Origin of the sequence: Microtetraspora sp. AC03309 (assembly GCF_020826795.1) — a bacterium.
GTDB classification, from domain to species: Bacteria; Actinomycetota; Actinomycetes; order Streptosporangiales; family Streptosporangiaceae; genus Microtetraspora; species Microtetraspora glauca.
The window spans coordinates 56,525-113,229 of record NZ_JADDIL010000006.1; the positions used below are offsets into that span (position 1 = coordinate 56,525).

At 70.0% G+C, this 56,705-nt stretch carries 56 protein-coding genes and 2 pseudogenes (2 of these 58 running past the window's edge); 18 read left to right on the forward strand and 40 right to left on the reverse strand.

What is annotated here, in order from left to right; translation table 11 throughout:
- Positions 1-764 carry the 3' portion of a PucR family transcriptional regulator gene (locus IMZ11_RS04930; protein WP_228637924.1) on the forward strand. It extends 691 nt beyond the left edge of the window, so only the last 764 of its 1,455 coding nucleotides appear in the window; the start codon falls outside the window, past its left edge; the stop codon is at positions 762-764.
- Between the two features lie 9 nt (positions 765-773).
- On the opposite strand, the gene IMZ11_RS04935 is transcribed toward IMZ11_RS04930, so the two are convergent.
- The 4 genes from IMZ11_RS04935 to IMZ11_RS04950 all read right to left on the reverse strand — a co-directional run bounded on the left by IMZ11_RS04935 (position 774) and on the right by IMZ11_RS04950 (position 4,203).
- Positions 774-2,162, reverse strand: a complete 1,389-nt coding sequence (locus IMZ11_RS04935) for a M1 family metallopeptidase (protein WP_228637927.1) — start codon at positions 2,160-2,162, stop codon at positions 774-776.
- A gap of 78 nt (positions 2,163-2,240) precedes the next feature.
- Positions 2,241-3,026: a DivIVA domain-containing protein gene (locus tag IMZ11_RS04940; RefSeq protein ID WP_228637929.1), complete on the reverse strand. Its 786-nt coding sequence runs from the start codon at positions 3,024-3,026 to the stop codon at positions 2,241-2,243.
- 110 nt (positions 3,027-3,136) lie between these two features.
- Entirely contained in the window at positions 3,137-3,433 is a 297-nt protein-coding gene (locus tag IMZ11_RS04945; RefSeq protein ID WP_228637931.1) for a DUF397 domain-containing protein, read from the reverse strand.
- On the reverse strand, positions 3,424-4,203 hold the full coding sequence (locus IMZ11_RS04950; protein WP_228637933.1) for a helix-turn-helix transcriptional regulator: 780 nt from the start codon (positions 4,201-4,203) through the stop codon (positions 3,424-3,426). Before IMZ11_RS04950 ends, IMZ11_RS04945 begins: the two co-directional genes overlap by 10 nt.
- 379 nt (positions 4,204-4,582) lie before the next feature.
- On the opposite strand from IMZ11_RS04950, the gene IMZ11_RS04955 reads away from it, so the two are divergent.
- Positions 4,583-5,128, forward strand: coding sequence for an ATP-binding protein (locus tag IMZ11_RS04955; protein ID WP_228637935.1), 546 nt, complete (start codon positions 4,583-4,585; stop codon positions 5,126-5,128).
- A 210-nt stretch (positions 5,129-5,338) separates the two neighbouring features.
- Here IMZ11_RS04955 and IMZ11_RS04960 read toward each other — a convergent pair whose 3' ends face one another.
- Together IMZ11_RS04960 and IMZ11_RS04965 are read right to left on the reverse strand one after the other, a co-directional pair.
- Positions 5,339-5,899, reverse strand: a complete 561-nt coding sequence (locus tag IMZ11_RS04960) for a hypothetical protein (RefSeq protein ID WP_228637937.1) — start codon at positions 5,897-5,899, stop codon at positions 5,339-5,341.
- 78 nt (positions 5,900-5,977) lie between these two features.
- Entirely contained in the window at positions 5,978-6,196 is a 219-nt protein-coding gene (locus tag IMZ11_RS04965) for a hypothetical protein (RefSeq protein WP_228637939.1), read from the reverse strand.
- A gap of 102 nt (positions 6,197-6,298) precedes the next feature.
- Here IMZ11_RS04965 and IMZ11_RS04970 point away from each other — a divergent pair, with 102 nt between their 5' ends.
- The 3 genes from IMZ11_RS04970 (at position 6,299) to IMZ11_RS04980 (ending at position 8,614) form a co-directional block, all read left to right on the forward strand.
- Complete coding sequence (locus IMZ11_RS04970) at positions 6,299-6,904, forward strand: TetR/AcrR family transcriptional regulator (protein WP_228637941.1); 606 nt, start codon at positions 6,299-6,301, stop codon at positions 6,902-6,904.
- A 250-nt stretch (positions 6,905-7,154) separates the two neighbouring features.
- Positions 7,155-7,955 (forward strand): ATP-binding cassette domain-containing protein, encoded by an 801-nt coding sequence (locus tag IMZ11_RS04975; protein WP_228637943.1) that lies wholly within the window; start codon positions 7,155-7,157, stop codon positions 7,953-7,955.
- A complete protein-coding gene (locus IMZ11_RS04980; RefSeq protein WP_228637945.1) occupies positions 7,952-8,614 on the forward strand; it encodes a hypothetical protein in 663 nt (220 codons plus the stop codon). The genes IMZ11_RS04975 and IMZ11_RS04980 overlap by 4 nt, the downstream gene beginning before the upstream one ends.
- Before the next feature lie 55 nt (positions 8,615-8,669).
- On the opposite strand, the gene rlmN is transcribed toward IMZ11_RS04980, so the two are convergent.
- The 7 genes from rlmN to IMZ11_RS05015 all read right to left on the reverse strand — a co-directional run bounded on the left by rlmN (position 8,670) and on the right by IMZ11_RS05015 (position 15,391).
- On the reverse strand, positions 8,670-9,794 hold the full coding sequence (rlmN, locus tag IMZ11_RS04985) for a 23S rRNA (adenine(2503)-C(2))-methyltransferase RlmN (protein ID WP_228637947.1): 1,125 nt from the start codon (positions 9,792-9,794) through the stop codon (positions 8,670-8,672).
- A 242-nt stretch (positions 9,795-10,036) separates the two neighbouring features.
- Complete coding sequence (locus IMZ11_RS04990) at positions 10,037-10,978, reverse strand: phosphatidate cytidylyltransferase (protein ID WP_228637949.1); 942 nt, start codon at positions 10,976-10,978, stop codon at positions 10,037-10,039.
- Positions 10,979-11,067: 89 nt separating this feature from the next.
- On the reverse strand, positions 11,068-11,625 hold the full coding sequence (frr, locus tag IMZ11_RS04995) for a ribosome recycling factor (RefSeq protein ID WP_228637951.1): 558 nt from the start codon (positions 11,623-11,625) through the stop codon (positions 11,068-11,070).
- Between the two features lie 9 nt (positions 11,626-11,634).
- On the reverse strand, positions 11,635-12,333 hold the full coding sequence (gene pyrH / locus IMZ11_RS05000; RefSeq protein WP_228638085.1) for a UMP kinase: 699 nt from the start codon (positions 12,331-12,333) through the stop codon (positions 11,635-11,637).
- A 138-nt stretch (positions 12,334-12,471) separates the two neighbouring features.
- Positions 12,472-13,305, reverse strand: a complete 834-nt coding sequence (gene tsf / locus IMZ11_RS05005) for a translation elongation factor Ts (RefSeq protein WP_228637953.1) — start codon at positions 13,303-13,305, stop codon at positions 12,472-12,474.
- A 163-nt stretch (positions 13,306-13,468) separates the two neighbouring features.
- Complete coding sequence (gene rpsB, locus IMZ11_RS05010; protein WP_228637954.1) at positions 13,469-14,419, reverse strand: 30S ribosomal protein S2; 951 nt, start codon at positions 14,417-14,419, stop codon at positions 13,469-13,471.
- 309 nt (positions 14,420-14,728) lie between these two features.
- A complete protein-coding gene (locus IMZ11_RS05015; protein WP_228637956.1) occupies positions 14,729-15,391 on the reverse strand; it encodes a helix-turn-helix transcriptional regulator in 663 nt (220 codons plus the stop codon).
- 72 nt (positions 15,392-15,463) lie between these two features.
- Here IMZ11_RS05015 and IMZ11_RS05020 point away from each other — a divergent pair, with 72 nt between their 5' ends.
- Positions 15,464-16,762, forward strand: a complete 1,299-nt coding sequence (locus IMZ11_RS05020) for an MFS transporter (protein ID WP_228637958.1) — start codon at positions 15,464-15,466, stop codon at positions 16,760-16,762.
- Here IMZ11_RS05020 and IMZ11_RS05025 read toward each other — a convergent pair.
- A complete protein-coding gene (locus IMZ11_RS05025) occupies positions 16,653-18,323 on the reverse strand; it encodes a CoA transferase (protein WP_228637960.1) in 1,671 nt (556 codons plus the stop codon). The two genes, IMZ11_RS05020 and IMZ11_RS05025, sit on opposite strands and share 110 nt — an antisense overlap.
- A gap of 342 nt (positions 18,324-18,665) precedes the next feature.
- On the opposite strand from IMZ11_RS05025, the gene IMZ11_RS05030 reads away from it, so the two are divergent.
- The 5 genes and pseudogenes from IMZ11_RS05030 to IMZ11_RS05050 all read left to right on the forward strand — a co-directional run.
- On the forward strand, positions 18,666-19,019 hold the full coding sequence (locus IMZ11_RS05030) for a YraN family protein (RefSeq protein WP_061259069.1): 354 nt from the start codon (positions 18,666-18,668) through the stop codon (positions 19,017-19,019).
- 1 nt (position 19,020) lies between these two features.
- A complete protein-coding gene (locus IMZ11_RS05035) occupies positions 19,021-20,574 on the forward strand; it encodes a YifB family Mg chelatase-like AAA ATPase (RefSeq protein ID WP_228637962.1) in 1,554 nt (517 codons plus the stop codon).
- The gene (gene dprA, locus IMZ11_RS05040; RefSeq protein WP_228637964.1) at positions 20,574-21,839 is read left to right on the forward strand and encodes a DNA-processing protein DprA; all 1,266 of its coding nucleotides are present in this window, start codon (positions 20,574-20,576) and stop codon (positions 21,837-21,839) included. The genes IMZ11_RS05035 and dprA overlap by 1 nt, the downstream gene beginning before the upstream one ends.
- A gap of 48 nt (positions 21,840-21,887) precedes the next feature.
- Positions 21,888-22,187: pseudogene (locus IMZ11_RS05045) on the forward strand (site-specific integrase); the annotation flags it as partial.
- A 516-nt stretch (positions 22,188-22,703) separates the two neighbouring features.
- Positions 22,704-23,213 (forward strand): annotated as a pseudogene (locus IMZ11_RS05050) (tyrosine-type recombinase/integrase); the annotation flags it as partial.
- Between the two features lie 256 nt (positions 23,214-23,469).
- Here the strand turns inward: IMZ11_RS05050 and IMZ11_RS05055 are convergent.
- A complete protein-coding gene (locus tag IMZ11_RS05055) occupies positions 23,470-23,883 on the reverse strand; it encodes a RidA family protein (RefSeq protein ID WP_228637966.1) in 414 nt (137 codons plus the stop codon).
- A 72-nt stretch (positions 23,884-23,955) separates the two neighbouring features.
- On the opposite strand from IMZ11_RS05055, the gene IMZ11_RS05060 reads away from it, so the two are divergent.
- Complete coding sequence (locus IMZ11_RS05060) at positions 23,956-24,855, forward strand: LysR family transcriptional regulator (protein ID WP_228637968.1); 900 nt, start codon at positions 23,956-23,958, stop codon at positions 24,853-24,855.
- Here the strand turns inward: IMZ11_RS05060 and IMZ11_RS46620 are convergent.
- The 10 genes from IMZ11_RS46620 to rpsP form a co-directional block, all read right to left on the reverse strand.
- Complete coding sequence (locus tag IMZ11_RS46620) at positions 24,830-25,390, reverse strand: murein hydrolase activator EnvC (protein ID WP_374462129.1); 561 nt, start codon at positions 25,388-25,390, stop codon at positions 24,830-24,832. The genes IMZ11_RS05060 and IMZ11_RS46620 overlap by 26 nt on opposite strands.
- A 402-nt stretch (positions 25,391-25,792) precedes the next feature.
- Positions 25,793-26,116, reverse strand: a complete 324-nt coding sequence (locus IMZ11_RS05065; RefSeq protein WP_030511723.1) for a DUF2469 domain-containing protein — start codon at positions 26,114-26,116, stop codon at positions 25,793-25,795.
- 39 nt (positions 26,117-26,155) lie between these two features.
- Positions 26,156-26,881 (reverse strand): ribonuclease HII, encoded by a 726-nt coding sequence (locus IMZ11_RS05070; RefSeq protein ID WP_061259128.1) that lies wholly within the window; start codon positions 26,879-26,881, stop codon positions 26,156-26,158.
- A 68-nt stretch (positions 26,882-26,949) separates the two neighbouring features.
- On the reverse strand, positions 26,950-27,543 hold the full coding sequence (gene lepB / locus IMZ11_RS05075) for a signal peptidase I (RefSeq protein WP_228638087.1): 594 nt from the start codon (positions 27,541-27,543) through the stop codon (positions 26,950-26,952).
- Positions 27,544-27,559: 16 nt separating this feature from the next.
- On the reverse strand, positions 27,560-28,420 hold the full coding sequence (gene lepB / locus IMZ11_RS05080; RefSeq protein WP_228637971.1) for a signal peptidase I: 861 nt from the start codon (positions 28,418-28,420) through the stop codon (positions 27,560-27,562).
- 111 nt (positions 28,421-28,531) lie between these two features.
- On the reverse strand, positions 28,532-28,897 hold the full coding sequence (gene rplS / locus IMZ11_RS05085; RefSeq protein ID WP_061259063.1) for a 50S ribosomal protein L19: 366 nt from the start codon (positions 28,895-28,897) through the stop codon (positions 28,532-28,534).
- A gap of 203 nt (positions 28,898-29,100) precedes the next feature.
- The gene (gene trmD / locus IMZ11_RS05090) at positions 29,101-29,922 is read right to left on the reverse strand and encodes a tRNA (guanosine(37)-N1)-methyltransferase TrmD (RefSeq protein ID WP_228637973.1); all 822 of its coding nucleotides are present in this window, start codon (positions 29,920-29,922) and stop codon (positions 29,101-29,103) included.
- Entirely contained in the window at positions 29,923-30,441 is a 519-nt protein-coding gene (gene rimM, locus IMZ11_RS05095; RefSeq protein ID WP_228637975.1) for a ribosome maturation factor RimM, read from the reverse strand.
- Positions 30,442-30,519: 78 nt separating this feature from the next.
- Positions 30,520-30,762: an RNA-binding protein gene (locus tag IMZ11_RS05100; protein ID WP_061259060.1), complete on the reverse strand. Its 243-nt coding sequence runs from the start codon at positions 30,760-30,762 to the stop codon at positions 30,520-30,522.
- A 1-nt stretch (position 30,763) separates the two neighbouring features.
- Complete coding sequence (gene rpsP, locus IMZ11_RS05105) at positions 30,764-31,225, reverse strand: 30S ribosomal protein S16 (RefSeq protein WP_228637977.1); 462 nt, start codon at positions 31,223-31,225, stop codon at positions 30,764-30,766.
- A 254-nt stretch (positions 31,226-31,479) separates the two neighbouring features.
- Between rpsP and IMZ11_RS05110 the strand changes: the two genes are divergently transcribed.
- On the forward strand, positions 31,480-32,187 hold the full coding sequence (locus IMZ11_RS05110; protein ID WP_228637979.1) for a DUF4232 domain-containing protein: 708 nt from the start codon (positions 31,480-31,482) through the stop codon (positions 32,185-32,187).
- On the opposite strand, the gene ffh is transcribed toward IMZ11_RS05110, so the two are convergent.
- The 5 genes from ffh to IMZ11_RS05135 form a co-directional block, all read right to left on the reverse strand.
- The gene (ffh, locus tag IMZ11_RS05115; RefSeq protein WP_228637981.1) at positions 32,188-33,750 is read right to left on the reverse strand and encodes a signal recognition particle protein; all 1,563 of its coding nucleotides are present in this window, start codon (positions 33,748-33,750) and stop codon (positions 32,188-32,190) included. It lies immediately after the preceding gene.
- 92 nt (positions 33,751-33,842) lie between these two features.
- On the reverse strand, positions 33,843-34,400 hold the full coding sequence (locus tag IMZ11_RS05120) for an ATP/GTP-binding protein (protein WP_082777354.1): 558 nt from the start codon (positions 34,398-34,400) through the stop codon (positions 33,843-33,845).
- A 19-nt stretch (positions 34,401-34,419) separates the two neighbouring features.
- Entirely contained in the window at positions 34,420-34,803 is a 384-nt protein-coding gene (locus IMZ11_RS05125) for a DUF742 domain-containing protein (protein ID WP_228637986.1), read from the reverse strand.
- Between the two features lie 2 nt (positions 34,804-34,805).
- Positions 34,806-35,222, reverse strand: coding sequence for a roadblock/LC7 domain-containing protein (locus tag IMZ11_RS05130; protein WP_228638089.1), 417 nt, complete (start codon positions 35,220-35,222; stop codon positions 34,806-34,808).
- 5 nt (positions 35,223-35,227) lie between these two features.
- Entirely contained in the window at positions 35,228-37,939 is a 2,712-nt protein-coding gene (locus IMZ11_RS05135; protein WP_228637988.1) for a nitrate- and nitrite sensing domain-containing protein, read from the reverse strand.
- A 450-nt stretch (positions 37,940-38,389) separates the two neighbouring features.
- Between IMZ11_RS05135 and IMZ11_RS05140 the strand changes: the two genes are divergently transcribed.
- The 5 genes from IMZ11_RS05140 to IMZ11_RS05160 are packed head-to-tail and all read left to right on the forward strand — an operon-like array spanning position 38,390 to position 42,714.
- Positions 38,390-39,346 carry an ABC transporter substrate-binding protein gene (locus tag IMZ11_RS05140; RefSeq protein ID WP_228637990.1) on the forward strand — a complete coding sequence of 319 codons (957 nt, stop codon included), beginning with the start codon at positions 38,390-38,392 and terminating at the stop codon, positions 39,344-39,346.
- A 19-nt stretch (positions 39,347-39,365) separates the two neighbouring features.
- Entirely contained in the window at positions 39,366-40,139 is a 774-nt protein-coding gene (locus IMZ11_RS05145; protein ID WP_228637992.1) for an ABC transporter permease, read from the forward strand.
- Entirely contained in the window at positions 40,136-40,924 is a 789-nt protein-coding gene (locus IMZ11_RS05150; protein WP_061259050.1) for an ABC transporter permease, read from the forward strand. The genes IMZ11_RS05145 and IMZ11_RS05150 overlap by 4 nt, the downstream gene beginning before the upstream one ends.
- Positions 40,925-40,933: 9 nt before the next feature.
- On the forward strand, positions 40,934-41,716 hold the full coding sequence (locus tag IMZ11_RS05155) for an ABC transporter ATP-binding protein (protein ID WP_228637994.1): 783 nt from the start codon (positions 40,934-40,936) through the stop codon (positions 41,714-41,716).
- Entirely contained in the window at positions 41,713-42,714 is a 1,002-nt protein-coding gene (locus tag IMZ11_RS05160) for a methyltransferase (protein WP_228637996.1), read from the forward strand. The genes IMZ11_RS05155 and IMZ11_RS05160 overlap by 4 nt, the downstream gene beginning before the upstream one ends.
- A 494-nt stretch (positions 42,715-43,208) precedes the next feature.
- Here the strand turns inward: IMZ11_RS05160 and IMZ11_RS05165 are convergent, their stop codons facing one another.
- From IMZ11_RS05165 to IMZ11_RS05210, 10 genes are all read right to left on the reverse strand, one after another.
- On the reverse strand, positions 43,209-43,811 hold the full coding sequence (locus IMZ11_RS05165; protein ID WP_082777341.1) for an ATP/GTP-binding protein: 603 nt from the start codon (positions 43,809-43,811) through the stop codon (positions 43,209-43,211).
- Positions 43,792-44,229, reverse strand: coding sequence for a DUF742 domain-containing protein (locus tag IMZ11_RS05170; RefSeq protein ID WP_082777340.1), 438 nt, complete (start codon positions 44,227-44,229; stop codon positions 43,792-43,794). Before IMZ11_RS05170 ends, IMZ11_RS05165 begins: the two co-directional genes overlap by 20 nt.
- A 21-nt stretch (positions 44,230-44,250) precedes the next feature.
- Entirely contained in the window at positions 44,251-44,664 is a 414-nt protein-coding gene (locus IMZ11_RS05175) for a roadblock/LC7 domain-containing protein (protein WP_228638091.1), read from the reverse strand.
- A gap of 5 nt (positions 44,665-44,669) precedes the next feature.
- Complete coding sequence (locus IMZ11_RS05180) at positions 44,670-47,708, reverse strand: nitrate- and nitrite sensing domain-containing protein (protein WP_228637998.1); 3,039 nt, start codon at positions 47,706-47,708, stop codon at positions 44,670-44,672.
- 433 nt (positions 47,709-48,141) lie between these two features.
- Positions 48,142-49,269: a spermidine/putrescine ABC transporter substrate-binding protein gene (locus tag IMZ11_RS05185; protein WP_228638000.1), complete on the reverse strand. Its 1,128-nt coding sequence runs from the start codon at positions 49,267-49,269 to the stop codon at positions 48,142-48,144.
- Between the two features lie 251 nt (positions 49,270-49,520).
- Complete coding sequence (locus IMZ11_RS05190) at positions 49,521-50,105, reverse strand: ATP/GTP-binding protein (protein ID WP_374462137.1); 585 nt, start codon at positions 50,103-50,105, stop codon at positions 49,521-49,523.
- Positions 50,086-50,445 carry a DUF742 domain-containing protein gene (locus tag IMZ11_RS05195; protein WP_061259042.1) on the reverse strand — a complete coding sequence of 120 codons (360 nt, stop codon included), beginning with the start codon at positions 50,443-50,445 and terminating at the stop codon, positions 50,086-50,088. Before IMZ11_RS05195 ends, IMZ11_RS05190 begins: the two co-directional genes overlap by 20 nt.
- Positions 50,446-50,467: 22 nt before the next feature.
- The gene (locus IMZ11_RS05200; RefSeq protein WP_228638005.1) at positions 50,468-50,887 is read right to left on the reverse strand and encodes a roadblock/LC7 domain-containing protein; all 420 of its coding nucleotides are present in this window, start codon (positions 50,885-50,887) and stop codon (positions 50,468-50,470) included.
- Positions 50,884-54,384 (reverse strand): nitrate- and nitrite sensing domain-containing protein, encoded by a 3,501-nt coding sequence (locus IMZ11_RS05205; protein WP_228638007.1) that lies wholly within the window; start codon positions 54,382-54,384, stop codon positions 50,884-50,886. The genes IMZ11_RS05200 and IMZ11_RS05205 overlap by 4 nt, the downstream gene beginning before the upstream one ends.
- A 152-nt stretch (positions 54,385-54,536) precedes the next feature.
- Positions 54,537-56,705, reverse strand: partial view of a [protein-PII] uridylyltransferase gene (locus IMZ11_RS05210; RefSeq protein ID WP_255706025.1) — the 3' portion only. Its footprint extends 141 nt past the window's final position; the window shows 2,169 of its 2,310 coding nt (coding positions 142-2,310); its start codon lies beyond the right edge, outside the window; it ends in the stop codon at positions 54,537-54,539.

The window sequence follows — 56,705 nt, forward strand, 5'->3', positions numbered from 1 at the left end:
GGCCCGCCGGACTTGCCGTCGTCCAGCACATCGCCACCGTCGCCGCGTTGCAGGTCGCCATGGTCCGGCACGAGCGCGAGACCCTGCGGCGTCAGGGCGCGGAGACGCTGGCCGAGCTGCTGCAGGACGTGCTCGACCCGGCGACCGCCCGGCGCAGGCTGGCGCGGATGGGCATGTCACCCGATGTGGACGTCGTGCTCCTGGTGGTCAGGAACACCGACGAGGACGCGGTCGTCCGGGCTCTCGACGAGCATCCGCACCTGATGCTCGGACTCCACCCGGACCTCTACGTACTGGCCCACGACGCGACCCCGCTGCGCGAGATCCCCGGGATCACGGCCGGCGCGAGCCGGCCGCTCCCGCCGGGCTCCTCGCTCAAGGTCGCCCAGCGGGAGGCGCAGTGGGCCGCCGCCCGTGCCGCCGAGTCCGGCCAGCCCGTCGTGTCGTACGGCGACGACGCCACCGGCCGGTGGCTGCCCGAGGATCCGGGCGTGCTGGCCGGCCTGGTCGAGCACGTGCTCGGCGACGCCCTGCGGTACGACGCCGCCCACGGCTCAGGGCTGATCGCCTCGGTGCAGACCTGGATGGAACGGGACCGTCGCACCGACGACGCCGCGCGGGCGCTGCACATCCACCCCAACACGCTGTTGTACCGGCTGCGCCGCTTCGGCGCGCTGACCGGCCGCGACCTGGGCGCGTCCGGTGACTTCACCGAGGTGTGGCTCGCCATGCGCGCCGCCCAGCAGCTCGGCCGGGTCCCGTGACCCCCGGTGTCACAGGGCGGGCTTCGTCGAGCTGTACAGCCAGGCGTCGAACAGCGGATCGAGGTCCTGCCCGGACAGCTCCTCGGCGAGGTCGATGAAGTCCCGGGTGATGACCGTCGTGTGGCGGTTGCGCTCCGCCCAGGTCTTCACCAGCGAGAAGAACGTCTCGTCGCCGATCTTCTTGCGCAGCGCGTGCAGCGTCATCGCCCCGCGCTGGTAGATGGCGTCCCAGTCGAACATGTTCTTCATGCCCGGGTCGCCGGTCTTGACCTTCCAGAACTCGTTCTTGTTCTTGTAGAGGCGGGCGAACGTCTTCTCGGCCTTCGGACCGCCGTGCTGCTCCACGTACAGCCACTCGGCGTAGCTGGCGAAGCCCTCGTTGAGCCAGATGTCCTTCCAGCTCCGCAGGCCGACGCTGTCGCCGAACCACTGGTGGGCCAGCTCGTGCACGATCTCCAGATCGTCCGTCGGGCCGCCGTCGTAGACCGGACGTCCCTGCGTCTCCAGCGCGTACTGGACGTTGACCTTGTCTCCGATCCCTCCGGTCGAGGAGAAGGGATAGTCGCCGAAGACCTTCTCGCCCCACGCGACGACCTTGGCGGTGGTCCGGTGCAGGTACTTCGACTTCTTCGCCACCGAAGGGTCGTAGGCCGTGAGGTTGAGTATGCCGTTCACGGTGCTCTCGGTGACCTTGAACTTCCCGATCGCCACCATCGCGAGGTAGGTCGCCATGGGCTGGCTCATCTCCCACTTGACCGTGGACCAGCCGTTCCGCACGGAGGCGATGCCCGGGTTCTTGGGTTCGCCGTTCGCGAGGACGGTCAGCCCCACCGGCGTCGAGACGGTGAACGTGAACGTCGCCTTGTCCGTCGGGTTGTCGTTCGCCGGGAACCAGCTGCGCGCCCCGTCGGGCTGGGAGAGGACGACCGCGCCGTCCTTGGTGTTGATCCATCCCTCCTTGCCGAGGGCCTTGTCGTTGATCGCCCGCGGCTTGCCGGCGTAGGCCACCTTGACGGTGAACTTCTCACCCGAGGGCAGCCCGCTCTGCGGGGTCACCACGAGCTCCTGGCCCTTGCGCTTGTACGCGGCCTTCTTGCCGTTCACCTCGACCTTTTTGATCTTGGGTCCCGAGTAGTCCAGGTTGAACCGGGACAGGCCCTGGGTGGCGGTCGCGGTGATCGTGGCCGTGGCGCTCAGATGGCGGGTCTTCGGGTTGAACCGCAACGCGAGATCGTAGTGCGCCACGTCGTAACCGCCGTTGCCCGCGTTCGGGAAGTACGGGTCGCCGAGCCCGGCCGTACCGGGCGTGAACGTGTCCGCGTGGGCGGCGGTGGGGGCGATCAGAGCCAGGCCGGCGACGGCGGCGATCGCGGCGAGGGGGGTTCGTCTGGGAAGCATGCGCCCTATGGTGCTATATCGCCGTACCGGATTGGTCACACGAGATTCATGGCCATCCGCGCCGACACGCGCCCCCGGCTACGCGCGGCGCTCCAAGTCGTCGGCGATCTCGGCCAGGAAGGCGTCCACGTCGGCGATGGCGTACCCCGTCTTGAACACGACGGTGGCGAACGTCGCCTTCCTGACCTGGTCGGACGTCACCGGCCGGTGGGCGGTCCCGCGCAGCGTCGCGACGACACGGTCCAGGAACGCGTCCACCTCGTCCTCGTCGTAGCCCATGCCGAGCCGGCCCGGCCGGAACGCGACCCGTTCGATCCGCTCCGCCTGGGCCTCGAACCCTCCGTCCCCCCACCCCACTTCGCCGTCCCGGCCCGCCGTACGGGAATCCGGGAGGGCGGGATCCACCGTCCGGATCTCCTGATCGTGTGAAGCCTCGTGGGCGGCGGACTCCGCCGTCTCCACCACCACAGGCGGCGCCGCTTCCACCACCGATCCGGGTGTCACCGAACCTGGCGACGACATCGAATCCGAGACCACCGGGAGCACGGGCTCCGAGACCACCGGATCCGGAAGCACGGGCTCCGAGACCACCGGATCCGAGACCACCGGGCCCGGAGGGGCCGGAGTGCGGGACGCGAGGGCTTCCACGGCGACGACGAAGGCGTCGAGCGCGAAGTCGACCGCCGTCTCGTTGTAGCCACCGCGCCTGACCCTGAAGGCGGCCGACCGGATCTCGTCGGCCGTGATCGGAGGGCCGTCGAGCTCGGTCCGGCCGAGCGTGCCCTCGATCCGGTGGACGAGATCGTCCACCTGGGCGGGGTCATAGCCCAGCCGCACTCCCCTGACACGTGGAAAGCGGTTCACGCACGTCCTCCCGGGCCCGGCACGGTAAACCCTGTCCATTCTGGACGTACGTGGAAGACCGCGCGAGCCGGGACATCACGCGAACCCCACGCACCGTCCCGAGCCCGGCGCTACCGGCCGCGATCGAACTCGTCGGCCTTCACGCCGTCGAGGAAGGCGTCCCATTCCGCGTGGGTGAAGAACAGCGTGGGGCCGTCCGGGTCCTTGGAGTCGCGTACGGCGATCAACGGGCCGTGACCCGTTTTGTGATCGGGAGCGTCGACACGGCGGGCTCTGTGACCCGGGCCGCCGCCATGGCCGACCGTTCGAAAGTTCGTGACGCCGGTCAGCTCGGCGACTTCGACGCAGTTCCCGCCGTTGTCACCGGAGAAGCTCGACTTACGCCACTGCGCATTGCTCAGGTCCATCGTTCCTCTGCCGTTCTCTTAATGAGCTCAATGGACATGCCCAGCGGCAACGCTTCGGTACGAATGGCCTCGAACCGCTCGACCGCCGCGCTGACGTCCTCCTGGTCGCTGGTGGTGATGCCCCGGACGGCCGTCTCCGCATAAAGCACGGCGGATCCCCCGTCCAGGGTCGCCAGGACGAAGGCGCCGAGCAGTCCGGAGTGCATCCCGTGCGGGACCACCTGCACGCTCAGCCGCGGGCCGATCATCCCGACCAGATGGCCGAGCTGCTCCCGCATCACCTCCGGCCCGCCGATCGGCCGGTGGAGCACGCCCTCGTCGATCACGCACCGGAAGGTCGGCGGCGCGGGCTCCTCGCGGGTCAGGATGAGCTGCCGGTTCAGGCGGCCGGCCACGGCCGCCTCGTCACCGCGCAGCAGCACCCGCGCGTACGCCTCGGTCTGGAGCAGGCCCGGGATCAGCAGCGGCTCGTAGGTCCGCAGCGTGGTGGCCATCCGTTCCTTGTCGCGCCACTTGCCGAACCAGGAGGGGAAGACCTGGCCTCGCCGCCAGTCGAGGAGCCGGTGCAGTGCGCCGCCCGTTCCGAGGGCGTGGTCGCAGCACTGCGAGAACTCCTGGCTGGCCGGGATCTGGCCGGTCTCCACCCCGCTGATCAGGGATTCGCTGAAGTGGATCCTCTCGGCCAGCTGGGCCTGCGTCAGTCCGGCCTCCTGCCGGTAGTGGCGCAGCTCCCTGCCCCATATCGCCTGCGGTGAATAGAAATCCCCCACAATGCCTCCTTTGCCGGAGTTCAACGACACGGGTGCGGCCTTCAAAACTTGGGCTTGGTAACGAATCCCCTACTGACAGTAGTCCCGGCTCGGCAGTCTGGACCGAGAAATCCAAGACCGGGAGAACATCTGTGACTCCTCCGCCCGCGGTGCTCCGAAGCGGCGCCGTACCGCCGACGATGATCCTCAAGGCGCGCGGCGAGCGCGGCGGCCCACGTGCCGACGGGGTGCGGCAGGAACGTGCACGACCTAGGCACACCCATCTCCCACCATCAGTGACCAGGCCATCACGCCGTCGACACACACCGACGAAATCCGAGGGGAGGGAGCGCGGATTCCTCCGCCGGCCACAGCAGGCGGTCCTCACCGCGCGAACCTGATGGAAGAGGCGCTCAAGGTCGGTACGGCATTCGCCGAACGCCGACGCACGCCGGATCCGCGCGTTCCCGTCCTTGGCGAGAAGTGGATCCCGCGCAACGGGAGATGCCTGGCCTCCGCCCGCCGGTTCGTCCGTGACGTCGCCGCCGACTGGAACGCGGCGGAGGAGGTCCAGGAGGTCGCCGAACTCCTGGCCTCCGAGCTCGTCACCAACGCCATGACCCACGGGGCCGTGGGCGTGCCGGCCACGAGCACCGTCCGCGTCACGGTCGGCCGCGAGCGGGAGTTGATCGTGGTGGAGGTCCACGACTGCTGTACGGCCCTCCCGCGCCCGCGCCGGGCCACGGATTCCGAGCTTCGCGGCCGAGGACTCGCCATCGTCCAGGCCCTCTCCCACGACTGGGGCTGGACCCTCACCCCGACGGGCAAGTCCGTCTGGTTCCAGCTCGTGGCGTGGCCGAGCGACGACCTGGTCGCGGCCGCGTCCAATGCCTGCGCCGCGCACCTGTGGCGGGCGAACCCCACGGCGGTCATGACGAACACGTAGGCAGGTTCGATCACGAAGAATCATGCGCGTGCCGCGGGACGTCGGTGCCTGTGTCACAACCTGACGGATCGGCGTGAGCATGTGGTTTCGGTCGAGCAGCCGCTACGGCACCGGCACGTGGCCGGGTGGTCAGCGACCGTACGCCTCCAGCAGCCGCAGCCACACCTCGGGCCGGCCCCGATGACGACGTCGTAGGTGTTGCCGTCCATGTCAGTTTCCCTTCGCGGCGCGGCCGAGACGGACGGCCGAGATGAGGAAGAAGATGCCGCCGGGGATGGCGTAGCCGGCCGCGTTGATCAGCGTCGGGTTGTCCGCGGAGGCACCGAAGATGAACGACGCACCGGCGAGTACGGAGATCCCACCGCTGATGATCATCGGCCACTGGCCGCCCATCTCGCGGCGGGTGGCGCCCACGATCAGCTGGACCAGCCCGGCCGCGACCGCCCAAGCGCCCCACACGCGCAGCACCGCCGGGATACCGGACGCGCAGGCGATGGCCACGCCGATGGTGGTGATCAGGCTGACCGCGATGTTCACGTACAGCAGGGCAGGTGATCCCGTGGTGCGCGACGCGCGGGCGTCGATGACGGCGGCGGCCACGTCGAACAGCGGGTAGAGCACGAGCAGAGCGACCGCGAGTGGACCCAGTTTCGAGGCGGTCGTGAACATCACGAGGGCCCAGAGGATGGCGAACGCGAACCGGACGAAGTACAGCCGCCGCAGCGCGGACGCAGTCCCGGAAATACCAGGCGAAGCAGCAATAGTGCTCATGATGATCCTTTCAGTGGATGAGTGACGAGGAGAGCGGTTCAGCGCGTCCCGCGGTCGGCCCTCTCGCTCGTCGCGCAGTCAGGTGATCACGCCGACCCAGCCGGACGAGTCCGCCCAGCCGCCGCGCACCAGGACGACCGTCGGCTTGAGCACGGCCGGCCGGACCGGCTTCACGAAGGCCGGGAAGACCGATGTCCGTGCTGCGGACGCCGGGACCGCCGCCGCCAGGCCGACCGCGGTGACGACAGCCGTACCGATGGACAGCGGGGCGGTGCGTACGTGAATACGGCGAGCCACAGGAACAGGCCCTAGCAAGACAGAACGTTCTATCTCGGACCAGCATGGCAACCTACGGCGCAAGCTGTCAAGACCGAACGTTCTACCCACTAGGGTGGTGGCATGCGCAGCCAATCCGAAGGCCGGCCATCCGAAGCGCGATCCCGGCTGCTCGACACGGCCACCCGGCTCTTCTACGCGGAGGGCATCCACGCCGTCGGCATCGATCGCATCGTCGCGGAAGCGCAGGTGACGCGGGCCACCCTCTACCGGCACTTCCCCGGCAAGGAAGACCTTGTCCTCGCCTACCTGAACGAGGTCGACCGGGCCATGCGGAGCCAGGCGGACGAGGCCATCGCCGCCGGACTACCGGCCGCCGACACCATCCGAGCCCTCAGCAGGTCCATCGCCCAGGGCATCCGGTCCCCCGGCTTCCGGGGATGCGCCTTCCTCAACGCTGCCGCCGAGTATCCCGCCCCCGAGTCCCCCGTGCGCAAGGCCGTGCTCGCCCACCGCCAATGGTTCTTGGACACCGTCACGGATCTGCTGGCCAAGATCCGGCAGACAGACGCCGAGCCCGCCGCCCGCGACTTCGTGATGATGCGCGACGGCGCCATGGCCGCCGGCTGCCTGTTCGACCCGGCGCTGATCTGCGAGACCTTCCTGCGCGGTGTCGAGAGGCTCCTGCAGGTTCATGCCGCCACCGACATCGGACCGGCGTGGGCCTGAAGACGCAGTCAACGCACCTACTCGTTGACCGGCTCGGTCGCCGATCTTGTGGCGCGTGGACGTCAGCGCCCGAAGCCGAGCGTGCGGCATGACCACGTCCGCCATCCGCTCGATCACGTCCACGACGATTCCGGCCAGGTGCGGGAGAAGATCTTCAACGCGTGCCGAGCGTGATCAACTACCGAACGGCTTTGTGTCGCAAGATCAGCGACAGAGCCGAGAATCATGCCGAATCGCGAAAATGTTCATCATGGGGACGCCCGCGGACGTCGGCCCCGCCGGATATTCTGCGGAACCTATGCGCGTCTCGAACCTGTCCTTCCGGTATCGACGCCAGGACCCCTGGGTGCTCTCCGACGTGGACCTGACCCTCGCCCCCGGAGATGTGGTCGAGATCGTGGGACGGAACGGCGCGGGCAAGTCCACCCTGCTGCGGCTGCTGGCGGGACTGCTGACGCCGGTCGACGGCGTGATCGCCGACCGTCCCCGCGTCGTCGGGTACGCGCCTGAGCGCTTCCCGGCGGAGCAGCCGTTCACGGTGGCGGGCTACCTGCGCCACATGGCGGGCATCCGCCGTACCGACCCTCGCGCCGTGGAGACCTGGGCCGAGCGGCTCGGCATGGAGCACCTCCTCGGCCACCGGCTGCCCGACCTGTCCAAGGGCAGCGCGCACAAGGTGGGCCTGGCGCAGGCACTCCTGTGCGGGCCGGAACTGCTGATCCTCGACGAACCCTTCGCCGGACTGGACGCCGCGACCCGCACGGAGCTGCCCGTGATCATCGGTGAGGTGGCGGAACGCGGCGGCACGGTGGTCCTCAGCGACCACCAGGGAGACCTACGCGGCTTCTCCGGGCTGCGCCGCGTCGAAGTCGGCGAGACGACCGCGCGTGAGATCGCGCCGGGTCCGGACGATCCGGGAGAGGCCGAGCCCGCGGAGCGGGTGGCCGTCCTGGAGGTCACGGTCAGGGCCTCGCGGGCCCACGAGCTGGCGGCCCGCCTGCGTGGAGAAGGCCACACCGTACGGATGTCCGCGGCGGAGGTGGCGGAATGATCGCCCTGGCGCGGTTCAGGATCGCCGCGTACGTGAGATCCCACCGGGCGTTCCAGCCGCTCATCGGCCTCCTGGTCCTGCTGGGCATCCTGTACGCGGGGCCGGTGCCCTCCGGCGCCGAGCTGGGGGCCATGGCCGATTCGGCCGCCATCCTGATCCCGGTCTTCGCCTGGGCCGCGCGCGGGCTCCTGGACGGCGAGCCGGACGAGCAGCGGATGATCGCCATCACGGCCGTCGGCCGCGCGGAGGCGACCGCCGGGATCGCGGCGGCGTGGATCTTCAACTCCGGGCTGGCGGCGCTCTCCTTCGTCGCGCTCGTCCTACGACTGTCGGACGGGCCGAGCACCGCCACCGTGCTCGCGGGCGTCGGACTGCACCTGCTCGCCATCCTGGCGGGCACCACGCTCGGCGCGCTGACCAGCCGCCCGATCCTCAGCTCGCCGGCGACCTCCACGCTGGTGCTGCTCCTCGGCTACCTCGCGGTGCTGCTGCTCAGCATGTCCGGGCTTCCCTGGCTCACGGTCCCGGTCATGACCTGGATGCGCGAGGCGCACCACGGCGAACTGCTCGCGCACTTCCCCGCGCTGGCCGCGTGGTCGCTCCTGTGGCCGGTGCTCGGCCTCGCCGCGTACGCCCGGCTGCGCCGTACCCGTCCCTGAAACGACGGTCTTCAGCACCGGAGGCGAGCCGGGCTCAGGACGTGGACGGCCGGGCTCAGGACTGGGGTGACGCGGCGGCGAGCTGGCCGCAGGCACCGTCGATCTCGCGGCCGCGGGTGTCGCGGACGGTGACCGCGACGCCGTGCGACTCCAGACGGCGGACGAAGGCACGCTCGTCCTCGGGCCGGGAGGCGGTCCACTTGGATCCCGGCGTGGGGTTCAGCGGGATGAGGTTGACGTGCGCGAGCTTGCCCTTGAGCAGCCGGCCGAGCAGGTCGGCCCGCCACTCCTGGTCATTGATGTCCTTGATCAGGGCGTACTCGATGGAGACCCGGCGCTTGGTCCGCGCGGCGTAGTCCCAGGCCGCGCCGAGCACCTCGGCGACCTTCCACCGGGTGTTGATCGGCACCAGGGTGTCGCGCAGCTCGTCGTCAGGCGCGTGGAGTGACACTGCCAGCGTCACCGGCAGCCCCTCGCCCGCCAGCTTCTCGATCGCGGGGACGAGGCCCACGGTGGACACGGTGACACCGCGCGCGGAGATGCCGAGCCCTTCGGGCGAGGGATCGACGAGCCGGTGGACCGCGCCGATGACGGCCTTGTAGTTGGCCATCGGCTCGCCCATGCCCATGAAGACGATGTTGCTCACCCTGCCGGGCCCGCCGGGGACCTCGCCGGCCGCGAGCGCGCGGGCTCCGGCGACGACCTGCTCGACGATCTCGGCCGTCGACATGTTCCTGGTCAGGCCGGCCTGGCCGGTGGCGCAGAACGGGCAGTTCATGCCGCATCCGGCCTGGGAGGAGACGCACATCGTGACGCGGTCGGTATACCGCATCAGCACCGACTCGACGAGGGAGCCGTCGAACAGCTTCCACAACGTCTTACGCGTCATGCCGTCGTCGCAGGTGATCTCGCGTACGGGGGTCAGCAGCGACGGCATCAGCTGCGACACCAGCCGCTCGCGGGTCTCACCCGGCAGGTCGGTCATCTGGTCGGGGGACGCGGTCAGCTTCGCGAAGTAGTGCCGGGAGAGCTGGTCCGCGCGGAACGGCTTCTCACCCAGCTCGGCGACCGCCGCACGGCGCTCGGCCATGGTCAGGTCGGCCAGGTGCCGCTGCGGCTTGGCACGGCGCGGCGCCACGAAGGTGAGCTGGGCGGCGTTCCTGGTCGGCTGCTCGCTCACGCGGTCACTTCCGATCTCTCGCTCGTCTGGTCTGCCGGATTTTCGGGGATCCGTCCTCGCCTGGGACGCTCCGGCCCGGGATGGCCCGAACCGGCTTCCGGCGAGCCGTACCCGGGGGCCTCGTGAACGCAGCGGTGATCCGCTTCCTGGGACGCCGCGTCCAGGCCGTCGTCGCCGGGCGGGCCCAGGCGTCCTCGTAGCTTACCTTCGCGATCCGCGCGGAACCGCCGGTGAGATCCCCGTCAGGACGGGATGAACAACTGCAGCAGCAGCCAGACGGGGACCAGGGTGAAGAGCAGGGAGTCGAGGCGGTCCATCACACCGCCGTGGCCGGGCAGCAGCGTGCCCATGTCCTTGATGCCGAGATCTCTCTTGATCACCGACTCGATCAGGTCGCCGAGCGTGGCACAGACGACCACGACCGCGCCGACGATCGCACCCTGCCAGTACGCCCCGTCCAACAGGAAGTGCACGAGCAGCGCACCCGCGACGACGCAGGCCACGGCGGACCCGGTGAACCCTTCCCAGGTCTTCTTGGGGCTGATGATCGGCGACATCTTGTGCTTGCCGAAGAGAATTCCCGCGAAATATCCCCCAATATCACTGCAAACTGTGACAGCGATGAAGATGACCACGCGGTCGGGGCCATCGTCGGGGACGAGCAGCAGCGCGACGAAGCCGGCCAGCAACGACGGGTAGGCGGCGACCAGCACACTGCCGGTGGCGTCACGGACGTAGCCGTCGATGCCCTGGAACATACGCCAGGTCAGCAGCACCATCACGGTCAGCGCGAACGCGCCGACCAGGGACACCGGCCCGCCCCAGTACGCGCCGCCGAGCATGGCGGCCGTACCGGCGAGCGACGGGACGAGCGGCGCGTGCACACCCCGGGCCGCGAGCGCCCGGACGAGCTCGTGGACGCCCAGCCCCACGGCCGCCAGCACGACCAGCAGGAAGACGACCTTGACGACGTACAGCGAACCGATGACCAGCACGCCCAGCGCGACGCCGACCGCTATCGCGACCGGCAGGTTCCGGCCGGTACGGCTCCCGCCGGCCGCCGGACCGGCTGACCCGTCGGGCGAGCCGTTGGACGACCCGTTTCGTGCGGCATCGCGCCCATCGCTGGAGGAACCGGCCATGTTCTCGGCCGAGTCCCGGTCGCCAGCAGCCGTTCCGTCCAACGTGCTCTACTCCCTATACACGTGATCCTTGTGCCGCGCTGTTCCGTGAACAGCACGGCACAAGGATCACGGCTGTGCCCAGGCGCTGCCTAGACTTCCAGCAGTTCGGCTTCCTTGTGCTTCAGCAGCTCGTCGATCTTGGCGACGTGCTTCTGGGTCAGGTCGTCGAGCTCCTTCACCGCGCGGTGGACCTCGTCCTCACCGGCCTCGCCGTCCTTGACCAGCTTGTCGAGGGCCTCCTTGGCGTGGCGGCGGATGTTCCGCACGGAGACCCTGCTGTTCTCGGCCTTGTTACGGGCGACCTTGATGTACTCCTTGCGGCGCTCCTCCGAAAGCTCGGGGAAGACGACGCGGATCACAACACCGTCGTTGCCCGGGTTGACGCCCAGGTCGCTGTCCCGGATGGCCTTCTCGATCGAGGTCATCGCGCCCTTGTCGTAGGGCTGGATGAGGACCATGCGGGCCTCGGGGACGTGGAACGACGCGAGCTGCTGGATCGGGGTCGGCGATCCGTAGTAGTCCACGTTGATCTTGTTGAACATCGAGGGCGTGACGCGGCCGGTGCGGATGCCCGCGAAGTCTTCCTTGGCGACCGTTACCGCCTTGTCCATCTTCTCCTCGGCCTCGAGGAGGGTTTCGTCGATCACAGCGGCTCCCTATTTCCCTGCCGGACTCACCAGCGTGCCGATCTTCTCACCGCGGACCGCCCGCAGGATGTTGCCGTCGCCCATGAGGTCGAAGACCACGATGGGCAGGCCGTTGTCCATGCACAGGCTGATCGCCGTGGCGTCCATGACCCCGAGGCCCCGCGTCAACACCTCGCCGTACTCGAGCCGGTCGAACCGGACCGCGTCGGGGTTCTTGCGCGGATCGGAGTCGTACACTCCGTCAACCTGTGTGCCCTTGAGCAGCGCCTCGGCGCCGACCTCCAGAGCGCGCTGCGCGGCGCACGTGTCCGTGGAGAAGAACGGGGATCCGAGCCCGGCGCCGAAGATGACCACTCGGCCCTTCTCCAGGTGACGGATCGCGCGCCGGGGCAGGAACGGCTCGGCGACCTGCTGCATCGTGATGGCGGTCTGCACACGGGTCTCGATGCCGCGCTTCTCGAGGAAGTCCTGCAGGGCGAGACAGTTGATCACTGTGCCGAGCATGCCCATGTAGTCGGCGCGGCCGCGGTCGATGCCGCGCTCCGACAGGGCGGCGCCCCGGAACATGTTGCCCCCGCCGACGACCACCGCGACCTGGACGCCCTCGCGGACGGCCTCGGCGATGGAGTCGGCGAGCTGGGCGACGACGGTCGGGTCGATGCCGAGCGCCTCGCTCCCGGCGAACGCCTCACCGGACAGCTTCAGCATCACCCGCTTCCAGCGCAGCGGGCCGGACTGCGACGAAGCCGCCGGCGTGGCGGGTTGGTTGTTCTCCTGCACGACGGCGGCCTCCTCGGTGATTCTGCGGGTCAATGGGCTCCTGGCTCTTCGGGCCGTGTCCCTAGCCTAAGCCTGGCCGACCTTGAAGCGGGCGAAGGCCAGGACCTTGACACCCGCCTCGTCGGCGTACTTGGCGATGCTCTTCTTGTTGTCCTTCACGAAGGCCTGCTCCAGCAGCGTGAAGTCCTTGTACCAGCCGTTGACGCGGCCATCGACGATCTTGCCGATGGCGGCCTCGGGCTTGCCCTCCTCGCGGGTCATCTCCTCGAAGAGCGCGCGCTCCTTGGCGATGACGTCGGCGGGGACTTCGGCCGGGCTCAGGAACTTCGGCGCCATCGCGGCGGCGTGCTGGGCGATGTCCTTGGCCACGTCCGGCTTGGCGGTGTCGAGCTGGACGAGCACGCCCACCGCCGGCGGCAGCTGCGGGTCGGTCTTGTGCATGTAGGAGCCGACGTAGCCACCCTCGAGCACCGAGAAGCGGCGGATCTCGATCTTCTCGCCGAGCGCGGCGTTGGCCTCGTCGAGGAGCTCCTTGACGGTCTTGCCATTGAGCTCGGACTCGAGCAGGGTCGGCACGTCGCTCGGCCGGGTGGCGAGGATGTGCGCGACGACGCCGGCGGCGAGCTCCTGGAAGCGCTCACCCTTCGCCACGAAGTCGGTCTCGCAGTTGAGCTCGAGCAGGGCGGCGGCGGAGTCGCCCTCGTGCTTGACGGCGACAAGCCCGTTGGAGGCGGTGCGGGCCTCGCGCTTGCCGACATCCTTGGCGCCCTTGAGGCGCAGGAGCTCGACGGCGCGGTCGAAGTCGCCCTCGGACTCCTCGAGCGCCTTCTTGCAGTCCATCATGCCGGCGGCGGTCAGCTCGCGAAGCCGCTTGACGTCGGCCATGTTCACGGAAGCCATTGTCCTAATTTCCTCTTCGGAACCCTGATGGGAAGTCGTTCCTGATCCCAGACGTCGGCATGAGATCAGATGTCTCGTGGACGAGGTGGGCGCACCCGCTGGCGGACACGCCCACCCCGTGGAGTCCTCGGATCAGTACGGCGGTGCCGTACCAGACCTGGGACTAGGCCTGCTGCTCGCCCTCGGCGGCGGGAGCCTCCGCGGCCGGAGCCTCGGTGGCCGGAGCCTCCGCGGCCGGAGCCTCCGCGGCCGGAGCCTCGGTGGCCGGAGCCTCGGTGGCCGGAGCCTCGGCGGGGGCCTCCGCGGCGGCTTCGGCCGGAGCCTCGGCGGTCTCGGCGGGGGCGAGCAGCTCGCGCTCCCACTCGGCCAGCGGCTCGGCGGCGGCGACACCCGCGGGCTTCTCGTCGCCACGGCCGGCGCCCGCACGGGTCATCAGGCCGTCGGCGACCGCGTCGGCGATGACGCGGGTGAGGAGGCTGACGGCGCGGATGGCGTCGTCGTTACCCGGGATCGGGTAGTCGACCTCGTCGGGGTCGCAGTTGGTGTCGAGGATCGCGACGACCGGGATGCCAAGCTTCTTGGCCTCGTTGATCGCGATGTGCTCCTTCTTGGTGTCCACGACCCAGATCGCGCTGGGCACGCGGGCCATGTCACGGATACCGCCGAGGGTGCGCTCCAGCTTCTCCTTCTCGCGGCGGCGCATCAGGAGCTCCTTCTTGGTGAGCCCGGAGCCGGCCACGTTGTCGAAGTCGAGCTCCTCGAGCTCCTTCAGACGCTGGAGCCTCTTGTGCACGGTGGAGAAGTTGGTGAGCATGCCGCCCAGCCAGCGCTGGTTCACGTACGGCATCCCGACGCGCGAGGCCTGCTCGGCGATGGACTCCTGAGCCTGCTTCTTCGTGCCGATGAACATGATGGAGCCGCCGTGCGCGACGGTCTCCTTCACGAAGTCGTACGCCCGGTCGATGAACGACAGCGACTTCTGCAGGTCGATGATGTAGATGCCGTTGCGCTCGGTGAAGATGAAGCGCTTCATCTTCGGGTTCCACCGACGCGTCTGGTGGCCGAAGTGAACGCCGCTCTCGAGCAGCTGTCGCATGGTGACGACAGGGGCCATGGTGATGGTCCTCCAGAACTCGGTTCCATGCGGGAGCCCACGGCCCCCGCCCTGACGCCCCGAGCCGTTCCAGCCGGAAGAACCGGACCGAAGGGACAGCTCGTGAATGGGCGTGCGTATTCGGCCCGCATGCCGCAGGCCGTCGAACAGTCTACCCGGATCCGCCCCTTCGGATGACCGGCGACTTGACTGTCCCGGCGTCGCCGGGCGGGGCGTTTCGGCATGGAACCTCCGCCGTCCGACCGGCGCGCGCGGGGCCGTGCGCGCGGGGGACCGGCCGCCCGTTCCGCGGCTCACGGACGCGCCGGGTCAGCCCTTCCCGGGGTCGCCCGTGGAGGTCCCGTTCGCTGCCTTCTTCGCCGCCTCCTCCGGGGCCGGATCGCGCCGGCGGGGCGTCCTGGGGAACATGCGCAGATGGATCTCCGCCAGCCGGGCCCCGGTCGGCGCCTCCCCCGGATCCCGCTCGGTCACGCGGTACGGACGGATCACCTCGTTGATCCGCTCCGCGATCTCCCGCAGCTCCTCGGCGTCCACGCGCAGCACCCCGTGGGTGAGCCAGGCGGACCCCTTCCACTCTCGGGACTCCTGGTCCGAGTTGTCCAGATAGTCGCGGAGCCGCTGGTCGGCCTCCGCCAGGACCGACTCGATCACGGCGTTCTGCGCCTCGATGATGTCGGGAGACTCGACCTCTGGGGTTTGGAATCCCCACGACCGCTGCAGCGCCCGCCAGACGCGCTCCCTGCCGTCCCCCCGCGGCGGCGCGTCCGCCACGAACCCGTGCTTGGCGAGTTGGCGCAGATGGTAGCTGCACGCGCTCGGGGAGAGGCCGGTGACCTCCGCGCACTCGGTCGCGGTGGCCGGCCCCTCCGTCTGGAGCCGGCTCAGGATGGCCAGCCGCGCGGGATGCGCCAGCGCCCGCAGCACCCCGGCGTCGGTGACCTGCCGGGAGCCCTCCGGCCATGTGCTCGTCATGCCTCCCAACGCTACCGCCGGAGCAGATATGAAGTATTGCTTTCACAACTGTGAAGCATTACCTTCATAGTTGTGACGACTCCCCTGATCCCCCTCCGCCGTCAGCGTGACTACCGGCTCCTGTGGTCCGCCCGCGCCGTCTCCGAGACCGGAAGCGAGGTCGCCAGGCTGGCCGTTCCGCTGACGGCCGCCGTGGCGCTGGACGCCTCCCCGATCCAGATGGGCGTGCTCGCGGCCGCCTCGACGTTCCCGTTCCTGCTGGTCGGCCTGCCGTCCGGCGCCATGGCCGACCGCGTGGCCCGCCGCAGGCCGGTGATGGTGGCCTGCGAGCTGATCGCCGGCCTCGCGGCGCTGTCGGTGCCGATCGCGTGGCTGACCGGGATGCTGACCATCCCCTGGCTGATCACCGTCGCCTTCGCGATCGGCGTGTGCACGGTGGTGTTCCGCACGTTCAACACGCCGCACCTCGCCACCGTGGTCGCCGAACCTCAGCGGACGGCGGCCATCGCGGGTTTCCAGTCGGTCTTCTCCATCGCCCAGATGGGCGGTCCCGGGCTGGCGGGACTGCTCGTCGCCCTGCTCACCGCGCCGGTCGCGATCGTGGTCAACGCGGTCTCGTTCCTGGTGTCCGCGTTCTGCCTGCGAGCCATCCGTACGCCCGAGAACGGCACCACGACCAGGGGGCGCGGACTCGGACGGGAAATCGCCGAGGGCCTGCGCGTCCTCATGAACCACCGCGTGCTGCGCGCGCTCTGCGCCACCGGAATGATCGTCAATGTGCTGGGCGCGGCCGAGATGGCGCTCTTCGTGCTCTTCGCGGTGAACGTCCTGGGCCTGCCCGCTCCCCTGGTGGGCATCGCGGCGATCGGCTTCGGCGTCGGCGGCCTGATCGGAGCCGCGATCGCGCCCAGGCTCGCCGGCCGATTCGGCGAGAACCGGGTGCTCCTCGGCTCCGTGCTCTTCTTCCCCTTCGGATTCGTGGCCACGGCGGCGGCGGGCGGCCCCCTCTGGCTCGTCGTCTGCCAGCTCGGCGCCGCCGAGGTGATCACCGGCATGGCCGTCGTGTGTTACAGCGTCTGCGCCGGCTCCGTCACCATGCGCGAAGCGCCGGAGGGGCTGCTCGGCCGGGTCAACGCCACGACCAACTTCGCCACGCAGGGCGTGATGGCTCTCGGCGGCGTCCTCGGAGGCGTGCTCGGCGAGATGCTCGGACTCCGGCCCGCGATCTGGGTATGCGCGGCGGGATCGCTGCTCTGCATCGTCAGCCTGTGGTTGTCGCCCATCCGGCGGGGTGCTCGCCCTGGCGCGGCGGAGGAGTCGCCCAGTACGGCTCCGCACCCTCGATCCGACCCGGCGGCCTCACGTACGTGAGCGTGCCGAAGGGACTGTCCATGCTCGCCAACAGGTCGTCCACCGAGGGCCCCGGCTCGCCGTCGAGCACCTGCCCGCCGCGCTCGATCCCACTCGGCCCGCTCTCCCCAGGACCGGTACCGTCCGACGTGGCCCTCGCCGGATCGACCCTGCCGAGATCGTCGAACCACCGCGCGGTTCGGGCGAGGGACAGCTCCACCCGCCAGGAGCCCCCCTCGTCCGCACGGCGGAGCAACCCGGCGACCGCGCCGAAGGCGGCCAGGTATCCGGTGGCGTGGTCCAGTGCCTGGCACGGAAGAGGACGCGGGCGTGTCCCGTCCCCGCCCTCGTGGGCGATGCCGCACACCATCTGCACGAGGCTGTCGAACCCCCTCCGCCGCCCCCACGGGCCGCGGGAGCCGTACGCGGAGATCTCGACGGACACGATGCCCGGCCTGAGCCCGGCGAGATCCTCCGGCCCGAAACCCCGATCCGCGAGCGCCCCCGGGCGATACCCCTGGACGACGACGTCGGCTCGCCGTACCAGCTCGCGCAGCGTCTCCGCCTCGGTGCGCAGGTCGATGTGGCACGAGCGCTTTCCGAAGGCCGTTTCCACCACCAACCCGGGCACCTCGGGCACGTGCGCGGCCCCCACCCGAAGCACTTCGGCGCCGTGCGCGGCCAGGATCCGCCCCGCGACCGGTCCCGCGATCACCCTCGTCAGGTCGAGCACCCGTACGCCCTCCAGCGGGCGGCCGACCCGACCGGGACCTGTGGGATCACGTCGTAACGGGTTCCGGGCGGCCGAGCCGGGCCGCGGCGCGACGTCCAGGCGGGACAGCGCGACCACCGGCGTCCGGGAGATCTCCTGGGCCTGCGGGTGGTCGAGCCACTCCGCACGGCTGCGCATCGCCGCCGCGCAGCCGCCCTCACGGGTCACCGCGTCCTCGATCTCCGCGCTCGTACGGCTCTCGCAGGCACTGGAGACCCCGGCTCGGTCGGCGTCCGCGGGGAGGCGGAGCGCCCGGAGAACGGCGTCCCGATGATGGTCGAAGTTGCAGTGCAGCTTGATCCACCCGTCCGACGTCCGGTAGTCGCCCGACAGAGGTGCCCACAGGCCCATCCCCTCGCCGTCGATCCGGAAGTACCGCTCGCTCAGGAACGCCGCCGCGGCATGCCGTACGTCGACGCTCACCTCCGGCATCGCGCCGTCCGGCCTCGCGGTGTCCAGAACCGGCCCGTCCGCCGTGACGACGTCCGGTACGTCAGATCCCGGCACTGGGGAATCCAGGGACGGCACCGTGGAATCCGGGGACGGCACCGTGGAATCCGGGGAAGGCACTGTCGCATCCGGGCCGGGCGACGCGGCGTCTGGGTCCGCCTGCGGGTGCCGTGCCCCCACTTGCCCGCCCTGTCGGGTCCAGTACAGCGCCGCCGCCGCGGTGACCGCGCCCACGCAGGCGGCGGCGGCCGTTCCGATGCGGAACACGGACGGCAGGACGGGATCCGCTCCGGTCACCCGTACATCGGGCAGGCAGACTCCGATTTCCTCGCCCAAACGCTTGATCAGCGCCTCAGTCACTGTGATCCCTCCTGGCACTCCGCCGCCAGTGTCCTCCTTCACCCTGTTCATCCGTAACCGCCCCGCCTCGCGACGCAGGCGAGCGGACGACCCGCGCCGTCGCGACGCCTGCCGGGATTCCTGTCGAAGCGGCCTGCGGCCGGATCGGGAGCATCCTCACGCGACCCGCCGGGACGCCATCGGGAGGCAGGGACCGGGGTGGCGCCGGACGACAGACCGGGGTGGCGCCGGGAAGCGTGGCGCGGCGAGGTCTGTCCACAGGTCGCGGATATCCACAGGACGGCGTCACACCTCTCGGCACGGGGCCGTGGTGCGCGAGTGTCTGGGACCGGAGGTGGTCCCATGGCCGCGAAAGACGAGCTGGGCAGGCAGGGTGAGCGACTCGCCGCCGACTTTCTCAGATCGAGAGGCATGCCCGTCCTCGCCCGCAACTGGCGGTGCAAAGAGGGGGAGATCGACATCGTCGCGCGCGACGGGCGCGCGCTGGTCGTGGTCGAGGTCAAGACCCGCTCGGGGCGCAGCCACGGCACGGCCTACGAGGCGGTCGGCCACGCCAAGCTGCTCCGGCTGCGGTCACTCGCCGCTCGGTGGCTGGCCGGGCAACAGGAACGGTTCGACTCCGTCCGGGTCGATGTGATCGCCCTGGAGCGGTTCGCCGGTGACTTCGCGATCCGCCACGAGCGCGGGGTGATCTGACATGGCCGTGGCACGCACCCGCTGCGTCACGCTGATCGGCGTCACCGCCCACACCGTCGAAGTCGAGGCTGACGTGGGCCACGGGCTGGCCGGCACGCATCTCATCGGCCTGCTGGACACCGCCATCAACGAGGCCCGTGACCGCGTCAGATCCGCGCTGCTCAACAGCCGTTTCGGCTGGCCGGACGCACGGATCACCGTCAGCCTGTTCCCCGCCAGCCTGCCGAAGCGGGGCTCGATCTTCGATCTGGCCATCGCGATCGCCGTACTCGGTGCCGCGGGGGCCGTTCCCGCGCAGCGCATCGCCCAGCCGTTCTTTCTCGGCGAGCTGGGACTGGACGGCACGGTCAGGCCCGTGCGTGGCGTGCTTCCCGCCGCACTCGCCGCGGTCGGGGCGGGGGCCCACACGCTCGTGGTGCCCTCGCTGAACGCGGCGGAGGCGGCGCTCGTTCCCGAGCTCACCGTGGTGCCGGTCGCGAACCTGTCCGAGTTGGTGGAGTGGCTCAGGGAGGACGAGCTCCACCGGCTGCCGATCACGGCGGAGGCGGCCTGTCTCGACGGGCTCGAGGGAGCCTCCCCTGGGGTGGACGACGACCGCGACATCGATCTCCGCGATGTCGCGGGGCAGGCGACCGGCCGCAAGGCGCTGGAGGTCTGCGCGGCCGGAGGGCACAACCTGTGGATGCTCGGCCCTCCGGGCACCGGCAAGACCATGCTCGCCGAGCGGTTGCCGACACTCTTGCCGCCTCTGCGGCGGGAACAGGCCCTGGAGGTCACGGCGATCCACTCCGTGGCGGGCACGCTTCCCCCTGGCCGCCCGCTGCTCGTCCGGCCGCCCTTCATGGCGCCGCATCACACCGCGACGGTGGCGGCCGTCGTGGGCGGCGGGAGCGGCCAGGTACGGCCCGGCGCGGTGTCCCTCGCGCATCAGGGGGTGCTCTTCCTGGACGAGGCGCCCGAGTTCTCGACCAGCGTGCTCGACTCGCTGCGCCAACCCCTCGAATCCGGCAAGGTCACGGTGGCACGTGCGGCGGGCACGGTGACGTTTCCCGCCCGGTTCATGCTCGTTCTCGCCGCCAACCCGTGCCCGTGCGGTGAGGCCGGCACTCCGGGGCACCCCTGCCGCTGTACGCCCACGGCGCGCCGGCGCTATCTGGCGAGGCTGTCCGGTCCGCTGCTCGACCGGATCGACGTCAAGGTCCGGGTCACCCGCGCCACGCGTGCCGAGCTGATGGCGGATCGGCAGGTCGCCGAGTCCAGCACCGTCGTGGCCGAGCGGGTGCTGGCGGCCCGCGAGCGCGCGGTCAAGCGCCTGGCTGGCACTCCCTGGCGTAACAACGCGGACGTGGGCTCGGCCGCGCTCCACACCGATTTCCGGTTGCCGACCGGCGCTCTCGCACCCCTGCATCGAGGGCTCGATCTCGGGACCCTGAGCGCTCGCGGCGTCGATCGTGTTCTCCGCGTGGCATGGACGATCTCTGATCTGGCGGGCAAGGACCGCCCGGGCGAGCCCGAGACATCGGCCGCCCTCGCCATGTGGCTGGGGGTGAACTGATGGCGACACCACTCGAAGCCGACCGCACGCCCTCCTCGTCGTCCCCGGCGGACGTATCGACGACGGCGAGCCTTCCCGAGGAGAGTGCCCCGTCGAGCCGTGCCACGGAAGCGGAGCTGCTGGCGTGCGTCGCCCTCATGCGGATGGCGGAGCCGGGAGAGCGGGTGATGGGGAGGCTGGTCAGGCGTTACGGTGCCGTGGCCGCTGCCGACCAGGCACGACGGGGCGTCCTCGACCCCGAGTTCGCCTCGGCGGAGACGAAGCGTGCCCGGGCCGCGGGGCGCATGCCGGCGCTGGATCGGCTCGCCGCGTCGTGGGCGGCCCGTTACGCCGATCCAGTCCGCGACCTGGCCGAAGGGCGCGAGCAGGGCGCCCGCCTGGTGGTCCCAGGAGATCCGGAATGGCCGACCCAGCTTGAGGACCTCGGGGACGAGCGTCCCTACGGGTTGTGGCTCGACGGCGCGGTCAACCTGCGTTTCGCCTGCCTTCGATCAGTGGCGATCGTCGGGGCCAGAGCCGCCACGGCGTACGGCGCGCAGGTGGCGGCCGAGCTGGCCTCCGGCCTCGGTGACCGCCGGTGGACCGTGATCAGCGGCGGCGCGTACGGCATCGACGCCGCCGCGCACCGGGGCGCTCTCGCGAGCGGGATGCCGACCGTCGTCGTCCTCGCCTGCGGCACGGACGTCTGCTATCCCACCGCACACCAGGACCTGTTCCGTGTGGTGCGGTCTCAGGGCGTGGTGATCAGCGAGGTTCCCATGGGGTCCCGGCCGACGCGGCCACGCTTCCTGGTCAGGAACCGGCTGATCGCCGCGTTGTCACGCGGCACCGTGGTGGTGCAGGCCGCCGTGCGCAGCGGAGCGCTCAACACCGCCGGCCATGCCACTGAGCTGAACCGGCATCTGATGGCGGTGCCCGGTCCGATCACCTTGGAGGTTTCCGAGGGTTGTCACGACCTCATCAGGCAGGGACGCGCCGTCTGTGTGACCTCCGTCCAGGAGATCACCGAGCTGGTCGGGACGATCGGCGGTGATCTCGCGCTGGAACGGCGTGGCCCCGTTCATCCTCGTGACGCCCTGAACGACGAGACCAGGCGGGTTCTGGAAGCGGTCCCCTCCCGTGTGGGAACCGGCCCCGCGGCCATCGCCGTCTCCGCGGGCGTGGATCTCACCACCACGCTGAGCTGCCTCGGCCGACTTGCCGCCGCCGGTTTCATCGACCAGAGCGACCGGGGCTGGCGACTGCGTCGCGAACCGGACAGGTGATCCACGTGCACAAGATCAAAGATCGGGCAGGTCGCTACCATGACTCCCATGGCCGACGGCGTCTTCCACGGCTCGACCCCGACCCCGGACCCCTCGTTCGAGACCGTGCTCGCCGAGTTCGAACGGCATCTGCGGCTGGAACGGGATCTTTCGCCGCACACCATCCGCGCGTACAACGGCGACGCCTCCGCGCTGCTCGGCCACCTCCGCGCGGCCGGGCACGAGCGGCTGGCCGCCCTGGACATCACCGTCCTTCGCGAATGGCTCGGCGAACAGCACCAGGCCGGGCGGTCGCGAGCCACGCTCGCACGCCGCTCAGCCTGCGCCCGCGCCTTCACCGCCTTCTGCCATCGCCGCGGCTGGTTGACGAGCGATCCCGGGCTGCTCCTGGGCACCGCGAAGGCTCCTCGCCGCCTGCCTACCGTCCTCAGTCAGGATGAGGCCAAGGCCGTGCTTGACGGGAGCGGTGCCGGTCGCACACGACCTTCGGACGCCCGGCAGCGTTCGGACCCCCGGCAGCATTCGAGCACCCAGCAGCGCTCGGACCTCCAGCAGCATTCGGACCTCCAGCAGCGCTCGGACGCCCAGCAGCGTTCGGGCTCCCGGCAGCGTTCGGGCTCCCGGCAGCGTTCGGACCCCCGGCAGAGTTGGGACCCCCAGCAGAATTCGGGCTCTCGGCAGCGCTCGGACGCCCCTGATTCGATTGCTGGGCAAGGTTCAGGTGCCCCAGCGAGCGCAAATGCCACAGCGATGTCGATCGGCACAAATGCCAGCACTTCGCCGAGTTCGGAGGAACCTCCCCCACCACAGGAACCTCGAGCGCCACAGGGACCACTTGATGCAGGAGCGCCGCAGGCAGCAAGCGATCCGAGGGAACTGCGGGACACCGCGATGCTCGAACTGCTCTACGCCACCGGCATGCGGGTCGGTGAGCTGTGCGGTCTCGATGTCGACGACGTGGATCGCGACCGCAACACCCTGCGCGTCCTCGGCAAGGGGCGCAAGGAACGGATCGTGCCGTTCGGCCTGCCCGCACTGCGGGCCCTGGACGCCTGGTGCGTACGAGGCAGGCCATTGTGGATCCGTGAAGGCACCGGCCCGGCCCTTTTCCTTGGAGTGCGCGGCGGCCGGATCGACCAGGGCACCGTGCGCAGGGTGGTGCACGCTCGGCTCGCCGAGGTGGAAGGCGCTCCCGACATGGGGCCGCACGGGCTGCGGCACACCGCCGCCACGCATCTCCTGGAGGGCGGGGCGGACCTGCGCAGTGTCCAGGAGATGCTCGGCCACGCCTCTCTGGCCACGACCCAGATCTACACGCACGTCTCGATCGAACGGCTCCGCACGGTCTACCGGCAAGCCCACCCTCGCGCCTGAGATCACTTCCCGGCGCCGTAGCCGCGTGTGACCTCGGGAAGAACCGGTGTCGCCACTCTCCACAACCCCAAGCACCGTCAGCCTTGACAACCAGGCGCGATCATTCACAACCTCCGGCACCATGCCCCTTCACGACCTCGTGTGCCGCGTACATCCCGTGATCGCCCGTGAGAAAGCACGCGCCATCGGTGGGAACGGCACGCGCCATCACGCGTGAGCGGCAGCGCGTCGGTCACGCCGACGTTCACCCTCGGGGTCAGTCAGCGGTGAGAGTCGGTCCAGATGTAGCGGTACGGCGCGCGTCGACCTCTATTTCGATCTTCATGCGGGAATCGGCGAGACCGCATACGAGCATCGTCGCGGCCGGGCGGATCTCCCCGAAGCGGCGGCGCAGGGTCGGCCAGCACGGCTCGAAATCCTCCCGGTCAGGCAGCAGGTACCGCACTCGGACGACGTCCGAGAGCGAGCAGCCCGCCTCGGCCAGGGCCGCTTCGATGGTGCACAGGCACTGCTCGGCCTGCTCGACCACATCCTCGGAGATCGTCATGGTCGCGTAGTCGAACCCCGTGGTCCCCGACACATGAACCCAGTCACCGTGCACCACCGCACGGGCGTATCCGATCTCCTCCTCGAAGGTGGAGCCGCTCATGATCGCACGTCGCTCTGTCATGCGGCGCACACTAAACAACCAGGCATGATACGTCCAATACGCTCATTGGATCGGCGTGATATCTCTGCACGTATGGAACGCCCTGAACTCGCGCTTCACCAGCTGTACGCCTTCACCGTGCTCGCGGAGGAGCTCCATTTCGGACATGCCGCCCAGCGTCTGGGCATCGCACAGCCCCCGTTGAGCCAGCAGATCCGGCGGTTGGAGGAGAAGGTCGGGCACCCGCTGTTCGACCGGGCATCGGGTCGAGTCGCGCTGACTCCGGCAGGACGGGAACTCCTGCCCTCGGCCCGGCGCGCGCTCGATGAGATCGAGGAGGGACTGGAGACAGCGCGGCGCGTGGGCAACGGAGAGGTCGGTCGCATCCGGATCGGATTCGCGGCGTCGCTCGCGCTGACCATCCTCCCGGTGCTGTTGCGCGCCTACCGTGATCGGTATCCGGACGTGGAGACGGAGATCCACGAGATGACGACCGCTCCTCAGATCGCGGCCCTGCACGAGCAGGGCATCGACATCGGACTCCTGCGAGAGCCACCGGAGGATCCGGGCCTGGTGGCCGAGCCGATCCTGTCCGAGAAGTTCGTCGCGGTCCTGCCGTCCGGCCATCCCCTCGCCGCCGAACGCGTCGTTCCCCTGGTGGCACTGGCGAATGAGCCCTTTGTTCTCCTCCCACGCGCCACAGGGCCGACGCTTCACGACCGCATCCTCGGCCTGTGCCGCGATGCGGGATTCGAACCACGCATCGGCCAACCCGCGGTGGAGTGGCAGACGGTCGCCGCACTCGTTGAGGCGGGCCTCGGCATCTCCCTCGCCCCGGCCAGCATCCGCCGGATCCGGCTCGGGGGCGTGGCCTACCGGGCGATCGAGCCGAACACCGCGCGTACCACCGTCGCCATGTGCTGGCGCCGCAACGACAGGAATCCGCTGATCAGGCGATTCCTTGACGTCACTCGCCGTGAATCACTCGAGTGAGGGCACTGCGCTGAGCGAGGGCCGAGGGGGCGGCCGCCCCATGTCGGGGACCGACTGCCGGCCCCGACGGCAGTAGGCGGACCTGGCCCAACCCCAGAAGCAGAAGGGGATCCAGATATGCGTCCCCGCGCAGGAGACCCCAGTGCAGGCAGGGCGTCGGGCAGTGGCCGGGGAGGTCCTCTGCGACGCCTATCGGGGCACCCGCCTCGACCGCCTGTCCTGGCTGGACCGAGGCCCGGACGGGCATGTACGTCGTCCGCAAGCCTCCCGAGTGGATCACCGTCACGACCCCGCGCCCTGCAAGCGGGGCCGCGTAACCGACGACTCCGGGCCCGGCCGAGCGCACGGTCTCACCGGGCAGCGCTCCGACGTCCACTCCCCGATGCCCGGCAAGCCATCGCTCTGGAGGCGGCTGGAACCGTCTGATCAGAACCGGGCGACCCGCCAGCGGCCACTGCCAGCGTGGCGGATCTCCGGTGATGTGAGCCGAGGCCGGCCATGCGAGGAGGGCCATCATCACGGCCAGAATGCGCATGACAGCAGGGTGGCCCGGCGGCACAGCAGGCTTACCGACCGAACGGCATTCTGTGGAAAGTGACGCCTGTCCACAGGCGGTCGCCAGCCCGACTCCTCGCCTTACGGCCAGAGCCGGCCGAGCGCCACCCTCTGGCCAGGGGCCGATCCAGGCCGCGCCTTCGGGCAGGATGGGCCCACGCTCCAAGCCGTAGGCCCGACCAGCAGCCGATAGTCAGACCATCACCACAGCTGAACTGGGGATCCAACCCCAGACGTCAGACAGGCCGGCGGGCCGATGCCCGAACTCCGGGCAGGCACGTTCGTGCCCCCGATCGGCCCGCCCCAACGCCAACCGACCGGACCCGGACTTCAGTCAGTCGGGCCCGACAGCAGCGGATCGGGCCCGATCACGGGCAGGTCGTCAGCTGGAGAAGCCCTCCTTGGGCATCTCCAGGTCCGGTTTGGCCAGTTCCTCAACGTTGACGTCCTTGAACGTCACGACCCGGACGTTCTTCACGAACCTGGCCGGCCGGTACATGTCCCAGACCCAGGCGTCCTGCATCTTCACGTCGAAGAAGACGTCGCCGTTCTCCGCGGTGCGTACGTCGAGATCGACGGAATTGGTGAGATAGAAGCGCCGCTCGGTCTCGACGACGTAGGTGAACAGCCCGACCACGTCGCGGTACTCCCGGTAGAGCTGCAACTCCATCTCGGTCTCGTATTTTTCGAGATCCTCTGCGCTCATTCCGGTCCTCCTGTTTCGCACCCCGCCAAGGCCGCGCGGTCAGACGACACCGGCCTCCGTTCCATTCTCTCGCATCTCCTCGTCCTCCCCCGTCAGACCACGGCGGACCACGACGGAGAGACCCGTACGCGTCCCGGTGACGGTCACGAAGGAGAACCGGTGATGCGGGGTGGGACCATGATCGGCGAGCGCCCGCCGATGGGCCGCCGTCACATATCCCTTGTGTACGGCGAAGCCGTACTCGGGATGGACGTCGTCCAAAGAGCGCATCAGCCGATCCCTGGTCACCTTCGCCACGATCGAGGCCGCCGCCACGCACGCGGCCACCTGGTCCCCCTTCCAGATCGCCAGGGACGGCGCGGGGAGACCGGGTACCGGGAAGCCGTCGATCAGCACGTATCCCACGTCGATCCCCAGGCCGGCGACGGCGCGGCGCATTCCCGCGATGTTGCATCTGTGCAGGCCGCGACCGTCGATCTCCTCGGGAGGGATGACGACGACGCTCACCGCCCTGGCCTTCGCCGTGATCAGGTCGTACAGCCGCTCGCGCCTGGCGGGGGACAGCAACTTGGAGTCGCCCAAACCCTCGATCTCGCGCCCGAGGATGACAGCGGCCACCACCAGCGGTCCGGCGCAGGCGCCTCGACCGGCCTCGTCCACACCGGCGACCGGCGTGAACCCTCGCCGAGCCAGTGCACGCTCGTAGCCGTAAAGTCCCGAATCCCGCCGGACGACGCTCGGGCGCGGGCGATACGCAACTGTCATGACGAACAGCAGCGTACGCCCCATTCCGCCCGGGCGGTACGGCTCTGGCCGCGCGACGCCGCCGGTTGTCAGTGGACCTTGGAGAACGTCTCCGGACGGGAGAGGAAACCGAAACGGGAGAACGGCCAGTAGCGGACGAACGCCCGGCCGACCAGGTCGTCCTCCGAGATCGTGCCCTTGTACTGGTCGTCCATGTACGCCCGAGAGTCCCGCGAGTTGTTCCGGTGGTCGCCCATCAGCCAGACCCGGCCCGGGGGAACCTTCACCTCGAACTGCCGCTTCGACGGATAGACGCCGGGATAGAGGTAGACGTCCTCCTCGTCGATCGGCGTCCCGTTCACCGTGATCCGACGTTTGGCGTCGCAGCACTTCACCGTGTCACCGCCGACGCCGATCACCCGCTTGATGGTGTCCTCGCCGTCCCATCCCTTGAAGACCACGATGTCGCCGCGCTCGACGTCTCCGAACGTGTAGGCGAGCTTGTTCACCACGACCCTGTCGTTGATGAGGAGCGTGTTCTCCATCGACTCCGACGGGATGTAGAACGACTGCATCACGAACATGTGCACGAGCAGGGCCACGACCACACCGCCCAGCGTGAACAGGATGGAGTCACGCAGGCCGGAGGGCTTCTTGGCGGGGGGATCCTTCTCTTCGGTCATGGTCACCTGCGGCAGGTTACCGCCTGCGGCGTAGGCGGCGCTTAAGCGCCATCAGGGGGACCGCTCCCGCGAACCCCGCCAGCACCGGGGCGGCGCCGCCCAGCGCTCCGACGGCGTGCAGGGCGGGCTGGTTGAACGTGTCGGGGATCGGCAGCACCTTGGCCCGGTCGAACGGCCACACGATCACGAACGCCCGGCCGATCACCTGGTCCACCGGGATGGTGCCGCCGCCGGGATCGCCCTGGTGGGACCGCGAGTCCAGCGAGACGGACCGGTGGTCGCCCATCACCCAGAGACGGCCCTGCGGCACGGTGACCTCGAAGTTCGACAGCGAGGGCACGTCGCCGGGGTAGAGGTAGGCCTTCTCGTCGAGCGGCGTTCCGTTGACGGTTATCCGCCCCTGGGCGTCGCAGCATTTCACCTTGTCGCCGGGAACCCCGATGACCCGCTTGATGTAGTCCTTCTCGCCGGGGATCACGCCGAAGGAGGTGCCCACCCAGCGGAAGAACCCGACGATCGGGTTCGCGGGCTCCTCATAGGGCACCTCGCCCTCCCAGGAGTCGACCCCCGAGAAGACCACCACGTCGCCGCGCTCGATGTCGCGTACGTGGTAGACGAGTTTGTTGACGAGCACCCGGTCGTTGACCAGCAGGGTGTTCTCCATCGACTCCGACGGGATGTAGAACGCCTGGACCACGAAGGACTTGATGAGCAGGGCCAGCACGAGAGCGACCACGATGAGAACGGGCAATTCCTTCCAGAAGGAACCCTTTTTCTCCCTGCCGTCACCGGCGGCCTGCTGGGTGTCTTCCGCGACCACGTCCACCCCGTCCTCGGCCGGGCGGCGCGTGCCTGACCCCGGTACCTCGCTAGTCATCGCTGTTGAGCCTAGATGATGTCCCTGACGGTAGCTGTCGCCGACTCGGCATCATCGCGGAAAAGAAAATGGCCCGCACCACAGGGGGTACGGGCCACCACCTCGATCGCCTTACTTGGCGGCCGGGACCGCTTCGCGCTTCTCGCGGATGCGAGCGGCCTTACCGCGCAGGTCGCGCATGTAGTAGAGCTTGGCCCGGCGGACGTCACCGCGGGTCAGGAGAACGATCTTCTCGATGACCGGGCTGTGCACCGGGAAGGTGCGCTCGACACCGACGCCGTAGCTGACCTTGCGGACGGTGAAGGTCTCCCGCGCACCGCCACCCTGGCGGCGCAGGACGAAGCCCTTGAACACCTGGATACGGGACCGGTTGCCTTCGACGACGCGGACGTGGACCTCCAGCGTGTCACCCGGACGGAAGGCCGGTACGTCGCTGCGGAGGGCAGCCTTCTCGAGCTCCTGGATCTGCGTGTGCATGACAGCGGTTCCTCATTGACATGGGCGCACGGAGGTCCACCCGGCCGGGCCACAGGCTCGGCGACAAGGGGGACACGCGCGCTTGGCTTGATACGTCTTGGGTGCCGGGTCTCCGCCCGGCCCTGCCGCCACGACACGTCGGCAGCAGCGATTCAGTTTGCCATATCTTCGGCCGTCACGCGAAACGAAGCGCGTGTCACGGCTCACAGAGCGTGCGGATCCCCGCCTGGACCGGCCTTCTCGCGGATTTCCCCGAGAAGCCGCCGGTCGTGCTTGTCGAGGCTGTCCGGATCCAGCCGGGCGAGCAGCTCCGGCCTCTTCTCCGCCGTACGGCGAAGCGCCTCGTCGCGGCGCCAGCGAGCGATCTTCCCATGGTGGCCGGACAGGAGGATCTCCGGCACGTCGTGGCCGCGCCAGGTGGGAGGCTTCGTGTAGACCGGGCCTTCGAGCAGGTTCTCCATCGTCCCCGGCGCGAATGAGTCGTCGGCCACCGAGGCCGCGTTGCCGAGAACGCCGGGCAACAGCCGTCCGACGGCCTCGACCATCACCAGCACGGCCGCCTCACCGCCGGCGAGGACGTAGTCGCCGATGCTCACCTCGTCCACTCGCAGGCGGGAGCCGTACTCGGCCATGACACGGGAGTCGATCCCCTCGTATCTGGCAGGGGTGAACAGCAGCCAGGGCTCCTTGGCGTACTCCAGCGCGACTTCCTGGGTGAAGGGCCGCCCGCTCGGCGTCGGCACGATCATCCTCGGCGCGACGGCACCCTCAGGCGCCGCCTCTCCCCCGGCGGCGGCCGCGCCGACCACGGCGTCGATCGCCTCGCCCCAGATCTCGGGCTTCATCACCATGCCCGGCCCGCCGCCGTACGGCGTGTCGTCCACGGTCCGGTGCACGTCGTGCGCCCAGTCCCGGAGCTGGTGGAGGCGGATGTCGAGGATGCCGCGCTCACACGCCTTGCCCATGAGCGAGACGTCCAGCGGGGCGAAGTACTCCGGGAAGATCGAGATGATGTCGACGCGCATCTATTCGGCCTCGTCGAGGTCCAGCAGCCCGGGGGGCGCGTCGACCACGAGCACGCCCTTCTCCAGGTCGATCTCGGGGACCAGCGCCTTGACGAACGGCACGTACGCCTCGGCGCGGGACGGGCGGCGCACGACGAGCAGATCCTGGCCGTGGTGCAGGACGTCGGCGACCTCACCGACCGGCTCGCCGCCGACGGTGACCACGGTGAGCCCGACCAGCTCGTAGTCGTGGAACTCGTCCGGGTCGCCGGACGGAGGGAGGTCGGCCGAGTCGATCACGAGGAGCGTGCCGCGCAGCGCCTCGGCGGCGTCGCGGTCGTCCACTCCGGCCAGGCTGAGCAGCAGGATGCCCTTGTGCCAGCGGGCGCCCTCGATTTCCAGCGGCCCGGCCGTGGCGGGGTCGGTGGCGAGAGCCGTACCGGGGGCGAAGCGCAGCTCCGGATCATCGGTGCGCACCTCGACGGTGACCTCACCGCGGACCCCGTGCGGTCGGCCGATCCTGCCAACGACTAGCTGCACTTCTCGTCTTCCTCCGATCACGCCGAAAAGCAAGCCGGGGGACCCCCTGACGAGGGTCCCCCGGGTGTGAGGTTCTCCTTAGCGGGCCTCGTTCAGGTCGACCAGGTCGACCCGGACGTACTTGCCGTCGGACAACGCGTTGACGACGGTGCGCAACGCCTTGGCCGTGCGGCCCCCGCGGCCGATGACCTTGCCGAGGTCGTCGGGATGGACCCGGACCTCGAGGACGCGCCCGGTGCGGATGCGACGGGCACGAACCCGGACATCGTCAGGATGCTCGACGATGCCCTTGACCAGATGCTCGAGGGCCTCCTCGAGCACCTCAGGCCTCGCCTTCCGACTTCTCCTCGCCGGCCGGGGCCTCGGTGACATCGGCGGCCTCGTCGGCCTTCACAGGCTTCTTGGCCTTCTTCGGCGTGGTGGCGGCGGCGGCGGTGTCACCGGACAGCGCCTCCTTGGCCGCGGCCTCGTAGAGGGCGTGACGGTCCGGCTTCGGCTCGGCGACCAGGAGCGGCGCCGGGGCGGGCTGGCCCTTGAACTTCTGCCAGTCACCGGTCAGCTTGAAGAGCTTCAGAACCGGGTCGGTCGGCTGCGCGCCGACACCCAGCCAGTACTGCGCCCGCTCGGAGTCGACCTCGATGCGCGAGGGGTTCTCCTTCGGGTGGTACAGACCGATCTCCTCGATCGCCCGGCCGTCACGCTTGGTGCGGCTGTCGGCGACGACGATGCGGTACTGCGCGTTGCGGATCATGCCGAGCCGCTTGAGCTTGATCTTGACTGCCACGGGTGTGGTCTCTCCTGCTTCAGAGCGTGGGTGAGCGGTGTCACATCGAGTGGGGCACGACGCGAACCCGCCCGAGGGACAGGCGCGACCGGCGGGGTTGAGAGGGCACCCGCGTGGTCACGATGTTCCAACATGACATTCTGCCAGACGATCCGGGGTGCTTGGCGAAATCCCGGTGTGTGCCGGACACGAACAAAACCCTGAGGTCAGGCATCCAACATGGCATGGAGCGAACCAACCGTACATCCCGTGCCATGACGATCTCCGTGGCGGTCGCGAGCCTGGCGTTCGTCGCCGCCTGCGGCGCCGCGGACGCCCGGACCGCCGGCGCCGTCTCCGCGGGTGCGGGCACCCCGGCGGCCGTTTCCGCGGACGTCCCCGCGGCCGCTTCGGCAGGCGTCCCCACGGCCGTTTCGGCGGGCGTCCCCGCGACGGTTCCGGACCTGCCCGGGAAGGCGACCGTGCCGGTGACCTCGCCGCCGGGAACGGCCGCGCTCGGGACCGGGCCGGGAACGGCCGCGCTCGGGGCCGGCGCGGCGGCCCCCGCCGCGCCGAAGAGGTGCCGCACCGACGCGCTGAGTGCGCGGATCGGCACGGCGGACGCGGGGGCGGGCCAGCGGTACGCGCCGCTGGTCCTCACCAACACCGGGTCACGGCCCTGCTGGGTCTACGGTTTCACCGGCCTGATCATGATCGACGGGAACGGCGACGCGCTGCGCACCAGGACCCGCAGGGAGAGCGTCCAGCCGCGCCGGGTCACGCTCCGGCCCGGAGCCGGCGCCCACGCACGCCTGCACTGGACCGTGGTGCCGACCGGGAAGGAGACCACCTGTCCCCGGTCGGCGCGGCTGATGATCATCCCGCCGGACGAGGTCGCGCACCTCGAGATCCCCTTCGACGCCATGGTGTGCGGCGACGGAAGGATCGACGTCAGGCCGATGGAGCCGGGAACCCGGCTCTGATCACTTCTTGGGGAACTTCAGCTTCGACGGGTCGAACCCGGGCGGCAGCTCCAGCCCAGGCGGGAGCTGGCCCGCGCCCAGCTTGCCGAGCGCTCCGAGGCCCGGCGTGCCGGTCGAGCCGTCCGGGCCGTCCGGGCCGGACGCCGCGCCCGACTTGGCCTGCGCGGCCTTGCGGGGGTCGCCGCTGACGCGGCGGCCCTTCTTGGCCTTCTGCGCCTTCTGCGCCTTGCCCCGACCACCCGGCATGCCCGGGATGCCCAGGCCCTGCGACATCCGCTTCATCATCTTCTGCGCGTCGAAGAAGCGGACGACGAGGCTGCTCACCTCGGTGACCGTGACACCGGAACCCTTGGCGATGCGGGCCCGGCGCGAGCCGTTGATGATCTTGGGGTCGTGCCGCTCGCCGGGGGTCATGGAACGGATGATCGCGGCGATGCGGTCGAGGTCCCGGTCGTCGACCTGGTTGAGCTGGTCGCGCATCTGCCCCATGCCGGGCATCATGCCGAGCAGGTTCTTGATCGGGCCCATCCTGCGGACCATCATCATCTGCTCGAGGAAGTCGTCGAGCGTGAAGCCGTCGCCGGAGGCGAGCTTGCCCGCCATCTTGGCGGCCTCGGCCTCGTCGAACGTCTTCTGTGCCTGCTCGATCAGGGTGAGGATGTCACCCATGTCGAGGATCCGGCCGGCCATGCGGTCCGGGTGGAAGGCGTCGAAGTCCTCGAGCTTCTCACCGGTGGACGCGAACATGATCGGACGGCTCGTGATGTGCCGCACCGACAGCGCGGCACCGCCGCGGGCGTCGCCGTCGAGCTTGGTGAGCACGACGCCGTCGAAGCCGACGCCGTCCATGAACGCCTGGGCGGTGCTCACCGCGTCCTGGCCGATCATCGCGTCGACGACGAACAGCACCTCGTCGGGGCTGACCGCGTCACGGATGTCCGCGGCCTGCTTCATCATCTCCTGGTCGATGCCCAGGCGGCCGGCGGTGTCGATGACCACGATGTCGTGCTGCTGCCGCTTGGCGTGGTCGATCGACTGCCGGGCGACCGCGACGGGGTCGCCCACGCCGTTGCCGGGCTCGGGCGCGTAGACCGCGGCGCCCGCGCGCTCGGCCACCACGGCGAGCTGCTGGACCGCGTTGGGCCGCTGCAGGTCACAGGCCACGAGCAGCGGCGCGTGCCCCTGGTCACGCAGCCACTTGGCGAGCTTGCCCGCGAGCGTCGTCTTACCGGCACCCTGCAGACCCGCGAGCATGATGACGGTCGGCGGGGTCTTGGCGTAGCGGAGCCGCCGGGTCTCACCGCCCAGGATCTCGATCAGCTCGTCGTTGACGATCTTGACGACCTGCTGGGCGGGGTTCAGCGCCTGGGAGACCTCGGCCCCGCGCGCCCGCTCCTTGACCTGGGCGACGAATGCCTTGACCACCGGCAGCGCGACGTCCGCCTCGAGCAGGGCGATGCGGATCTCGCGGCAGGTCGCGTCGATGTCGGCGTCGGAAAGCCTGCCCTTGGACCGCAGGGAGGAGAAGACCGAAGTCAGCCGGTCGGAAAGCGTCTCGAACACGTGTTTGGCCAGCCTCGAAGCGAGTGGACGGTAAAGAGCTCGCGTCCCAGCCTAGCCGCCCGTGCGGCATGCGTGCCCGAGCCCATGTCGCGTCACCATCCTCCGCCGCTGCCGACATGGGTGGTGAGGGCGTGCTCGACCAGGGTGATGAGCGTGTGCTTGACCGATTCCCGGCTACGGGCGTCGGTCCGTACGACGGGGACGCGAGAGGAGAGCGTGAGCGCCTCCCTGAGCTCGTCCTCGGTGTGGCCGTACTGCCCGTCGAAGCCGTTGACGCCGACGACGAACGGGAGCTGGGCCTCCTCGAAGTAGTCAACCGCGGGGAAGCTGTCCGCCAACCGCCGCGTGTCCACCAGCACCACGGCACCGATCGCGCCGCGTACGAGGTCGTCCCACATGAACCAGAAGCGATGCTGACCCGGCGTACCGAACAGGTAGAGGATCAGGTCCTGGTCCAGGGAGACCCGGCCGAAGTCCATCGCCACGGTCGTCGTGGTCTTGTGCGGTACCAGCCCGACGTCGTCGATGTCCTTGGACGCGTCGGTCATCACCGCCTCCGTCGTGAGCGGCACGATCTCCGAGACCGCTCCGACGAAGGTGGTCTTGCCCACACCGAAACCGCCCGCCACCACGATCTTCGTCGAGGTCAGACCCCGCTGAGAGCCATGGCTAGAGCCTGCGAAGTCCACTGAGCACCCTTTCAAGCAAGTTCAGATCAGGCTTACCCGCGTCGAGCTGCGGCTGGTGCACGTGCACCAGCCCCTCCGCCGCCATGTCCGCGATCACGACGCGGACCACGCCCAGCGGGATCCGCAGCATCGCCGACACCTCCGCCACCGATCTCACCTGGCGGCACAGCGAGCTGATCGCGCGGTGTTCCGGCGGCCTGCCGGACAGGTCGAGATGCGTGGACGTGGCCGAGGAGACGAGCGCCTCCAGAGCGAGTTGCATGCGCGGAGCCGTGCGGCCTCCCGTCACCGTGTACGGGCGCACCGGCGAGGAGGGCTCCTGGGGAAGCGGGGCGCCGCCGTACGGCTGCCCCCATTGGTCCACCGTCAGCCCCTCGGGTGCGATGCCTGGAGTTCCGCACGTACGGCGGGGGTGAGTACCTGCCCCGCACGATCCACCAGCAGCGTCATCTGGTAGGCCACCAGGCCCATGTCGCTTTCGGCCGAGGCGAGCACCGCGAGACACGAGCCGTCGCTGATGGACATGATCAGGAGCAGCCCGCGCTGCATCTCGACCACCGTCTGGTTGACCGGGCCGCCCTCGAACACCCGCGACGCGCCCTGCGTCAGGCTGATCAACCCGGCGGCGACCGCGGCGAGCTGGTCCGCCCGGTCCTTGGGGAACCCATCGGAGTACGCCAGCGGCAGGCCGTCCGCCGACACCACCACCGCGTGCGCGACGCCGGGGACGGATCCCACGAAGTCGCTGATCAGCCAGTTGATGCCGCGAGCTCCCTGGCTCAGCTCTCTCATGCGTCCTCCACATTCTTGGGCCCGGGATATCCCTGGTCCTCGCTCAGTTCGCCTCTGGTCACCGCGCGGCCCTGCTGTACGCCGCGTTGCAGGCTGGAGAGCCGGCTGCGCATGCGGTCGGGGGACAGCGCGGGCGGCGGGGAGGCCGCCGGCCCGGCCGAGCCGACGGAGCCGCCGGAGCCGCCGGAGCCGACGGAGCCGGGAACGAGGTTGGCCCTGGGCACCCGCTTGGGCAGGCCCGAGGACGTGTTCCCCTCCCAGGACGGTTTCCGCACCGCGGCGTCGGCGGCCTGCCAGCCCGCCTCCACGTTCTCCTGCTGCCGCCATTCCGGCCCCGTCTCCGACGGGGGCACGCGCTGGAACCACGCGGACTCCACCGAGGCGAAGATCGGCAGGAACTCCTCCTGCTGGCGTTCCTCGACGGGCGTGTTGCGCAACGCGGGCAGCGGACCTGTCGCGTCGTCGAACTCGTGCTCCTGGCGGCGGGGCCGCATCCGGATCTGGGTGTCCTGAGGAGGAATGGACGAGATCGCGGGCGGCGGCGCGTGCCAGCCGACCTGGGGAGGAGGCGCGCCCCACTCGGGCTGGGGGGCGGTCGGCGCGCCCCAGACGGGCTGCGGATCATGCTGGGGCGTCCACGCGGAGGGAAAGCCGTTCGGGTGCGCGGCCACGGCGGGCTGCGCGATCACGGGTTCCGGCAGCAGGACCATGGCGGTGAGCCCGCCGTCGCCGTGCGGCCTGATCTGGACGCGGATGCCGTTGCGCAACGCGAGACGGCCGACCACGAACAGGCCCATGCGGCGGGACACCGACACGTCCACGACCGGCGGGTTGGCGAGTCGCCAGTTGGTCTCCGCGATCTCCTCGACGGTCATCCCGATGCCGGTGTCGGTGATCGAGACCATCATCCCGCCGCCGTCGATGCGGTTGCCCGACACGATCACACGGCTGTCCTTGGGAGAGAAGGCCAGGGCGTTCTCGACCAGCTCGGCGAGCAGGTGGATGACGTCGTTGACGGCCTGCCCGACGAGCGCGACGTCGGACGGCATGTTGATCACTACGCGCTCGTAGCCCTCGACCTCGGAGAGCGAGGCGCGGACGACGTCGGTGACCTCGACCGGCTGGCTCCACCGGCGGGCGGGCTCCTGGCCCGCGAGGACCAGCAGGTTCTCACTGTTACGGCGCATGCGGGTCGCCAGGTGGTCCAGCTTGAACAGGTTCCCGAGACGGCCCTCGTCCTGCTCGCCCTGCTCCAGCCCGTCGATCAGGGCGAGTTGCCGCTCCACCAGCGTCTGGGTGCGGCGGGACAGGTTCACGAACATGGCGCTGATGTTGCTGCGCAGCTGGGCCTCGTCACCGGCGAGCCGGATCGCCTCGCGGTGGACCTCGTCGAAGGCCCGCGCCACCTCGCCGACCTCGTCGGCCGAGGCGACACCGATCGGCTGGACCGCGGGCGGGCCGCCCATGCCCTCGGACTCGCGCAGCCGCTGGACCGTCTCGGGCAGCCGGTGCCCGGCGATCTCCAGCGCCTCGCGGCGCAGCCGCCGCAGTGGCAGTACGAGCGAGCGGGCCATGATGGTGGTGATGAGCACGACGAACAGCAGGACCGCGACGACGAGCGTGATGTTGAGCACCGCGACGCTACGGGCGTCCTGCTGGAAGGTGAGGCTCTTCGCGATGACGGACTTGGTCAGCGCGTCGCCGACCTTCTGCATGCTGTCGATCCGGTCGCTGATCGCGTCGAACCACCGCGTCTCGTCGGATCCTCTGCGGTCGAGTGCCCGGACCGGCTGCCCGGCCTTGGCCATGCCGAGGGCGCGTTCGGTCAGGAAAGCGGCGCGGTCGACCTTCTGGCCGGTCACGGTGTCGCTGTAGAGCTGGCGCTGGCCGGTGCTCGCCTCCGCGAAGAATCCGCTGAGCTCGCTCTCCTGCCCCGCGCGCGCGGAGGTGAAGGCGTCCATCTCGGCGGGGTCGAACTGCTGCCTGGCCAGCCCGACGGCCAGCAGCGCACGCTGCTTCGACACCGCTTCCTTGGCGCGGACGAGTGAGCCGAGCGCCTTGATGCTCGCGTTGAGCTCCTCGTCCACGACACCCTCCGCGGCCGTGTCGTACAGCCGCAGGAGGTCGGAGATGACGATGGAGTACTTGGTGAGGGACGGCAGCGGCGGCAGCGAGCTTTCCAGCACGATCTCCCGCAGCGCGGCCATCTCGCCCAGGCGGCCGTTGGCGCGGACGACCTCCTGCCGGCCGAGGTCGCCGAACACCTCGGTCGCGGCCTGCATCTTGATGCGTACCTGTTCGACCGCGGTGTTGACGGTGCCCTGCTGGGTGCGGATCGGTGTGAGGTAGCCGCCGCCGCGTCGGCCGGCGGCGATGTAGCGGATCGACAGGTCCCGTTCGAGCTGGAGCTCGTGCGTCAGGTTTCCGACGCTGCCGACCAGGTCGATCGCCTGCCGTACGCGCTGGTATTCGGCGGCGGTGCTGATCGAGCTGGTCACCCGGAAACCGCCGAGAAGCATCGCGACCACGGTGGGCAGCACGATCAGCGCGAGGAGCCGGGTGCGCACGCGCCAGTTCTTCAGGGCCCACTGGTTCCCGGTCGCCGGTTCCGGCGGCTGTGTGCTCGCGGTGGGCGCACCGCCGGCGACCGGCTCGCCGGGCGGCTGGAGCTCGGCGCGGCGACCGCTCTCGATCGTTGCTGTCCTCACAGGTCGCAACCTCTCGCGCTGGTCTTTCCAGAAGGACTTTCAGGGGATTCGCTCGGGAAGCCTGCCACGAGTCCGGGGCAATTTGAGCACAAAGCGACGAGATTGACCAACCACTCGATCTCCTTCAAACGTTCCAAAGACCGCCTGGATGGCGAGGAAGCGATGCGGAGAGAGCGATATCCAGGGAGGATTACGCACAGCGACACATGACCGAATCTCGCCCCGGCCGCGAAACCGGTCCAAATCCCTGCACGCAGGGTTATGGACATAGTGGATTTATTGACAAGTTTGGCGACATAGGCGACTTATTCCGCGTTAGGACGTTTTGCCTGCTGTACGCTTCTCGCCCGTCGCCCGTCTTCCGCGATCTTCACACCGGTCGGGCACACTTCCTTCCCCAGCCAAGGAGACTCCATGCGACTTATGGGTCGGACCTTCGCCGTCGGTGTCGTGGCCGCGCTCGCGCTCACGGCATGCGGCGGTTCAGATACGGACACCTCCTCCTCGTCGAACGGCGCCGCCGCGAGCGGAGGACTCGAGAAGACCACGCTGGTCGTCGCCACCATCCCGGTCCCGGACATCGCTCCGCTGCAGGTCGCGATCGACCGCGGCTTCTTCAAGGCCGAGGGCCTCGACGTCAAGACCGAGGTCGTCGCCGGTGGCGCGGTGGGCATCCAGAAGCTGCTGGGCGGGAGCATCGACCTCACGCTCGGCGCCTACATCGGCACCTTCCTCGCCCAGGAGAAGGGCGCCGGCAAGTTCAAGTACGTCGCCGACAGCTACGGCGCCGCGCCCGGAGCCTTCGTCCTCATGGTCAAGAAGGACTCTCCGATCAAATCCGCGGCCGATCTCCGAGGCAAGAAGATCGCGGTCAACACGTTCAAGAACGTGAGCCAGATGACCGCCGAAGTGCAGATGAAGGTGGCCGGAGTAACGGCCACGCAGGACCAGTTCGTGGAGAAGGCCTATCCGGACATGCCCGCGGCTCTGGAAAACGGTCAGGTCGATGCCGCGGCTATGGTCGAGCCGTTTATCACCGTGGAATCCAAGGCGGGCGGAAGAATCATCGCCGACGCCATGGCCGGACCGACCCAGGACCTCCCTGTCGCCGGCTGGCTGACCACAGAAACGGTCGCCGATAAATACCCGAAGACCATGGCCGCATTCCAGCGCGCGCTCGGAAAGGCGCAGGAACTCGTGGCGAACGACCGAAAGATCGTGGAAGAGGTCCTGCCGAATTACACCAAGATCGACGCGGCGACCGCGGCGGTGATCGCCCTCGGCTCCTACCCCACGTCGCTGAGCGAGACGCGGCTCCAGCGGGTGGTGGACCTGATGAAGGAGTACAACTACCTGAAGACCGACCTCGACGTGAAGTCCATGATCCTGGCGCCTCCCGCCGCCTGACAGTGACGATCACACGATCATGAACTACGCACGAGTGCTCCGCGGCGTCGTGGGCGCCGCGGGGTTCCTCGCCGCCGCCGAGCTCGTCGGCATGAGCGGGCTGGTGGACGACCGGTTCCTGCCGCGCATGTCCACGGTGCTCGCCGGCGCGGCCGGCCTGGTCACCGACCAGGACTTCCTCGCCGACGCCGGGGCCACGCTCACCGTCTGGTTCCTCGGGCTCCTGCTCACGGTCGCGGTGGCCGTACCCGCCGGGCTGCTGCTCGGCACCCTGCCGCGGGCCGAGGCGGCGGTGCGCCCACTGATCGAGTTCCTCCGCCCGATCCCGTCCGTCGCGGTCATCCCGCTGGCCATCCTGCTCTTCAGCGACAACCTGAACCTCAAGCTGGCCGTCATCGTGTACGCGTCGTCCTGGCCCGTACTGATCAACACCATCTACGGCCTGAAGGACGTCGACCCGCTCGCCAAGGAGACCCTGCGCAGTTTCGGTTTCGGTCCCCTCCCCGTCCTGGCCAGGGTGGCCCTGCCCAGCGCCGCCCCGTTCATCGCCACCGGGATCCGCGTCGCGTCCGGCATCGCGATCATTTTGGCCATCAGCGCGGAGCTGATGGCCGGAGGGTCCGAGGGCATCGGGATCTACATCACCGAGGCGGCGAGCGGAAGCCGCGTCGACCTCATGCTGGCCGCCACCCTGTGGGCCGGCCTGTTCGGCGTCGTCGCCGACTCCGTGATGGTGGCGCTGGAACGCCGCCTGTTCCGCTGGCACCACGTCCGCACCGGAGGAGCCCGATGAACGTCGTCAAGGCTCTCGGCCGCCTCTGGCTCGTGCCGGTCGCGCTCGTGGCGTGGGAGGTCGTCACGCGCGTGGCGGAGCAGCCGTTCTTCCCTCCCCCGTCGGCCATCCTGGCGCGAATGTACGAGCTCTGGTTCTCCGGACCGCCCTCGCACCTCCTGCTGACGGACGGCGCGCTCGCCGACCTCGGCCCCAGCCTGGCCCGGCTGTTCACCGGCTGGCTGGTGACCGCGGTCATCGGCATCGCCGCCGGGATCGCGATCGGGTGCTCGCCCCGGCTGTCGGACTACGTCGACCCGCTGATCCAGTTCGGCCGGGCCGTGCCCCCGCCGCTGCTCGTGCCGTTCTTCCTGGCCCTGCTGAAGCTCGGCACCCCGGCCCAGCTCGCCACCATCGTCTTCGGGGTGATCTGGCCGATCCTGCTCAACACCATCGACGGCGCGCGTACGGTCGACCGCCAGCACCTGGAGACCGCGCGCATCTTCGGCTTCTCCGCGGCCCAGCGGTTGTGGCAGGTCATCCTGCCCTCCGCGATGCCCAAGATCTTCGCGGGGCTGCGGCTGGCGCTCTCCCTCGCGCTGATCCTCATGGTGATCGCCGAGATCTTCGCGGGCACCGACGGGATCGGCTACCGGCTGCTCTACACGCAGCGCAGCTACCTCTACCCCGACATGTGGGGCTGCATCGTGCTGCTCGGCCTGCTCGGCTACCTGCTCAACTCAGCGTTCCTGCTGGTGGAACGGCGCGTTCTGGCCTGGCATCGAGGTGCCAGGCAGACTACCTAGGAAGGTCCCGTGCTCGAGATCACCGATCTGGTCCACTCGTACGGCTCGCACCGCGTACTCGGCGGCGTGAGCTTCTCCGTGGCCGAGGGCGAGCTGGTCAGCGTCGTCGGCCCCTCGGGGTGCGGGAAGTCCACCCTGCTGCGATCCGTCGCCGGGCTCATCCGGCCGTCGGGTGGGCGGATCACGCTCGGCGGCGAGCCCGTCGAACGCACGCCCGACAACCTGGCGATCGTCTTCCAGGACTACAGCCGGTCCCTGTTCCCGTGGATGTCCGCGGCCAACAACGTCGCCCTGCCGCTGCGGCGCAAGGGGATGGACCGGAGGCGGCGCAGGGAGGCCGCGATGACGGCCCTCGAACAGGTCGGCCTGGCCGACGCGGGCGGGAAGTTCCCGTGGGAGATGTCCGGAGGCATGCAGCAGCGCGTCTCCATCGCGCGGGCGCTCGCCTACCGGCCATCGCTGCTGCTCATGGACGAGCCGTTCGGATCCGTGGACGCGCAGACCCGCGAGGACCTGGAGGACCTGGTCCTGAACGTCTGCGCCCACCACGGGATCACCATCCTGTTGATCACCCACGACATCGACGAGAGCGTGTACGTCGGTGACCGGGTCATCGTCCTCACGCGGTCCCCGACGCGCGTCGCCGCCGACCTGGAGATCGGCCTCGGCCGTTCGCGCGACCAGATCGCGACCAGGCAGCTCGACGCCTTCGTCCGGCTGCGCGCCGAAGTGGGCCGTCTCGTCCGGGGCGGTCACACCGCCACCCCCGCCTCAGTTCTGGAGAAGCATTGATCGACTCCACCGGCCCCATCTGGGACGCCATCATCGGCCTCTCGCGGTTCGGCGCCCTGGCCACCATGGCCGAGCTGGGCTGCGCGGACCATCTGGCCGCCGGCCCGCTCAGCGTCACGGACCTGGCCGCCGCCTGCGGCGCGCACGCCCCGTCGCTTGACCGGGTGATGCGCGAGCTCGCGGCGATGGGCGTGGTGCGCACGGTCTCCCCCCAGGTCTACGAGCTCACCGAGGCCGGCGGCATGCTGCGCGGCGACGTGCCCGGCAGCATGCGCCCCGCCGTACGGGTGATGGCCGAGGCGGGTTACTGGCACGCGCTGGGCACACTCCCTGAGTCCGTACGGCGCGGCCGTTCCGTGTTCGTGGAGCAGTACGGGCCGTACTACGACTACCTGGCGGAACGGCCCGAGGCGGCGCGGAACTTCAACGCCTACATGGCCACCCGTGCGGCGCCGATCGAGGCGGCGCTCGCCGGCGGCTACGACTTCTCCGGGGTGAAGACCCTCGTGGACGTCGCCGGAGGGAAGGGGCACCTGCTGGCCGCGGTGCTCGACGCCTACCCGGCCGTGCGCGGCGTGCTCTTCGATCTGGACCACGTGGTCGAGGACGCCCGGGAGCCGCTGGACGCGCGGGGTCTCGGCGACCGGTGCGAACTCGTCGGCGGTGACTTCTTCCAGGGGGTGCCCGCCGCCGACGCCTACCTGCTGGCCAGCATCATCCACAACTGGGACGACGACGCGGCCCTGCGGATCCTGGGCAACGTCCGTGAGGCGATGACCGCGGACGGCAGGGTGCTGCTGCTGGAGATGGTGCTGCCCGACGACGACTCGCCGCACATCGGCAAGGAGATCGACCTGCGGATGCTCACGCTGTTCGCGGGCGGCAGGGAACGGACCCGCGGCGAGTACGCGGCGCTGCTCGCCGCGTCGGGCTTGTCGGTCTCGCGCGTGGTGCCGCTCCCCGCCGGGGCGAGCCTGATCGAGGCCCTGCCCGTCTAGGGTCCGTCTCTCTCCGGCGGGCCGTCCCCGTGGATCGTCCCGTGGGTCGTCGCTGCGGCGATCCACGGGGCCCGGCCGGGAGCACGCGCGCGCGTCGCCGATCTCGGGCAGAGAGCCCCTCCGACGCGCCCCCGAAGGGCATAACTCGAAAAAATAGGACCACAACAGGAATTCATCCGGCCCGAAACCGGCGCGATTTGTGGAACGGTCCAAAGCAGCAAGTGATAGCAACCGGGATATCTTCGGCATCTATCGCGCTTCGCCTGGCATCTACCCAGTTAGGTGACAAAAGCCAGATCTGGGGATCTTTCGCAGGCCCGAAGCTCGGGGGAGCCTGGCCGCCGCTTCCCGCGTACGGGGCTGAACGGGCGAGGCGGATGAGGCGGATGACACCGCCGGCCGGGGCGGACGCGTGGCGGACGCGCACCCCGGCCGTTCGAGCGCACGTCTCGCCGGGACTCCGGCCGTTCGCGCGCTCGCGTACCGGGCCCCGGTCAGCGGCCGCCCCAACCGGGTACGGCGACACGCATCGTCAGGGCGTGCTCGACCAGAGTGATGAGCGTGGTCTTGACCGACTCCCGCGTACGCGCGTCGGTGCGGACGATGGGCACGTGCGGCGACAGGCTCAGGGCCTCGCGTACCTCGTTCTCGCTGTGCGGGTACTGCCCGTCGAAGCCGTTGACGCCGACGACGAACGGGAGCTGGGCCTCCTCGAAGTAGTCGACCGCGGGGAAGCTGTCCGCCAGCCGCCGCGTGTCCACCAGCACCACCGCGCCGATCGCGCCACGCACGAGGTCGTCCCACATGAACCAGAAGCGATGCTGACCCGGCGTACCGAACAGGTAGAGGATCAGATCCTGGTCCAGGGAGACCCGGCCGAAGTCCATCGCCACGGTCGTCGTGGTCTTGTGCGGTACCAGCCCGACGTCGTCGATGCCGGCGCTGGCGTCGGTCATCACCGCCTCGGTCGTGAGCGGCATGATCTCCGAGACCGCGCCGACGAAGGTGGTCTTGCCCACACCGAAACCGCCAGCCACCACGATCTTCGTCGAGGTCAGGCCCCGCTGAGAGCCATGGCTAGAGCCTGCGAAGTCCACTGAGCACCCTTTCAAGCAAGTTCAGATCCGGCTTACCAGCCTCCAACTGCGGCTGGTGCACGTGCACCAGCCCCTCCGCCGCCATATCGGAGATCACCACGCGGACCACGCCCAGCGGGATCCGCAGCATCGCCGAGACCTCCGCCACGGACCTGATCTGGCGGCACAGCGAGACGATCGCCTGCCGCTCTGGCGTGAGCGTGGACAGATCCTGGTGAGTCGAGGTCGCGGAGGACACGAGTGCCTCCATCGCGAGTTGGAGACGCGGTGCCGTACGCCCACCGGTCACCGCGTAGGGGCGCACCAGTGAACTCGGTTCCGCCGGCCCCGGTTGAGGAATCGGGTTCGTCCCGCCATAGTGCCGGTGGGCGTCGTCCACCGGCGGGTAGGGCTCATCCGTCCAGCCGCCGCCTGCCACAACGTCCTCCTGTCATCACCTTTATCTGGGCTGGGACGCCTGGAGCTCGGCGCGTACCGCGGGGGTAAGCACCTGTCCCGCACGATCCACCAGCAGCGTCATCTGGTACGCCACCAGACCCATGTCGCAGTCCGCGGACGCGAGCACCGCGAGACACGACCCGTCACTGATCGACATGATCAGGAGCAGCCCGCGCTGCATCTCGACCACCGTCTGCGTGACCGGGCCGCCCTCGAACACCCGCGACGCGCCCTGCGTCAAACTGATCAACCCGGCGGCGACCGCCGCCAGCTGGTCCGCCCGGTCCTTGGGGAACCCATCGGAGTACGCCAGCGGCAGGCCGTCCGCCGACACCACGACCGTGTGAGCCACGCCGGGCACGTTGTTCACAAAGTCAGTGATCAGCCAGTTGATGCCGCGAGCCGCCTGGCTCATCTCCCTCATGCGTCCTCCTTGTCAGTGTCCGGGCCGCCGCCGGTCATCGGCGTCGCCCCCGGATAACCCTGGTCACCGCTGACCTCTCCTCGCGCCACCGCGCGTCCCTGCCGGATGCCCTGCTGGAAGCTCGACAGCCGGTTGCGTACGCGGTCGGGCGAGATCGAGGGAGCGGGTGGCGGGGGTGCCGGAGCCGCCGCCGACGCCCCACTGGAGGCGATCGCCGACGCGGAACCCGGGACCAGGTTGGCCTTGGGGACCCGCTTGGGCAGACCGGAGGAGGTGACTCCCCCGAGCGACGGGTCGCTGGCGGCCTTGGCGGCCTGCCAGCCGGCGTCGGCGGGGGACGACCATTGCCGTGCTTCCAGCGGATTGGTCTCCATGCCGGACTTCTTCTCGGGCTCTTCGGTCCCCGGCTCGACCTTCTTGAACCAGTCGGACTCGACCGCCGCGAAGATCGGCAGGAACTCCTCCGGCTGGTCCTCCATCGGCGAGGTCCGTACGACGGGCAGGGGGCCGGTGTTGTCCACATCCGGCTCGAACGCCCCGCGCGGAGCTGCCGGCCAGCCGCCCGAGTCTCCCGGCGGGCTGGGCCAGGAGGAGCTGCCGGGCGCGGGCAGGTGACCCGGCCACGGCGTGTCCACGGGAGCGCCGGTGGCCTTGCCACGCTCGAACGGGGGCGGGTCGAAGGGGTTGCGCGCGAACGGCTCCGGCTCCGGGGCCGCGCCCGCGCCGAACGCGTTCTTCGCGAAGGGGTCCGCGTCCGAGCCCTGCTCGAACGGAGGCGGGTCGAACGGGCTGCGCGCCGGAGCGGGCGGCGGGTCGAACGGGTTCCGCGTGGCCGCCGGCGGGTCGAACGGGTCGCGGGCCGTCTGGGGCGCGTCGAACGCGTCACGCGCGAACGGCTCCGGCTCCGGGGCCGCGCCCGCGCCGAAGGCGCTCTTGGCGAACGGCTCCTTGTCCCGTCCGAACGTGTCGAACGGGCCACGCTCGAACGGGTCCGCGCCCGGGGTGCCGACACCCGGCGCGTCCGACCCGATCACCGGCGTACGCGGCGGGGCGTCGAAGGACGTCGGGCTGGCCAGCGCCGGGGCCCCGCCGAACTGGGCGGCGGGGTCGGCCGGCGGCATGCCCGGGAAGGCCGGGCCGGCCTGGGCGAGCAGCGCCTCGGGCAGGAGCACCATGGCGGTGAGGCCGCCCGCGTCCTGCTGACGGAGCTGCACCCGGATGCCGTGGCGCAACGCGAGGCGGCCGACCACGAACAGGCCCATGCGGCGGGACACCGACACGTCCACGACCGGCGGGTTGGCGAGTCGCCAGTTGGCCTGGGCGAGCTCGTCCGCGGTCATGCCGATGCCCAGGTCGCTGACGGAGATCATGAGACCGCCGCCGTCGATCCGGTTGCTCGACACGACGACCTTCGTCTCGCGGGGGGAGAACGAGATCGCGTTCTCGACCAGCTCCGCGACGAGGTGGACGACGTCGTTGACGGCCTGGCTGACGACCGCGCCGCCCGCCGACACCTGGAGGCTCACTCGCTCGTAGTTCTCGACCTCGGAGAGCGAGGCGCGGACGACGTCGACGACCGGGACCGGCTGGCCCCACCGGCGGGCGGGCTCCTGGCCCGCGAGGACCAGCAGGTTCTCACTGTTACGGCGCATGCGGGTCGCCAGGTGGTCCAGCTTGAACAGGTTCCCGAGACGGCCCTCGTCCTGCTCGCCCTGCTCCAGCCCGTCGATCAGGGCCAGCTGCCGCTCCACCAGCGTCTGGGTGCGGCGGGACAGGTTCACGAACATCGAGTTGACGGCGCTTCGCAGCTTGGCCTCGTCGCCCGCCAGCCGGATCGCTTCCTGGTGGACCTCGTCGAAGGCCCGGGCGACTTCACCGATCTCGTCGCGTGTGTTGACCTGGATGGGCGCGACCTCGACCTTGACCGAGTCGTCCTGCGCCTCGCGCAGCATCTGGACCGTGCGCGGCAGCCGCGAACCGGCGATCTCCAGCGCCTCGCGGCGCAGTCGCCGCAGCGGCCGGGTGAGCGATCCGGCGACCGCCGTGGTGATCAGCAGCATCAGGCCGAGGAGCAGGAGGATCGCGGAACCGGAGATGATCGCCCGGCGCTGCTCGTCGTCCGCCAGGGTCTGCGTCTGCGTCACGACGGACCCGGCGAGGCGCTGCTCGACGATGTTCATCTTGTCCACGGTCGTGGTCATCGTCTCGAACCACAGGCGCAGGTCGTCGCCCCTGCGGGTGCGGTCCAGGTCGATGATCCGGTTGTACTCGCGCATCTGGGCCAGCGCGCCGGCTCGGAGGGAGTACGCCTTCTCGATCTGGAAGCCCTTGACCGTCTGGGTGTAGAACTTGACGTCCTCGGAAGAGGCTTCCTTCTGGAAGGTCTCGAAGTTGCTGTCCTGCGCCTGGCGGGCTCCGAGGAAGTCGGAGAGGTCGTCGTAGGTGAGCGCCTTCTCGGCGATTCCGACGGTGAAGATGCCTCGCTGGCGGGCGACCTGCTCCTTGGCCCGGCTGAGCGCGCCGAGGGCGATGCCGTCGGCGAACAGGCGGTCGCTACCGGTGGCGGACCGCAGTTCGTCGCCCAGCGCGTTGAACGCCTCGATCATGGTCGTGTACGTGCCGAGAACGGCTCGGGCGGGCACGCCGCTGGAGACGAACTGCTTCCGGAGGCCGGTGAGGCCCTCCATCCAGCGCTCGATCTCCTCGACCCGGTTGCGGACACGGGCGGAGTGGCCGCTGTCGAGCTGCGCGATGGTGTCGGCGACCTTCTTCCTCGCCTTGTCCACGTCCTGCTGCGCGTTGCGCACCTGGGCCAGCCGGGCCGGCCTGCGGCCGGTCGCCGTGTACCAGGCGGTGTAGTCACGTTCCATCGCGACCTCGTGCGAGAGGCCGCTGACCGCCTGGACCAGGCCCGCCACCTCGTTGAGGCGCCGGTATTGGACCGATGTGTTGACCGCGTCGGCAAGCTGGATGCCACCGAGTAGCACACCGACGACCGTGGGAAGCAGGATGAGCGCGACGAGACGCGACCTCACCCTCCAGTTCCCCAGCCGGAACCAGCCGCCGTCCCCTGAGGCGCGCCTGGACGCGGTGTCGGAGGCCGGCCTCGATACCGGTACGGCCTCCGGCTCTGGGGCAGCCTTGGGTTCTTGAGTACTCACGGGTTTTCGCAACCTCTTGCCGAAGCTCATATACGCGCAGCTATGGCCCTCAGCCGCGTGGCGGCTGTGATGCCTGGGACGTCATTGAAGCGAGGGTAATTGGAACACACCATTACCAGATCGGCCAAACGTGCACCGCGCGCAGTCGTGACCTTATTCCCACAGAACGGGATGTATAGGACCGCATTTGGGTCAGCCCAAGTGATCAAAATCGGCTGATCCTGTCGTTGTAACGGTCCCGGCGCCCCCCCAGAAGGGAGGCGCCGGGTCACATGTCGAACGTGAGGTCAGCCGTGGGTCACTCGGATCACTGCTGCGCCGCGACCTCCGTCGCGAGGCGGGTGTACTTGGCCGAGTCGGCGCCCAGGTCGATGATCGACTCACCCTGGAGCAGGTCGGCGGGGCTCAGCTTGAGCGACGGGAACGACTGGACGAGAGCGGGGTCGACCTTGTCCATGGCGGCCTTGTTCGGCACCTTGTAGAGGATGTTCGCGGCCACCCAGCCGTGGATCTCCGGGTCGAGGATGTAGTTGATGAAGGCGTGCGCCGCCTCCTTGTTCTTGGAGCTCTTCAGGATCACCATGGTGTCCGCCCAGAGGTCGCTGCCCTCCTTCGGCACGGTGAACTTGATGTTCTTGACGTTCTCCGGGCACCAGCCGTCCCACGCCTCGACCATCACGGCCTCACCCGACTTGAGGCGGTCGCCGAACGTCGTGTCGTCGTACGCCAGGAGGTGGGACTTGGCCTTGAGCAGGAGCTCCTTGGCCTTGGCGAGCTGGCCGTCGTCGGCGGTGTTGATGGAGTAGCCGAGCGACTTGAGGGCGGGCAGGGCCAGCCAGCGCTCGGTGGTCATCATCGTGACCTTCTTGTCGTACTCCGGCGCCGGGTTGAGGATGTCGTTCCAGCTCGTCGGCGGCGTCTTCACCAGGTCGCTGCGGTAGCAGATGCCGGTACTGCCCCAGGTGTAGGGAACCGAGAACTTGTTGCCCTTGTCGTAGGACAGCTCCGACGCCTCGGGGTAGAGGTTCGCGAGGTTCGGGATCAGCTCGGCGTGCAGCGGCTCGAGCAGGCCCTGCTCGTTGAGCGCCTGGGCGTACTGGCCGGAGACGAAGGCGACGTCGAAGCCGCCGTTGTTCTCGCTCGCGGTGAGCTTGGCCATCGCGGTCTCGTTGGTGTCGTGGATCGCGATCTTGATGTCGAAGCCGAGCTTCTGCTTCACCCGCTGGGGGAGGTCCTTCGGCGAGTAGCCGTCCCAGATGGTGATGTTGAGCGACTGCTTCTTCAGGTCGGCGTTCGGGTCCAGCTTCGCGGCGGCCGCGGTTGGAGCCGCCCCGGCTCCTGTGGTCTCCGACGAGCTGCACGCTGCCAGGGCAAGGGCAAGACCGGCCACGACGGCGGCAGCCGGAAGACGACGGGTGTACCGGGTACGGGACACGACCGTAACTCCTTCGGGATTCAGATCTTCGAGAGCTCTGCAAAGGGCAGGCCAAAGGAGGAGTGTTGCAGCCCAGACCAGGTTTAAGCAAGACTTTTCGGACAGCGTTAACGATCGGACGACGAGTTGATTTGAATCCGTGTTCAACATGGCGCATCCTGTGACGGGTCCGTGAAATCGGACAAAACGCCACAATCGCCATCAATAAGGGGCGCCTCGACGGCCCTTTTCGGCTTGGTCCGGTGCCGCGCTCAGTTCACGGCCCGCACGCGGAGCACGTACTCCACGAGGCTGATCAACGTGGACTTCACCGCCTCGCGCGAGCGCGCGTCCGTACGGACCAGCGGGACGTGGGGGGCGAGGGACAGCGCCTCCCTGACCTCCTCCACCGAGTGGTGGAACGTGCCGTCCCACCCGTTCATCGCCACCACGAAGGGCAGCCCGGCCTCCTCGAAATAGTCGATGGCGGGAAAGCAGTCGGCCAGCCTGCGGCTGTCGACCAGCACGACCGCGCCGATCGCGCCGCGTACAAGATCGTCCCACATGAACCAGAACCTGTGCTGACCGGGAGTGCCGAACAGGTAAAGGATGAGGTCCTGGGCCAGGGAGAGGCGCCCGAAGTCCATCGCCACGGTGGTCGTCGTCTTGTTCGGCGTGAGGCCGAGGTCGTCGATGCCCGCGCTCGCGTCGGTCATGACGGCCTCGGTCGTCAGCGGGAGGATCTCCGAGACGGCACCCACGAAGGTGGTCTTGCCCACTCCGAACCCACCGGCCACGACGATCTTCGTTGAGGCGAGGCCCCGTTGAGAGCCGTGGCTAGAGCCTGCGAAGTCCACTGAGCACCCTTTCGAGCAGGTTGAGGTCTGGTTGTCCCTGGTTGAGCTGGGGCACGTGCAGGCGGACCAGACCCTCATCGGCCAAATCGGCGATGAGCACGCGGGCCACGCCGAGCGGAACCCGCAGCAGCGCGGAGATCTCCGCGACGGAACGAACGGAACGGCAGAGCACGATGATCGACTCCTGCTCGGGGCTGAGCAGCGAGTAGTCATCGCTCATCAGAGTCACCGATGATACGAGAGTCTCCATCGCCAGGTGGTAACGCGGCTCGGAGCGTCCGCCGGTGACGGCGTACGGACGGAAGAGGGGCTCGTCCTCTTCCCCATCACCAGGGCGCATGCCTGTCTCCCATGACCGGGCGTCAGCGGCGGGTGGACTGCAGCTCGGCGCGGAGCGCCGGGGTCAGCACCTGGCCGACCCGCTCGACCAGCAGCGTCATCTGGTAGGCCACCAGGCCCATGTCGCAGTCGGCCGCGGCGAGCACGGCCATGCAGGATCCGTCGCTGATCGCCATGATCAGCATCAGCCCGCGCTGCATCTCGACCACCGTCTGGGTCACCGAACCGCCGTCGAAGACGCGGGACGCGCCCACGGTCAGGCTGAGCAGACCCGCCGCCACCGCGGCGAGCTGGTCGGCGCGGTCGGGCGGGAACCCGTCGGAATTGGCCAGCCGCAGCCCGTCCGCCGACACGACCACGGCGTGCGCGACACCGGGGGTGCCGCCGACGAACTCCGTGATCAGCCAGTCGAACCTACGTGCCTCAACGCTGAGGGCGGTCACGAACTTTCCTCCTCATTACCGGGCTTCTCGGCTTCGGCGCCGGACACGTCGGCCCGGCCGCGCCGTACACCCTGCTGGTAGCTGGACAAGCGGCTGCGCACCAGATCCGGCGACACCGCTGGCCTGGGTGGGGCCGGGGTGCCCGGCGCCGCGCCCACCGAGCCGGGCACAAGATTGGCCCTGGGGGTCCGCTTCGGCAATCCCGCCGACGTGACGCCTCCCAGAGAGGGGGCGCTCGCCGCGGCCGCCGCCTCGAATCCGCTGTCCGCGCGGGACGCCCAGCCGCCCCGCGACGGGTCGCCGCCGGGACCTCCGGAGGTGGCCGGAACGGCGGTCGCGCCCCCGCCCGGCGACACGGTCCGCCCCTGCGCCGAGCCGTTCCCGTACCCGGTCGCGGGTCCGGTCGTGGATCCGGTCGTGGATCCGGGCGTCCCGGGTACGGCACCAGCGGGGGCGGCACCGGACACGGCGCCCGCGGCCGGAGTCGCCGGTCGGCGGAACCACGCGGACTCGACCGAGGCGAAGATCGGCAAGAACTCGTCTCCCCGTTCGAGGTGCGCGTCGTCCGCGATGTGCGAGGGGACCGGCGGGGCCCCCTCCACGGGGAAGGCGCCGGAATGCTCCGTGAACCTGGGCAGGGCCGACGGCGCGTCCATCGAGGACGCGTACGACGCCGGGGGTGCCTGGCGGCTGTCGCGACCGGAGCCGTCGGCGGGTGCCGTACGGTCCGCGGTGCCGGCGCGGTTGGGGAGCCCGGCCGAGCCGCCCGAGTCTCCTGTCGGGGCGGGATAGACGACGGAGCCGCTCGGGCCCTGCCGGTCCGCGTCGCTGAAAGCGGGGAACTGCCCCGTGCTCCGCCGATCCCCGTCCCTGAACGCGGGGAACTGCCCCGTGCTCTGCTGGTCCGTGTCTCTGAAGGCGGGGAACTCCCCTGTGCTCCGCCGATCCCCGTCCCTGAACGCGGGGAACTGCCCCGTGCTCTGCCGGTCCGCGTCTCCGAACGCCGAGAAGCCCCCGGTGTTTCCGGTGCTCCCGTTGTCCTGCCGGCCGGAATCGCCGAAGGCGGAGAACCCTCCCGTGGGAAGCTGGGCCGCTCCCCCGGAGGCGGAGAAACCACTGGCGGCCGGGGTGCGCGTCGGCAGCCCGTTCCCCCGGGTCGTCCCCGCTCCTGAGGGAGCGGACGTCGCCGAAGGCTCCCGGCCCGGCGCCCCGCTCCCTGACGCACCGCTCCCTGACGCACCGGTCCCTGCCGCATGGGCGCCCGCCGTACGCGCGACGGGACCTGTCGCCGGACCCGGCGCGGCGGCGGTCTGGGCCCGGCCGACGCCGTTCCCGGCGACCTGCCCGAAGCCGTTGCCCTGACCCTGGCCGAACCCGCTCCCGGCCGGCGCGGGACCGTTCCCCGGAACCTGCCCGGCGACGGTTCCCGGAACCTGCCCAGTGGTGGTTCCCGAAGCCTGCCCGGCGACGGGCCGGTCGGTGCCGGAGACGAGCTCGGCGGGGAACAGCACCATGGCGATCAGGCCGCCGGCGTCGCCCCTGCGCAGCTGGACCCGGATGCCGTGCCGCAGCGCGAGGCGGCCGACCACGAAGAGGCCCATCCGCCGGGAGACCGACACGTCCACCATGGGCGGCTCCGCGAGCCGCCGGTTGGCCTCGGCCAACTCCTCCTGCGACATGCCGATCCCGGAGTCGCTCACCGAGAGCAGCACCGCGCCGCCCTCGATGCGGTCGCTCGACACCACGACCTTCGTACGGTCCGACGAGTAGGCGATGGCGTTCTCCACCAGCTCGGCCACCAAGTGGACGGAGTCGTTGGCGGCGTACCCGGCGACCGAGGCGGTGCGGTGGACCCGGACGGTCACCCGCTCGTAGTCCTCGACCTCCGAGAGCGCGGCGCGTACGACGTCGACCAGGAGGGCCGGCTTGCTCCGCTTGCGCGCGGGCTCGTGCCCGGCGAGGACCAGGAGGTTCTCACTGTTGCGCCGCATGCGGGTGGCCAGGTGGTCCAGCTTGAACAGGTCCGACAGGCGGGCGCCGTCCTGCTCGCCACGCTCCAGACCGTCGATCAGCGAGATCTGCCGCTCCACGAGCGTCTGGGTGCGCCACGACAGGTTCACGAACATGGCGTTGACGTTGCTGCGCAGCCGGGACTCCTCGGCGGCCAGCCGTACGGCCTGCGCGTGCACCTCGTCGAACGCCTGGGCCACCTCGCCGATCTCGTCGTTCGTGCCGAGGTCGATGGGCCGCACCTCGGGCACGTTCTCGGGGTCGTCGGACTCGCGCATCCGCCGTACGACCTCGGGCAGCCGCATGCCGGCGACCTCCAGGGCCTCGGCCCGCAGCCGGCGCAGCGGCCGGACCATCGACCGGGCGATGAGCACGGTGGTGGCGAGGACGAGCAGGAGGAGGGCGAGGATGAGCCCGGCCGCGATCAGCGCGTTGCGCTGCTCGGCGGACTGCAGGTCCTTGGCACGGTCGATGACGGCGCCGGAGAGCCGCTTCTCGGCGACCGCGAGCTGCCCGATCGTCTTGGTGCTGTGCTGGAACCAGCGCACCAGGGTCCGGTCCCTGGCCTGGTAGCGGCTCAGCGAGGAGTTCTGGATCGCCAGCGTGATCGCCCACGACTTGGTCAGCTCGGCGTCGACCACGTCCTTGTCGCTGAGGAGGCCGGCCAGGTACGCGGCGTCGCCGGAGCCGGTCTCGGCGTAGAAGCGGTCGACGTACCCCTGCTGCCGGGACTGGGAGGCGATGAAGTCCCTCAGCTCGTAGCCGGTGAACCGCTGGTTGGCCTCCATCAGCTCCCTGGTCAGCATCTGCCGCTGCTGGGACGCCTCCTCCTTGGCGTACGCCAGGGCGCTCAGGGCGCGCATGTCCGCGACGACGAGGGCGTCGTCGCTGCTCTGACCGAGTTCGTCGTGCAGGCGCAGCAGACCGGCGATGATGCCGGTGTAGTCCTCCTCGGTGCCCTTCTCACGGACGTTCTCCAGGCCGGAGAGCCGGTTCCCCGCCTGCTCCGCCTGCTGTACGGCACGCACGCCGTAGCTGTCGTCGATCTTCGCGAGGTCGGCCGCGACCTTCCGCGCCAGGCCGTCGACCGCCACGCGCTGGTCGGTCAGCGTCAGCTTGGTGGTGCCGTCCACGTTGAATACCCGCTTGGCACCGCCGCCGCGCGCGGCGAGGTCGCGCTCCATGGCGAGCTGCTGGGCGAGGTCGCGGAGCCGTACGGAGTATTCGGCGGCGGAGCTGGTCCGCTGGTATCCGTTCAGGCTGCCGACCGAGTCGACGACCCTGGCGCCCGCGAGCGCCACCGCCACGAGGGTCGGGGCGACGATCAAAGCGGTCAGCCGGGAGGGGACACGCCAGTTGCGCGGTGCGAGGCGGTCCGCCCACGTGCCGCTCCGCGCTCCGGCCGCTTCGGGCGTTCCCTCCGCGCCACCGCCGCTCTGCTGCTCCGTACTCACCGGCCCCGCCATTCTCGGGATGCCATCACGCATCCCGACAGCATGAAATGACATCGCTACGCAAACGCGGACAATTCGACCACAAGGTCACGATTACCGGCGATTCGCCCTCCGAGGGCGACAGAATTGTTACCAACTGGTAAGGGGTTGCTCCCCTTCTTCCGGCCTTACGTCATCCAGCTAGGTCATCGCAGCGCGGCGAGAACGTGCCGCCGCACCTCGCCCCGCTGGTCCTCGTCCACGAGAGGCCTGCCGGCCCGATCGACGACGTAGAAGACGTCCACGGCCTCCGCGCCGAGAGTCTCCACTCTGGCCGCTCTCACGTCAAGGCCGCATTCGCCGAAGGCCCGCCCGATGCGCCACAGAAGCCCCGGGCGGTCGTGCGCCCTCACCTCCACCACCGTCGCCGTACTGGACGCGTCGTCCACCAGCGAGACCTTCGGCGGCGCCACCGGAACGCGGGGCGGCCGCAGGGCGCGGGCCCGGCGGGCGAGCCGCTGCTCGATGTCGAGGCGGCCCGCGAGCACCAGGCGCAGGTCGGCCTCCAGCGTCGCGGGATCGGGCGGCGAGCCGTACTCCGGGACGACGGCGAACTCGATCACGGCGGTCGAGCCGGCCGACGCCGACGCCGCCGACCTGACGACGAGCCGGTGCGCGGCCAGCACCCCCGCGGCGTGCCACAACAGCCCCGGCCGGTCGGGCGCGACCACGGTCACCGCGCCGCCGTGGACCCGGACGGCGCCTCCTCCGTGCCTGGCCAGCGCGGCCTGCTCGGGAGACAGGACCGGAGCGGGCGCGGGCGGCGCCCCCGAGAGGACCGACTTCACCCGGCGCACCAGATCGGAGACCAGGGACGCCTTCCAGGAGTTCCAGGCGGCCGGTCCCGTGGCGTTCCCGTCGGCCACCGCGAGCGCGGCGAGGAGTTCCAGCACCTCGCGCGACCCCACGGCCTCGGCGACCCGGGAGATGGTCACCGGGTCGTCCAGGTCGCGGCGGGTCGCCGTCTCGGGCAGCAGGAGGTGGTGGCGGACGACCCGGGCCAGGATGTCCACGTCGGCGGGCGGCAGGCCGATCCTGGCGCCGATGTCCCTGGCGACGACCTCGCCCGTCACCGAGTGGTCGCCCGGCCAGCCCTTGCCGACGTCGTGCAGCAGGGCGGAGATGAGCAACAGGTCGGGACGCGAGACGTCGCGCGTGTACGCGGCGGCGCCGGCCGCCGTCTCGATCAGATGCCGGTCGACGGTGTACCTGTGCACCGGGTTGCGCTGCGGGCGGTGCCGTACCCGCTCCCAGTCGGGGATGAGACGGACGAGGACGCCCGCCTGGTCCAGCTCCTCCCAGACCGGTACGGCGGCGCGCCCGGCACCCAGGAGGGAGACGAGGGCGTCCCTGGCCTCCTCCGGCCACGGCACGGGAAGCGGGGGCGACTGGGCGGCCAGCGTGGACACCGTCGCGGGCGCCATCGGCAGCCCGGCCTCGGCCGCCGCGGCGGCGACGCGGAGCACGAGCACCGGATCGTTGCGGGGGGAGACGCCTCGGGCGAGCACCACCTCGCCGCCGTGCTCGACGACCCCGTCGGCGAGCGGCCGTCTGCCGCGCGGGGCGGGACCGGTCAGCAGCCGGTCCACGGTGCGCCAGGTCGAGTCGAACGCGTGGGAGACGGTGCGTCCCGCCTCGGCCAGGCGGCGCATCAGCGCCTCGGCGTCCAGCAGTCCGAGGCTGCCCGCGACCGCGTCCTGCTCCTGCAGCACGAGCCGGTCCGCGCCGCGCGCGGTGACCAGGTGCAGCCCGTGCCGGATGTCCAGCAGCAGCTCGTACGCCTCGCGGACGCGCGGGCCGGGGGCCGAGGCGACCCAGGCGGCGGCCACGGCCTGCATCGCCTGGACGTCCCTGAGCCCGCCGCGCGAGTCGCGCAGGTCGGGTTCGAGCAGGAAGGCCAGCTCTCCGCTCGTGCCGGCCCGCTGGTCGGCCGCGTCCCTGAGCTCGGCGAGCCTGCGCCGCGACTCCGCGCGCCAGTCGGCGAGCACGGTCTCGCGCACCGCCCGGGTCAGCTCGGCGTCGCCCGCGACGTGCCTGGCCTGGATCAGGCCGAGAACCGCCTTGAGGTCCTCGCGGGCCACCTTGGCGGCCTCGTCGATCGTGCGGACCGAGTGGTCGAGCCCGACGCCGGAGTCCCAGATGGGATACCAGACGCGGTCGGCGATCCGGCCCACGTCCTCCCGGCCGTTGTGCAGCAGCACCAGGTCGAGGTCGCTGCCCGGGGCGAGCTCGCCCCGCCCCAGGCTGCCGACCGCGACGAGCGCGACACCGCCGAATCCGTTCCGGTCGGCGGAGCCGCGCTCCTCCGGGAGCCC

Coding starts and splice junctions, on each gene's coding strand:
- IMZ11_RS04935 (WP_228637927.1), bottom strand. CDS start 2,162: ATGCTTCCCAGACGAACCCCCCTCGCCGCGATCGCCGCCGTCGCCGGC.
- IMZ11_RS04945 (WP_228637931.1), bottom strand. CDS start 3,433: ATGGACCTGAGCAATGCGCAGTGGCGTAAGTCGAGCTTCTCCGGTGAC.
- IMZ11_RS04955 (WP_228637935.1), top strand. CDS start 4,583: ATGGAAGAGGCGCTCAAGGTCGGTACGGCATTCGCCGAACGCCGACGC.
- IMZ11_RS04960 (WP_228637937.1), bottom strand. CDS start 5,899: ATGAGCACTATTGCTGCTTCGCCTGGTATTTCCGGGACTGCGTCCGCG.
- IMZ11_RS04970 (WP_228637941.1), top strand. CDS start 6,299: ATGCGCAGCCAATCCGAAGGCCGGCCATCCGAAGCGCGATCCCGGCTG.
- IMZ11_RS04975 (WP_228637943.1), top strand. CDS start 7,155: ATGGGGACGCCCGCGGACGTCGGCCCCGCCGGATATTCTGCGGAACCT.
- IMZ11_RS04980 (WP_228637945.1), top strand. CDS start 7,952: ATGATCGCCCTGGCGCGGTTCAGGATCGCCGCGTACGTGAGATCCCAC.
- pyrH (WP_228638085.1), bottom strand. CDS start 12,333: ATGCTGAAGCTGTCCGGTGAGGCGTTCGCCGGGAGCGAGGCGCTCGGC.
- tsf (WP_228637953.1), bottom strand. CDS start 13,305: ATGGCTTCCGTGAACATGGCCGACGTCAAGCGGCTTCGCGAGCTGACC.
- rpsB (WP_228637954.1), bottom strand. CDS start 14,419: ATGGCCCCTGTCGTCACCATGCGACAGCTGCTCGAGAGCGGCGTTCAC.
- IMZ11_RS05015 (WP_228637956.1), bottom strand. CDS start 15,391: ATGACGAGCACATGGCCGGAGGGCTCCCGGCAGGTCACCGACGCCGGG.
- IMZ11_RS05030 (WP_061259069.1), top strand. CDS start 18,666: ATGGCCGCGAAAGACGAGCTGGGCAGGCAGGGTGAGCGACTCGCCGCC.
- IMZ11_RS05035 (WP_228637962.1), top strand. CDS start 19,021: ATGGCCGTGGCACGCACCCGCTGCGTCACGCTGATCGGCGTCACCGCC.
- dprA (WP_228637964.1), top strand. CDS start 20,574: ATGGCGACACCACTCGAAGCCGACCGCACGCCCTCCTCGTCGTCCCCG.
- IMZ11_RS05055 (WP_228637966.1), bottom strand. CDS start 23,883: ATGACAGAGCGACGTGCGATCATGAGCGGCTCCACCTTCGAGGAGGAG.
- IMZ11_RS05060 (WP_228637968.1), top strand. CDS start 23,956: ATGGAACGCCCTGAACTCGCGCTTCACCAGCTGTACGCCTTCACCGTG.
- IMZ11_RS46620 (WP_374462129.1), bottom strand. CDS start 25,390: ATGCGCATTCTGGCCGTGATGATGGCCCTCCTCGCATGGCCGGCCTCG.
- IMZ11_RS05065 (WP_030511723.1), bottom strand. CDS start 26,116: ATGAGCGCAGAGGATCTCGAAAAATACGAGACCGAGATGGAGTTGCAG.
- IMZ11_RS05070 (WP_061259128.1), bottom strand. CDS start 26,881: ATGACAGTTGCGTATCGCCCGCGCCCGAGCGTCGTCCGGCGGGATTCG.
- lepB (WP_228638087.1), bottom strand. CDS start 27,543: ATGACCGAAGAGAAGGATCCCCCCGCCAAGAAGCCCTCCGGCCTGCGT.
- lepB (WP_228637971.1), bottom strand. CDS start 28,420: ATGACTAGCGAGGTACCGGGGTCAGGCACGCGCCGCCCGGCCGAGGAC.
- rplS (WP_061259063.1), bottom strand. CDS start 28,897: ATGCACACGCAGATCCAGGAGCTCGAGAAGGCTGCCCTCCGCAGCGAC.
- trmD (WP_228637973.1), bottom strand. CDS start 29,922: ATGCGCGTCGACATCATCTCGATCTTCCCGGAGTACTTCGCCCCGCTG.
- IMZ11_RS05110 (WP_228637979.1), top strand. CDS start 31,480: ATGACGATCTCCGTGGCGGTCGCGAGCCTGGCGTTCGTCGCCGCCTGC.
- IMZ11_RS05145 (WP_228637992.1), top strand. CDS start 39,366: ATGAACTACGCACGAGTGCTCCGCGGCGTCGTGGGCGCCGCGGGGTTC.
- IMZ11_RS05150 (WP_061259050.1), top strand. CDS start 40,136: ATGAACGTCGTCAAGGCTCTCGGCCGCCTCTGGCTCGTGCCGGTCGCG.
- IMZ11_RS05175 (WP_228638091.1), bottom strand. CDS start 44,664: ATGAGCCAGGCGGCTCGCGGCATCAACTGGCTGATCACTGACTTTGTG.
- IMZ11_RS05195 (WP_061259042.1), bottom strand. CDS start 50,445: ATGCGCCCTGGTGATGGGGAAGAGGACGAGCCCCTCTTCCGTCCGTAC.
- IMZ11_RS05205 (WP_228638007.1), bottom strand. CDS start 54,384: ATGCGTGATGGCATCCCGAGAATGGCGGGGCCGGTGAGTACGGAGCAG.